Source organism: Streptomyces sp. NPDC033131, from assembly GCF_055578365.1.
This window is the reverse complement of sequence record NZ_JBVIPA010000023.1, coordinates 1-56501: the sequence shown is the minus strand read 5'-3', so window position 1 is coordinate 56501 and position 56501 is coordinate 1. Positions and strand designations below refer to the sequence as shown.

Sequence of the window (56501 nt, the reverse complement as noted above, 5' to 3'; positions counted from 1 at the left end):
CCTGAACGTGTACCAGGGTGGCGAGGTCGCCAAGACCATCGTCGGTGCGAAGCCGAAGGCCGCGATCGTCCGCGACCTTGAGGACTTCATCTCCGAGTGACGTTTCACGTGAAACACGAATGGGCCGACCTCCAGGGGTCGGCCCATTCGTTTGTCTAGAGCGGCCGGAGCACCGGCTCCTTCTGTACAGCCCCGAGGAGTCGGTCCAGTGCCATCTCCACGTCCTCCTTCCAGGAGAGCGTGGAGCGCAGCTCCAGCCTCAGCCGCGGGTACGTGGGATGAAACCGGACCGTCTTGAAGCCCACCGCGAGGAGATGGTCGGCGGGCAGCAGGCAGGCGGGTTCCTTCCAGCGGGCGTCTCCGAAGGCCTCGATCGCCTTGAAGCCCCGCCGCAGCAGATCCTTGGCGACCGTCTGCACCATCACCCGGCCCAGCCCCTGCCCCTGATAGCCCGGCATGATGAAGGCGGTCATCAGCTGCACGGAGTCGGGCGAGACGGGGCTCGTCGGGAATGCCGTCGAGCGGGGCACATAGGCCGGGGGAGCGTAGAGCACGAAGCCCACCGGCACGTCGTCGACGTACACGACCCTGCCGCAGGATCCCCAGTCCAGCAGGACGGCGGAGATCCAGGCTTCCTTCTCCAGGGCGGGTGTTCCGGCTTTTACCGCGGCTTCACCGCTGACTGGGTCCAACTCCCAGAAGACACACGTGCGACAGCGCTGGGGAAGGTCCTGAAGGTTGTCCAGCGTGAGCGGTACGAGCCGACGCCCCATGAAGGCTGTTCCTCGCTTCCTTCGCCCGCCGCGTCGCGGGCGGCCGTCAGAGCGCTTCGTTCCCTGAGCAGGCTGCCGACGAAGCCGCCGACTGCGCCCAGCCCCAGGCCCGCGCTCACCAATCCGGTGCGGCTCACCGTTCGCATGGCCCCTGCCTCTCCCCTCAGAGGTGCTGCCGGGTGGATGCGCCATACCCGAACGCATCGTATCCACGATGAGATTCCACCGATACCGCCTGAAAGCAAAGAGCGGGCTCTGTCCAGTAGACACCGGACACAGCCCGCCCCGGCGGCCGAGCGGGATCACCCCGCCCAGCCGGACACTCAGTCCTCCGACTCCTCGGAGTCGTCGTCCACCAGGCTCTTCTGCAGAACCGGTCCCTCTCCGGGAGCGAGGCTGCTGAGAATCCGCTCAAGGTCCTCCATCGACGCGAACTCGACGGTGATCTTGCCTTTCTTCTGGCCCAGGTCGACCTTCACCCGCGTCTCGAAGCGGTCCGAGAGGCGCGTCGCAAGGTCGGTCAAGGCCGGTGAGAGCCGGGTACCGGCCCGCGGGCCCTTCGAGCGCTGAGCCGTCTGGGGCCGAGACCCCATCAGGGTGACGATCTCCTCCACGGCTCGTACCGACAGGCCCTCGGCCACGATCCGGTGAGCCAGCCGGTCCTGCTCCTCCGAGTCGTCGACGGAGAGCAGCGCCCTCGCGTGACCGGCCGAGAGGACTCCGGCGGCCACCCGGCGCTGGACCGCCGGCGAGAGCTTCAGCAGGCGCAGGGTGTTGGAGACCTGGGGACGGGAACGGCCGATGCGGTCCGCCAGCTGGTCGTGCGTGCAGTTGAAATCCTTGAGCAGCTGGTCGTAGGCGGCTGCCTCTTCCAGTGGGTTCAGCTGGGCACGGTGCAGGTTCTCCAGAAGGGCGTCCAGGAGGAGCTTCTCGTCGTCCGTGGCCCGGACGATCGCCGGGATCGCCTCAAGCCCCGCCTCGCGGCAGGCCCGCCAACGCCGCTCGCCCATGATGAGCTCGTAGCGCGCCGGGCCGAGCTGCCGTACGACGACGGGCTGGAGGAGACCGACCTCCTTGATGGAGGTGACGAGCTCCTGCAGAGCGTCCTCGTCGAAGACCTCACGCGGCTGCCGCGGGTTCGGCTTGATGGAATCGAGGGGGAGCTCCGCGAAGTGGACTCCGATGGGCGGCTCAGGTGCCTCCAAGGCACCGTTCGTCGACGGGTCCTCGGTTTCATGTGAAACAGGCGGCAGCATGGCCACCTTCGCCGCGGCCACCCCACGGTCGGTGGTCAGCACCGGCACAGCGGCCGGGGACGTCGAAGAGCCGCCTCCCGTCGCGGCCGGAGCCACCGTCCTCTCCGTCGGGGCAGCAGGGATCAATGCGCCGAGACCACGACCCAAACCCCTCCGTCGCTCGCTCACTGGATCCCCTCCACCATGTTCAGGTCGCTCTGTGCGCCGATGTGCGCGTGTGTCGCGTCGTAGGAGACGCCGACACCCTTCAGCGCGATTTCTCGTGCCGCCTCAAGATAGGACAGGGCCCCGCTCGATCCTGGATCGTAGGTCAGCACCGTCTGTCCGTAGCTCGGTGCCTCGGAGATGCGGACCGAGCGGGGAATGCTCGTCCGCAGCACCTCGTCACCGAAGTGACTGCGCACCTCGTCCGCGACCTGGGACGCGAGACGCGTCCGGCCGTCGTACATGGTGAGCAGGATCGTCGATACATGCAGGTCGCGGTTGAGGTGTCCCCGCACCAGATCGACGTTACGCAGCAACTGCCCCAAGCCCTCCAGTGCGTAGTACTCGCACTGGATCGGGATGAGGACCTCCTGGCCAGCGACCAGCGCGTTGACCGTCAGCAGGCCGAGCGAGGGCGGGCAGTCGATGAGGATGTAGTCCAGCGGCTGCTCGTAGGCCTGGATCGCCCGCTGCAGTCGGCTCTCCCGCGCCACCAGGGACACCAGCTCGATCTCCGCACCGGCGAGATCGATCGTGGCGGGAGCACAGAAGAGACCCTCGACGTCGGGGACCGGCTGGACGACCTCGGAGAGAGGCCTGCTGTCGACCAGCACGTCGTAGATGGAAGGCACGTCGGCATGGTGGTCGATCCCCAGCGCTGTGGACGCGTTGCCCTGCGGGTCGAGGTCGACCACCAGAACACGGTTGCCATGCAGCGCCAGCGAAGCGGCAAGATTGACGGTCGTCGTCGTCTTGCCCACTCCGCCCTTCTGGTTGGCGACCACCATGACCCGGGTCTCCTCAGGACGCGGCAGACCCTCACCGGCGCGGCCCAGAGCCTCTACCGCCAGTTGGGCAGCACGACCGATCGGGGTGTCGTCCATCGGGGGCGGTGTTTCACGTGAAACATCCTCTCCCATCGACTCGGTACGGGGACCGGGGACCGGATCGGTCATCGGTCCCGCAATGTTGGCGTCGGACCGCAAGGATTCACTCTCCTCGACTTCAGGCTCGCAATGCACAGAGCCTCCCATGTCTTCGGGGTCGTGAACCAGCGAGGGCCGGTCTTCTGTGGATGAATCCACACCTGTGGACAACTCCGTGCCCCCCGCGAAGGGCCTACGGTCACGCGGAGTCACAGAACGGCCACGACTGATGATCCCATGCAGCAGTGAGCGACGTTTCACGTGAAACACGATGCCGAGCGCCCCTCGCAGGATGCGCTCGACACTCCGACGTGCGTACTTTTGGCAGCCTTAATACGTGTCGCTGGTCATCACAACGGATCAATGACGCGACACAGGAGGAGCCTGCCCCGCCCGGTTCAACGACGTCGACGCGTTCGCCCCGTCCGGGCCGCCTTCGCCCGCTTCGCCGCGAAACGCACACCGCCTGGGCTCTCGCCGACCTCGACCCGTACGACGGTGGAGAGGGGATCCACGACGCCTTCACCGACGTGCAGGATGGACGTCTCCACGGCACCGAGCTTGCTCAGTGCCGTGGACGCGCTCTTGAGCTCTTCCTCCGCGGTGTCGCCCTTGAGCGCGAGCATCTCCCCGTAGGGACGCAGCAGGGGAATGCCCCAGGTCGCCAGCCGGTCCAGGGGGGCCACGGCGCGTGCCGTCACCACGTGCACGGGTGTGAGCTTTCCCATGACCTCCTCGGCCCGCCCACGGACGACGGTCACATGGTCCAGGCCCAGCATCTCCACGACCTCGGTCAGGAAGGTCGTACGGCGCAGCAGGGGCTCCAGCAGCGTGATCTTCAGGTCCTCCCGGACGAGCGCCAGGGGGATACCGGGCAGGCCGGCGCCCGAGCCGACATCGCACACCGTCACCCCCTCGGGGACGACCTCGGAGAGCACCGCGCAGTTCAGCAGGTGCCGCTCCCACAGGCGAGGCACCTCGCGCGGACCGATCAGGCCGCGCTGCACGCCCGCCTCGGCGAGCAGCTCCGCGTATCGCACGGCGTCGGCGAATCGATCACCGAACACCTCACGGGCACGCTCGGGCGCGGGGGGAAGCTCCGCTGCCTCCGTCACGGGGGACCGTCCTTCCGTACCGCGTGGGCGCACCAGGCGCCGACGCCAGAACCACCAGAACTATCAGGCTGACAAAGTCCGGCCCCGTCTGCGCAACAGACGGGGCCGGAGGAACGTACGGACCGATCAGGCGGGAAGCACGACGACGAAGCGCTGCGGCTCCTCGCCCTCCGACTCGCTGCGCAGGCCGGCGGTCTTGATCGCGTCGTGCACGACCTTCCGCTCGAACGGCGTCATCGGCTTCAGCTTCACGGGCTCACCCGAGCTCCTGACCTCGGCCGCGGCCTTGGCACCCAGCTCGGAGAGCTCCTCGCGCTTCTTGGCGCGGTAGCCCGCGATGTCCAGCATCAGTCGGCTGCGGTCCCCGGTCTCCCGGTGCACGGCAAGGCGCGTGAGCTCCTGCAGGGCTTCCAGCACCTCGCCGTCGCGGCCGACCAGCTTCTGCAGGTCGCGGCCGCTCGCGTCACTGATGATCGATACAGCGGCGCGGTCGGCCTCGACGTCCATGTCGATGTCGCCGTCGAGATCGGCGATGTCGAGCAGACCCTCGAGGTAGTCCGCCGCGATCTCACCCTCCTGCTCCAGGCGGGTCAGGGTGTCTGCACCCTCGGCAGCGGCGGAGGTGGTGCCTTCCGTCACGGGATGGACTCCTTCTTACTTCTTGGACGGGGACTTGGGCCGCTGCGGGCCCTTGCGCTGTCCTGACTGGGCCTTGCTGCGGGAACCACCGGGCTTCTTGGCCGCGGCGGGCTTGGCGTCCTCCGGCTCGTCGGACTTGATCAGCGACGGGCCCTCGCCGGCTGCCTTGGCACTGCCGGACTGGCGCTGGGACTTGCTCTGCCGCTTGGGCTGCTGACGCTTGGGCGCGGCGGCGCTCGTGGGCGTACCGTCCTCGGTCTGGGACACGACCTGAGTCTCGCCCTTCACCACGGTGCCGTCGGCCTGGGCCGCGAGGCCCGCCTTGTTCAGGCCGTTGATGAACTTGCGCTCGAACTCGTTGCGGTCGCGGCCCTTGGCCACGATGGCCTTGACGATGGCCTTCTCGCCGCGGCCGCGCGTCTTGCCGTGGTGGGTGACGTGCTTGTACAGGCGCTCCAGATACGCGGCCTGCGCCGTGGAACCCGGAGTCGGGTTGTTGCGGATGACGTACATCTGCTGGCCCATGGTCCACACGTTGGTGGTCAGCCAGTAGACGAGAACACCGACCGGGAAGTTGATGCCGAAGACGGCGAACATGACGGGGAAGACGTACATCAGCATCTTCTGCTGCTGCATGAACGGCGTCTTCACGGTGGTGTCGACGTTCTTCGTCATCAGCTGACGCTGCGTGTAGAACTGCGAGGCCGACATCATGACGATCATGACCGCGGTCACGATGCGCACGGTGGTCAGAGAGGCGTCGAGGGCGGCGACGTCCGAGCCACTGTCGGTGAACTTCGCGGCCAGCGGGGCACCGAAGATGTGCGCCTTCTGCGCGCTGTCCAGCAGGCCCTGGTTGATGGAGCCGATGGTGTCGTTGTTCGCGATGCTGTTGAGCACGTGGTACAGGGCGAAGAAGAACGGCGACTGCGCCAGGATGGGAAGGCACGAGGAGAGCGGGTTGGTGCCCGTCTCCTTGTACAGCTTCATCATCTCTTCGGACTGACGCTGCTTGTCGTTCTTGTAGCGCTCCTGGATCTTCTTCATCTCGGGCTGCAGTGTCTGCATGGCCCGGGTCGCCTTGATCTGCTTCACGAAGAGCGGGATCAGGCAGATACGGATCAGGATCACCAGAGACACGATGGACAGGCCCCAGGCCCACCCGGTGTCATCGCCGAAGAGGGCGCCGTACACCGTGTGGAACTGGACGATGACCCAGGAGACAGGTGTCGTGATGAAGCTGAAGAAGCTGGCAATCGTGTCCACTAATCATGCTCCTTGGGCATGGGACGGGGTCTCTGCGGCCGGGCTCATAGGAGCCTGCCCCGAGGTGGCCGGTTCGGCGGAGGAGGGCCCGCCCCTGCGTGTACGCCAGGCGCCACGCAGCATTTCGTGCCACCGCGGACGCTTTCGCGGCGGGACATGGTCCACACCGCCAAGCGACCACGGATTGCACCGCAGGATGCGCCAGGCCGTGAGTCCCGTGCCCTTGATCGCACCATGCCGGTCGATGGCCTGGTACCCGTAGTGGGAGCACGACGGGTAGTACTTGCACACCGGCCCGAGCAGCGGGCTGATGGTCCACTGGTACAGCTTGATCAGCGCCAGCAGCGGGTACTTCATCGCGCGCCCCCTCCCAGCAGCCGCTCCAGGGCGGCATCCAGGTCTTGGGCCAGTTGTGCATGATCGGCGTCGCCCGCACCGGGCAACGCTCGTACGACTACCAGGCTACCGGGGGGCAAGGAGGCGACTCGATCGCGCATCAGGTGGCGAAGTTTGCGCTTCACCTTGTTGCGCACCACCGCACCGCCCACGGCCTTGCTCACGACGAAACCCGCACGCGTCAGGGGAGCGCTCTCCCCAGGCGCGTGCGGGTTCGTGGCACCGCTACGAAGGTGGACGACGAGAGTCGGGCGTCCTGCCCGACGCCCTCGTCGTACCGCGGTCGCGAAGTCCTCGCGCCGCCTCAGCCGGTTCTCGGTGGGCAGCACGATGTCATGACCTGACCGGAATCAGGCGGACAGGCTGGCGCGACCCTTGCCACGGCGGTTCGCGAGAATCGCGCGGCCGGCACGGGTACGCATCCGCAGGCGGAAGCCGTGGGTCTTGGCGCGGCGACGGTTGTTCGGCTGGAAGGTGCGCTTGCTCACTCGGGGGCTCCAGAGATCAATCGGGGTTTTCGGGGTGCCGTCCTGGCTGTCACCGTGCGCCCACGAGTAGCTCGCGTCACGCCCGAGTGCACCGCTGACCGATCATCCAAATGATCTGTGCCCATCGGAGGCAGGCGGCAGCAGCCATCGACAACTCGACCTCGTTACGGTACGCGCGGCTGCGCCATCCGGTCAAACCAGCGGTCACCAGGAGACACTATCCACAGCCTGGGGACAACAACTTGAACCGCAGCCGTCGCCCTGACTACCGTGGCTGGACTCCGATTCGTTCCCTTGTAACTGCCCCACCCCATTTGAATCCCGATCCGTCCCGAACCACACGTTCGTGGGACCCGTGAGAAAGCGTGCCCTGTGGCTGACGTACCTGCCGATCTTGCCGCAGTGTGGCCACGAGTACTGGAGCAGCTCCTCGGTGAAGGGCGCGGGCAGGGGGTCGAAGGCAAGGACGAACACTGGATCCGGCGCTGCCAGCCGCTCGCGCTCGTGGCGGACACCGCCCTGCTCGCCGTACCGAACGAATTTGCGAAGGGCGTGCTCGAAGGTCGCCTCGCCCCTGTCGTCAGCGAAACGCTGAGCCGCGAGTGCGGGCGTCCGATCCGCATCGCGATCACCGTCGACGACTCCGCCGGCGAACCCGCGCCGAGCCCTCCGCCCCGGTCCCAGCAGCGCTACGAGGAGCCCGAGCTCCCCTCCGGCCAGTACGAGAGCTACGGCCGCCACCGTGCCGACGACCCAAGGCCGGGCCGTTCCGACCAGCATGGCCCCCAGGGCGACCACAACTCCCGGCCGGACCAGCTCCCGACCGCTCGCCCCGCCTACCCGTCGGAGTACCAGCGCCCCGAGCCCGGCGCCTGGCCGCGCCCGCCGCAGGACGAGTACAGCTGGCAGCAGCAGCGACTCGGCTTTCCCGAGCGCGACCCGTACGCCTCGCCGTCCCAGGACAACTACGGCCCGCCGTCACAGGACTCGTACGGCGCTCCTTCCCAGGACTCGTACTCCCAGGACTACCGCCCGCAGTCCATGGAGCGCCCGCCCTACGACAGCCAGCGCCCCACCTACGACCAGCGACCGGACTACGGTCGCCACCGCGCCGACGAGGACCAGCGCGACGCCCGCCGCGAACGGCCCGAGCCGGGTTCCGGCTCCGGGCACGTGCACCGTGGCGGCCCCGTCGGTTCGCGTCTGCCCACCACCGGTGCCCCCGGCCCGCTGGCCGCACAGCCCGCGCCGGCGACCGGGCCGGGTGAGCCGACCGCACGGCTGAACCCGAAATACCTCTTCGACACGTTCGTCATCGGCGCCTCCAACCGCTTCGCGCACGCGGCCGCGGTGGCCGTCGCCGAGGCACCCGCGAAGGCGTACAACCCCCTCTTCATCTACGGGGAGTCGGGACTCGGCAAAACGCATCTTCTGCACGCGATCGGGCACTACGCGCGCAGCCTCTACCCGGGGACGCGCGTCCGTTACGTGAGCTCGGAGGAGTTCACCAACGAGTTCATCAACTCCATCCGCGACGGCAAGGGCGACAGCTTCCGCAAGCGCTACCGCGAGATGGACATCCTGCTCGTCGACGACATCCAGTTCCTGGCGGACAAGGAGTCGACGCAGGAGGAGTTCTTCCACACCTTCAACACGCTCCACAACGCGAACAAGCAGATCGTGCTCTCCAGCGACCGGCCGCCCAAGCAGCTGGTGACCCTGGAGGACCGGCTGAGGAACCGTTTCGAGTGGGGCCTGATCACCGACGTCCAGCCGCCCGAGCTGGAGACGCGCATCGCGATCCTGCGCAAGAAGGCGGTCCAGGAGCAGCTCAACGCCCCGCCGGAGGTACTGGAGTTCATCGCCTCCCGGATCTCGCGCAACATCCGCGAGCTGGAGGGCGCGCTGATCCGGGTGACGGCGTTCGCGTCGCTCAACCGGCAGCCCGTGGACCTGGGCCTCACGGAGATCGTCCTCAAGGACCTCATCCCCGGCGGCGAGGACTCGGCCCCCGAGATCACCTCCACGGCCATCATGGGCGCGACCGCCGACTACTTCGGCCTCACGGTCGAGGACCTGTGCGGCACCTCGCGGGGGCGTGCGCTGGTGACCGCCCGGCAGATCGCCATGTACCTGTGCCGCGAACTGACGGACCTCTCCCTGCCGAAGATCGGCGCGCTGTTCGGCGGCCGCGACCACACGACGGTCATGCACGCGGACCGCAAGATCCGCAATCTGATGGCCGAACGCCGCTCCATCTACAACCAGGTCACCGAGCTGACGAACCGCATCAAGAACGGCTGACACAGCCGCTCGTACGCGCTGAGGGCGCCCCGGGACGTGTTCCCGAGGGCGCCCTCAGCGGTTTTCGGGGGCCCTGAGCCGCCCCGATCGGAGTCCGGGCCGGCCCGATCGAGGCGTGGGCCGGGTCAGATCGGGGTCTGGGCCGGGTCGGACCGGCGTCCGGGCCGCGTCCGAAGCGAGATCTGCTGTTCGATTACCTGCGACGTTACGGCCTCTCTCCACAGATTCGGCGACTTTCTTCCTTCCACATCCTGGGGACTGGGAAGTTGTCCAGATCGTGTCCACAGGGGACTCTGGTGAAAGACCATCAGAGCTGGTCAGGTGGCTGTGGATCGGTGGACGAAAGATCTCCACAGGCTGTGGACAGAGAAATGATCCACAGCCTGTGCACCGAGTTGTCCACCGGCCGCCCACAGGCTGAGGCCGGTTGTCCCCAGCGATCCCCGGCTTCTCCACACCGCTGTCCACTGTTCGGCAACGTGACGCGCCTCCTCACCGGGTCGAGTGAAAGGCGTCACACGAAGGTGCCGGGTTGGGCTGTGGGAAACGTGGGTAAAGCTGGGGACGGTGCTGGGGAGAAGTAGCCCAAGGCTGTGCATGGAGTGTGCAGAACTTTCCGTTCTCCACAGAAGAGCCCGGTTGTCCACCGCCGTCGCCCACAGGGGCAGTGGACAAAATTCCTGCCCTGAGCTGGGAAAACGGGGTTATCCACGGTATCCACAGCCCCTACTACTACTCCCAACTAGAGAGAGCTGGGAATCCGTTTCGAAGTGGGTCCTGTGCACAACTCGCTGTCCGGCTCCCGACTGCCCCTCGTCACGACTTGACCCCGAGAGGCACCTACTGTCAGTGCCGTGCGTCAGACTGTTCCCCGGTGTCCTTCCCGTCACAGGGACCGACGACACCGAGACAGACGACGAAGCCAGGCAGGCCGAGAAGCGCCGGCAACAGCAGGAGGCGGCAACAGTGAAGATCCGGGTGGAACGCGACGTACTCGCGGAGGCAGTGGCCTGGGCGGCACGCAGCCTCCCGGCCCGTCCGCCGGCGCCTGTCCTCGCCGGCCTTCTGCTGAAGGCCGAGAACGGCCAGCTGAGCCTGTCCAGCTTCGACTACGAGGTCTCGGCGCGGGTGTCCGTGGACGCGGAGGTCGAGGAGGAGGGCACGGTGCTGGTCTCCGGCCGCCTCCTCGCCGACATCTGCCGCGCTCTCCCCAACCGCCCGGTGGAGATCTCCACAGACGGTGTACGGGCCACGGTGGTCTGCGGCTCCTCCCGGTTCACACTCCACACACTGCCTGTGGAGGAGTACCCGGCGCTGCCGCAGATGCCGAACGCGACGGGCACCGTCCCCGGCGAGGTCTTCGCCGCGGCCGCCGCCCAGGTCGCCATCGCCGCCGGCCGTGACGACACGCTGCCCGTCCTCACCGGTGTCCGCATCGAGATCGAGGGCGACACGGTCACGCTGGCGTCCACCGACCGCTACCGCTTCGCGGTCCGTGAGTTCCTGTGGAAGCCGGAGAACCCGGAGGCGTCCGCGGTCGCCCTGGTGCCCGCCAAGACGCTCCTGGACACCGCCAAGGCCCTCACAAGCGGCGACAGCGTCATCCTGGCGCTGTCCGGCGGAGGCTCGGGCGAGGGCCTGATCGGTTTCGAGGGCGCGGGCCGTCGCACGACCACGCGTCTGCTGGAGGGCGACCTCCCGAAGTACCGCTCGCTGTTCCCGACCGAGTTCAACAGCGTCGCCGTGATCGAGACCGCCCCCTTCGTGGAGGCCGTCAAGCGTGTGGCCCTGGTTGCCGAGCGCAACACCCCGGTGCGGCTCAGCTTCGAGCAGGGCGTGCTCATCCTGGAGGCCGGTTCGAGCGACGACGCACAGGCTGTGGAGCGGGTCGACGCCCAGCTGGAGGGCGACGACGTGTCGATCGCCTTCAACCCGACCTTCCTGCTGGACGGCCTGAGTGCCATCGACTCCCCCGTGGCCCAGCTGTCCTTCACGACGTCCACGAAGCCGGCACTGCTCAGCGGCAAGCCGGCCCTGGACGCCGAGGCGGACGAGGCCTACAAGTACCTGATCATGCCGGTGCGCCTCAGCGGCTGACCGGGCCCGTCAGAGAACCCGCAGGTCGGGGTATGCGTATGAGCGCGTATGCCCACAGATGTGCGCGAGCGTCCGGGTTTAGGCTCGGACGCAGGTACGAAAGTGCCGCGGTACGGAAGTGCCGTCACGTCACGTCGCAAACCTAAGGAACAACTGATGGAGCTCGGTCTCGTCGGCCTCGGCAAGATGGGCGGCAACATGCGCGAGCGGATCCGCCGCGCAGGCCACACCGTCATCGGATACGACCGCAACCCGGACGTCGCCGATGTCCACAGCCTCGCCGAGCTTGTGGGCAAGCTCAAGGGCCCGCGGGTGGTCTGGGTGATGGTCCCGGCCGGTGCCGCGACCCAGTCGACCGTCGACGAGCTCGCGGAGCTGCTGGAGCCCGGCGACGTCGTCGTGGACGGCGGGAACTCCCGCTGGACGGACGACGAGAAGCACGCGGAGGAGCTGGCCGCCAAGGGCATCGGTTTCGTCGACTGCGGTGTCTCCGGCGGCGTCTGGGGCCTGGAGAACGGCTACGCGCTGATGTACGGCGGCGACGCGGAGAACGTCGCCAAGGTGCGGCCGGTCTTCGACGCCCTCAAGCCGGAGGGCGACCTGGGCTCGGTGCACGCCGGCAAGGTCGGTGCGGGCCACTTCGCGAAGATGGTCCACAACGGCATCGAGTACGCGATGATGCAGGCCTATGCCGAGGGCTGGGAACTCCTGGAGAAGGTCGGCTCCGTGACCGACGTCCGGGAGGTCTTCCGTTCCTGGCAGCAGGGCACGGTGATCCGCTCCTGGCTCCTCGACCTCGCGGTGAACGCCCTCGACGAGGACGAGCACCTGGACAGGCTGAAGGGTTTTGCCCAGGACTCCGGCGAGGGACGCTGGACCGTGGAAGCCGCCATCGACAACGCCGTGCCGCTGCCCGCGATCACGGCCTCCCTCTTCGCGCGGTTCGCGTCGCGCCAGGAGGACTCGCCGCAGATGAAGATGATCGCCGCGCTGCGGAACCAGTTCGGCGGCCACGCGGTCGAGAAGAAGTAATCCACAGGGCTGCACAGCAGTCCACAGCTGCAGTCCATGGCTGTAGTCCCACAGCCCACGGGCTGCAGTCCACGAGCTGCGGTCCAGAAGTCGCAGTCCACGAGCCGGGGGAGGTCACGCACGACCATGCACGTCACGCATCTGTCGCTGGCCGACTTCCGCTCGTACGCCCGGGTCGAGGTCCCGCTAGACCCGGGCGTCACCGCCTTCGTCGGCCCGAACGGGCAGGGCAAGACGAACCTGGTCGAGGCCATCGGCTACCTCGCCACCCTCGGCAGCCACCGCGTCTCCTCGGACGCGCCCCTGGTCCGCATGGGCGCCGACCGCGCGGTGATCCGGGCCCAGGTCAGGCAGGGCGAGCGGCAGCAGCTGGTCGAGCTGGAGCTGAACCCCGGCCGGGCCAACCGGGCCCGCATCAACAGATCCTCGCAGGTCAGACCGCGTGACGTGCTGGGGATCGTACGGACTGTGCTGTTCGCGCCCGAGGACCTGGCACTGGTCAAGGGCGATCCCGGTGAGCGGCGCCGGTTCCTCGACGAGCTGATCACGGCACGCTCGCCGCGCATGGCCGGCGTTCGTTCCGACTACGAGCGCGTCCTCAAGCAGCGCAACACGCTGCTGAAGTCGGCCGCGCTCGCCCGTCGGCACGGCGGCCGTTCCATGGACCTGTCCACCCTCGACGTCTGGGACCAGCATCTCGCGCGCGTGGGTGCCGAGCTGCTCGCCCAGCGCCTCGACCTGGTCGCGGCGATCCAGCCGCTCGCCGACAAGGCGTACGAGCAGCTGGCCCCCGGCGGCGGCCCCGTCGCGCTGGAGTACAGGCCGTCCGCGCCGGGTGAGGCGCACACGCGCGAGGACCTCTACGAGCAGCTCATGGCCGCGCTGGCCGAGGCGCGCAAGCAGGAGATCGAACGAGGGGTGACCCTCGTCGGGCCGCACCGGGACGAACTGCTGCTCAAGCTCGGCCAGTTGCCCGCGAAGGGGTACGCCTCGCACGGCGAGTCGTGGTCGTACGCGCTGGCGTTGCGTCTGGCGTCGTACGACCTGCTCAGGGCGGAGGGCAACGAGCCCGTGCTCGTCCTGGACGACGTGTTCGCCGAGTTGGACACTCGTCGCCGCGAGCGCCTGGCCGAACTGGTCGCGCCGGGCGAGCAGGTCCTGGTGACGGCCGCGGTCGACGACGACGTACCGCATGTACTGACGGGGACGCGGTACACCGTGTCGGACGGGACGGTGGAGCGCGCATGAGCACCGAAGACGGGCCGGTCCCCGGCAAGCAGCCCGAACCCTCCGGCGTCGACCTCGCGCGCGTGGCGTTGCGCGCGGCGAAGGAGCAGGCACGCGCGCGTGGGGACGCGGTGCAGCAGAAGAAGCAGGCGCGTCGCGGCGGTCTGCGCTCCGGCGCGCGCGCCGATGGACGTGATCCCATGGCGCTGGGCGCAGCGATCAACCGGCTGATCACCGAGCGCGGCTGGGAGGCGCCGGCCGCGGTGGGCGGAGTGATGGGCCGCTGGCCGCAGATCGTCGGCGAGGACCTGGCCAAACACTGCGAGCCGGAGAAGTACGACGAGGACGAGCGGGTCCTGATCGTCCGATGCGACTCCACGGCGTGGGCGACGAACCTGCGTCTGCTCGCCCCGCAGCTGGTCGCGCGGCTGAACGAGGACCTGGGCCAGGGCGCGGTGAAGCTGATCAAGGTGCAGGGTCCTGGCGGCCCGCCGCGCCGCTACGGCCCGCTGCGCGCCCCCGGCAGTACGGGACCGGGCGACACCTACGGATGACGTGCGCACCCGTGGGTGACCGGCCGCGGCCCTCGGTGAGTGGCCGTGTCCGAGAGTGATGGACTTCACAACCGCAGATCCCGCGTGATCGCTTCGCGTCGCTGCACGCGGTGGCGAATCCCGACGTGACTCCCAAGTAGCCACGGGTTGACAGCCCGAAGCGCTGAGTGCCTGCGTGAGCCTCTTTGAGCCCCGTTCCGTATATGGGGACCCGGCAGATGCCGGTTGAGGGCGGCACATGCGGACTCAGGTACCGGCAAACCCCCATCACTGTCGGCGCTACCGGTAGACTGGAAGCTAATCCCGCCCCAAACGTGGGGACCGTCCGGGAAAAGCTGAGCAACGCTGATCAAGGCTTAACAACGCAACATGCCGCAGCCGCTCCGGCAACCCGCCGACGAGCCCGGCTCGTGCTGTGCCAGAAAGGGCGCTTCGTGGCCGATTCCGGCAACCCCAACGAGAACATCCTGTCCACCGAGGCCCCGGCCGTTGCCGAGGCCTCAGCAGTGGCCACGGCGTACGACGCCAGCGCCATCACCGTCCTCGAGGGCCTGGACGCGGTCCGCAAGCGACCCGGTATGTACATCGGCTCGACAGGTGAGCGTGGACTTCACCACCTCGTGTACGAGGTCGTAGACAACTCGGTCGACGAGGCGCTGGCCGGCCACGCGGACACCATCGATGTGACGATCCTCGCCGACGGCGGCGTCCGGGTCGTCGACAACGGCCGTGGCATCCCGGTGGGCATCGTCGCCTCCGAGGGCAAGCCGGCCCTCGAGGTCGTGCTGACCGTGCTGCACGCGGGCGGCAAGTTCGGCGGCGGCGGCTACGCGGTCTCCGGTGGTCTGCACGGCGTGGGCGTCTCCGTCGTGAACGCGCTGTCGTCGAAGGTCGCCGTCGAGGTCAAGACCGACGGGTACCGCCACACGCAGGACTACAAGATGGGCGTCCCCACGGCGCCGTTGGTCAAGCACGAGGCCACGGACGAGACCGGTACGGCGGTCACCTTCTGGGCCGACAGCGACATCTTCGAGACCACCGAGTACTCCTTCGAGACGCTCTCGCGGCGTTTCCAGGAGATGGCGTTCCTCAACAAGGGCTTGACGATCAAGCTCACCGACGAGCGCGAGTCGGCGAAGGCCACCTCCGGGGCGGACGAGGCGGGCGCGGACGAGACCGCCGACGTCAAGACCGTCACGTACCACTACGAGGGCGGCATCGTCGACTTCGTGAAGTACCTCAACTCCCGCAAGGGAGAGGCGGTACACCCGACGGTGATCGACCTCGAGGCCGAGGACAAGGACAAGAGCCTGTCCCTCGAAGTCGCGATGCAGTGGAACAGCGGTTACACCGAGGGCGTCTACTCCTTCGCGAACATCATCCACACGCACGAGGGCGGTACCCACGAAGAGGGCTTCCGCGCGGCGCTCACCAACCTGATCAACAAGTACGCGCGCGACAAGAAGCTGCTGCGCGAGAAAGACGACAACCTCACGGGTGACGACATCCGCGAGGGTCTGACGGCGATCATCTCGGTGAAGCTCAGCGAGCCGCAGTTCGAGGGCCAGACCAAGACCAAGCTGGGCAACACGGAGGCCAAGACCTTCGTGCAGAAGGCGGTCTACGAGCACCTGAACGACTGGCTGGACCGCAACCCGAACGAGGCGGCGGACATCGTCCGCAAGGGCATCCAGGCGGCCACCGCGCGCGTGGCGGCCCGCAAGGCCAGGGACCTCACGCGGCGCAAGGGCCTCCTCGAGACGGCCTCCCTGCCGGGCAAGCTCTCCGACTGCCAGTCGAACGACCCCGTCAAGTGCGAGATCTTCATCGTCGAGGGTGACTCCGCCGGCGGCTCGGCCAAGTCCGGCCGAAACCCGGAGTACCAGGCGATCCTCCCGATCCGCGGCAAGATCCTGAACGTGGAGAAGGCCAGGATCGACAAGATCCTGCAGAACCAGGAGATCCAGGCGCTGATCTCGGCCTTCGGCACCGGAGTCCACGAGGACTTCGACATCGAGAAGCTGCGCTATCACAAGATCATCCTGATGGCGGACGCCGACGTCGACGGCCAGCACATCAACACCCTGCTGCTGACCTTCCTGTTCCGCTTCATGCGCCCGCTGGTCGAGGCCGGGCACGTGTTCCTGTCGCGTCCCCCGCTCTACAAGATCAAGTGGGGCAAGGACGACTTCGAGTACGCGTACTCCGACCGCGAGCGCGACGCCCTGATCGAACTCGGCCGCCAGAACGGCAAGCGCATCAGGGACGACTCGGTGCAGCGCTTCAAGGGTCTCGGCGAGATGAACGCCGAGGAGCTGCGCATCACGACGATGGACCAGGAGCACCGCGTCCTCGGCCAGGTCACCCTCGACGACGCCGCCCAGGCCGACGACCTGTTCTCGGTCCTCATGGGCGAGGACGTCGAGGCGCGCCGCCAGTTCATCCAGCGCAACGCCAAGGACGTCCGCTTCCTCGACATCTGAGTCGGTCTCAGCTGACCGCACCAGGAAGGATCTTCACCAGCAATGGCCGACGAGAACACCCCCCTCATCCCCGAAGCGGGCGGCGAGATCGCCCAGCGTGTCGAGCCCGTCGGGCTCGAGACGGAGATGCAGCGCTCGTACCTCGACTACGCGATGTCCGTCATCGTCTCGCGTGCGCTGCCCGACGTCCGGGACGGTCTCAAGCCCGTTCACCGCCGCGTCCTGTACGCCATGTACGACGGCGGCTACCGGCCCGAGAAGGGCTTCTACAAGTGTGCCCGTGTCGTCGGCGACGTCATGGGCAACTACCACCCGCACGGCGACTCCTCGATCTACGACGCGCTGGTCCGCCTGGCGCAGCCGTGGTCGATGCGGATGCCGCTGGTGGACTCCAACGGCAACTTCGGCTCTCCGGGCAACGACCCCGCGGCCGCCATGCGGTACACCGAGTGCAAGCTGGCGCCGCTGTCGATGGAGATGGTCCGTGACATCGACGAGGAGACCGTCGACTTCACGGACAACTACGACGGCCGCTCCCAGGAGCCGACCGTCCTGCCGGCCCGCTTCCCGAACCTGCTGATCAACGGCTCGGCCGGTATCGCGGTCGGCATGGCGACCAACATCCCGCCGCACAACCTGCGGGAGGTCGCGGCCGGCGCCCAGTGGTGCCTGGAGAACCCGGAGGCCACGCACGAGGAGCTGCTCGACGCCCTGATCGAGCGCATCAAGGGCCCCGACTTCCCGACCGGCGCCCTGGTGGTGGGCCGCAAGGGCATCGAGGAGGCCTACCGCACGGGCCGCGGCTCGATCACCATGCGCGCGGTCGTCGAGGTCGAGGAGATCCAGAACCGCCAGTGTCTGGTGATCACGGAGCTGCCGTTCCAGGTCAACCCCGACAACCTCGCGCAGAAGATCGCCGACCTGGTGAAGGACGGCAAGGTCGGCGGCATCGCGGACGTCCGCGACGAGACGTCGTCCCGTACGGGCCAGCGTCTGGTCATCGTCCTGAAGAGGGACGCGGTCGCCAAGGTCGTTCTGAACAATCTCTACAAGCACACCGAACTGCAGTCGAACTTCAGCGCCAACATGCTGGCGCTGGTCGACGGTGTGCCGCGCACGCTCTCGCTGGACGCGTTCATCCGGCACTGGGTGACGCACCAGATCGAGGTCATCGTCCGGCGTACGAAGTTCCGGCTGCGCAAGGCCGAGGAGCGGGCGCACATCCTGCGCGGTCTGCTGAAGGCTTTGGACGCCATCGACGAGGTCATCGCGCTGATCCGGCGCAGTGACACCGTCGAGATCGCGCGCACGGGCCTGATGGAGCTCCTGGAGATCGACGAGATCCAGGCGAACGCCATCCTGGAGATGCAGCTGCGGCGACTGGCAGCCCTGGAGCGCCAGAAGATCATCCAGGAGCACGACGAACTCCTGGCGAAGATCACCGAGTACAACGCGATCCTCGCCTCCCCGGTCCGCCAGCGCGGCATCGTCAGCGCGGAACTCGCCGCGATCGTCGAGAAGTTCGGCGACGACCGCAAGACCATGCTGGTGCCCTACGACGGCGACATGTCCATGGAGGACCTGATCGCCGAGGAGGACATCGTCGTCACGGTCACGCGCGGTGGCTACGTCAAGCGCACCAAGACCGTCGACTACCGCGCCCAGAAGCGCGGCGGCAAGGGCGTGCGCGGCGCGAAGCTCAAGGAAGACGACATCGTCGACCACTTCTTCGTGTCCACCACGCACCACTGGCTGCTGTTCTTCACCAACAAGGGCCGGGTCTACCGGGCGAAGGCGTACGAGCTTCCGGACGCCGGGCGTGACGCGCGTGGACAGCACGTGGCCAACCTGCTGGCCTTCCAGCCGGACGAGGCGATCGCCGAGATCCTCGCGATCCGTACCTACGAGGTGGCGCCGTACCTGGTGCTGGCCACGAAGGGCGGCCTGGTCAAGAAGACGCCTCTGAAGGATTACGATTCGCCGCGTTCCGGTGGTGTCATCGCGATCAACCTCCGCGAGACGGAGGCCGGTTCGGACGACGAACTGATCGGAGCCGAACTTGTTTCGGCCGAAGATGATCTGCTTCTGATCAGCAAGAAGGCTCAATCGATCAGGTTCACCGCCACGGACGACGCACTGCGTCCCATGGGGCGTGCCACCTCGGGCGTAAAGGGCATGAGCTTCCGCGAGGGCGACGAGCTGCTCTCGATGAATGTTGTTCGACCCGGTACGTTCGTGTTCACTGCTACGGACGGCGGGTACGCGAAGCGGACCAACGTCGACGAGTACCGCGTCCAGGGTCGCGGCGGCCTCGGCATCAAGGCCGCCAAGATCGTGGAGGATCGTGGATCGCTCGTCGGTGCGCTGGTGGTCGAGGAGACCGACGAGATCCTCGCCATCACGCTCTCGGGCGGCGTGATTCGTACGCGAGTCAGCGGAGTCAGGGAGACGGGCCGTGACACCATGGGCGTCCAACTGATCAACCTGGGCAAGCGCGATGCCGTGGTCGGCATCGCACGTAACGCCGAGGCGGGGCGCGAGGCGGAGGAAGTCGACGGCGACGTGGCCGTCGACGAGACCGCCGAGGTTGCCGCGATCATCGGCACGGACGAGGGCGAGGCGCCCTCGTCCGAGTAGGCGAGGAGTGAGTCATCGTGAGCGGAGCCACGGGCGCCGGTTCGGTCGGTACCTCAGCCGGTAATTCTGCCGGCAAGGAAACGGACGGCGGCGGCCGTGGCTCCGCCGCGAATGCAACAGACTCGCACATGACGGGCGCGGGCACGCCAGACCCGCAAGCGACAGATCCGCACACGACCAACCTGCAGGCGATCAAGTCCCCCGGGACCGGGTCGCCCTCGCCCGACACGCATGGATCCCAGGGGGGAACTGTGACGGACACCCGAGGTCCGCAGGCCCAGCGGCCCGCCACCGGCGCGGGCCAGGCCACGGCCGCTCCGGGCGCCCAGCCTCAGCCGCAGCCGTCGGCCCAGCCGGCGCCGCCCGAGGCGACCTCCCCGCTGCCCGGGGAGCGGCAGCCGCAGCAGCCCGCCGGGCCGTACCACCCGCCGCAGGCCTACGCCTCGCAGGCGGGCCCGGCGAGTGCCGTACGCCGCCCCCGCACCGGCGCGCGCACCACGCCCCGCACCCGCAAGGCGCGCCTGCGGGTGTCGAAGGCCGACCCGTGGTCCGTGATGAAGGTCAGCTTCCTGCTCTCCATCGCGCTGGGCATCTGCACGATCGTCGCGGCAGCCGTGCTGTGGATGGTCATGGACGCGATGGGCGTCTTCTCGACGGTCGGCGGCACGATTTCGGAGGCCACCGGCTCGAACGAGTCGAACGGCTTCGACCTCCAGTCGTTCCTGTCGCTCCCGAACGTCCTGACGTTCACGGCGATCATCGCGGTCATCGACGTCGTCCTGGCGACCGCCCTCGCGACCCTCGGCGCGTTCATCTACAACCTCTCCGCGGGCTTCGTCGGTGGCGTCGAGCTGACGCTGGCGGAGGACGAGTGAGTTTGCCGTCCGACGCCTGCTGACGGTCACCGGATACCGATTTTGGGACTGCCCGCGTCGTGCGCTAATCTTCAGGGGTCAGCGCGCGGGACACACCCCGCAGAGCGCGGCGGGGCTATAGCTCAGTTGGTTAGAGCGCATCCCTGATAAGGATGAGGCCACAGGTTCAAATCCTGTTAGCCCCACCAGCACGAAGGCCCCCAACCGGTCATGGTTGGGGGCCTTTGCCGTTCACCGGATCCTCGCTGGTCGGAGTGAGGGCCTCAGGGCCGGCGTGCAGGGACAGGCTGTTGCGGTGGCCAGGGTTGGTTCCGGCCGGCGCCAGCAGTCGAGCCCCGACCGCGGGGCGGTCGGGGCTCGGTGTGTTCTTGGGGCGTACGCAAGTTCGCCGTTACGTCAGTGTGCCGGGTTGGAGTGTGCGGTCAGCGTCGGAGAGGGGCTGCCGGGGCCGCGTCCGGACCGCTCTCGGTGCTCGACTCCGCACTCGCGTCCACTTCCGTGTCCGTGTCCGCTTCCGTGTCCGTCGAGGGGCGGTGGCGGCAGCTGGGGGTCTTGCCGTGGGCCTCGGCGTGGATGCGCTGTTTCATCGTGGGGGGCAGGGCCCTGGTGCAGGACCAGGACCAGAGGGGCGTCGCCGGTGTCGTCGTCGTGGGCGCGGTGCTGTTGCGGGTCTTCTCGGTCTGCGGTACGGCCGCGGCGGCGGTCGTCGTGATCAGGCCGAGCGTCGTGCACAGTGCCAGGAAGGCGGTGACGATGGCGGTCCACAGCTTCATGACCTTGTTGTTCCGGGCCATGGCCCCTCACTTTCGGGTTGGGCGATTTGCGTACTTTCCTCATCATGTGTATGGGGGCCGTGAAGTGGTGGACCGACGCCCGTGGCGCGGCGATGTTCTGATGAACACCACTCGGATGGGTGCAAGAGGGTCGAAAATGAGGGAATACGGGATAAGAGGGGTCGAAATCACCCTTCGTGAGGGTGCGATCACCCTCTGATCGGAGCGCCCGGGTCCGCTTCTATTGCGGTGTCCGGGACGGGAGTTGAGGGCCCGACGTAGGTCACTGATCGGTCTCGGTCGGTGTGTATAGTCGGGCGCCAGAAGTCCCCTACGTCAACGAAAGACGAGGTCGCGCGGTGAAGAAGCTTCTCCTGGTCGCACTGGCCGCCATCGGCGGGCTCCTCGTGTACCGCCAGATCCAGGCGGATCGCGCCGAGCAGGATCTGTGGACGGAGGCGACTGACTCCGTGCCCACGGGTTCCTGAGTACCGACAAGCGAATCTGAACAGACCCCGGCCGCCTCGCGGTCGGGGTTTTGTGTTGCGAGTCGGGTGTTTCGGACGCTCGTACGGATTGCACGGATGGCGTGCCGCGCGGCGGGGCAGGATGGGCCCCGGTCCCGGTCCGGAGTTCGACGAGGGGTGGCGCGTGATGGGGCGGCGTACGGCGTGGTGGCGGGCGGCGACACGGCGCGGTCGTGGAGCCGTCGTGCGGGCGGCCGCCGTGGGCACGCTGCTGGGAGTCGCGGCGGCGCTGAGCGGTCCGCCCGCGTGGGCGGCCGGGGCACCGGGCTCGTACGCCTTCGACGAGGACGCTCGGTCGGTCTCGGGCGAAACGAGCACTGCGGACGCCGAACGCCTGGAACCCGGTACGACGTACCGCAGCTCCCTCCCGGCCACCGGTGAGCAGTTCTACCGTCTCGAACTCGACGCCACGTCGAACGTGTACGTCTCCGTCACGGCCGTCCCTCCCCCGGGTACGGAGGTCTCCGCCGGCGACGGCGTCAAGGTGACGGTCCAGGACGCCGACAGCCACACCTGCTCCGTCGACACCGTCAGCATCGGTGCCGGCCGCAGTGCCCGTCCCCTCACGGCCCTGGGCGAGCGCGAGGCCTCGCGCCGCGGGTCCGTGTGCAAGGAGGCCGGCACCTACTACCTGCTCGTCGAACGGGTCCAGAGGGCGACGGGTTCCTCCCCGTTCTCCCTGGAGCAGTGGGGCCTGGAGCTCGCTCCCGTACGGGAACCGCGACTCGAGCAGGCCGGTGCGACGAGCGCGCCCGAGGTCTGGGACTCCGCCTCGCCCGCGCCCCCCGGCGGTGAACCAGAGCGCCGAAAGGGCGGTGCGGGCTTCGGCGCGGCGACGTCCGTGGCGCAGGGCGTCTGGCTCGACGACGTCCGACCCGGCCAGACCCTCTTCTACGCGGTGCCCGTGGACTGGGGCCAGCAGCTCTACGCCACCGCCGAACTGGGCAGCGTGAGCGGCGACACCGACTTCGTGCCCAGCGCGCTGACGCTGTCCCTCTACAACCCCGTGCGCGGCCACGTCGACGACGACGGGGTCGGCTACGACGGCAGTCAGAAGTCGGCGGCGCTCAGACCACTGCCACCGGTCGCGTACGCCAATCGCTTTGCGGTCTCCGACCACGTCAGCGGCATGCGGTTCGCCGGTTCGTACTACCTGGTCGTCCATCTCGCGGCCCACATGGCCGACGGCGTCGGCGACGGCCCCTTCGACGTGACCCTGCGCCTGCGGGTCACACACACGGCGGAGGCCGGTCCTGCGTACTCGGGGCCCTCCCAGCCGCGGGACGTCTTCCAGGCCACAGCCCAGGAGCGGGAGACAGCGGCCTCGGACACCGGGGAGACGGCTGCTACAGGCGGGGACACCGTGATGAAGGTGATTGCGGTGGCGGGCATCGGCGGCGGGACCGCGGTACTGATGGTGCTTGGGGTGTGGATGGGGCTGGGGCGTAGGCGGGGGCGAGCCGGGGCCTGGTGAGGGGCGCGACCCGAGTCGGGGGATCGGCGGGGCGTGGCGGCGGCATGACGCCGCCTGGGTGAGCCGGCGGCCCCCGGCCGGTGAAGGGCCCGGTGCCCGACAGCGCGGGTGGTGAGGGCTCGGTACGGCCGAGGGTGAATCAGATTCGGGTCACGGCCCAGAAACCCACCGCGTAGCAGGCCAGCGCGAGAAGCAGGAGCGGGATCGCCACCTTGGCGGATGGCCCGGCGCGGCGTGCGGGGCGGGCTGCTCGGTGGCGCGGCTGAGACGTTGCCTGCGCGGGAGGTGGAACCTGCGGGGCTTGAGCGGTGTACGAAGCAGTAGAGGGTTCAGCGCGCTGGTGCAGGGCTGTGGTGGGGGCGTACGGGGCGTGGTGGGGGGCGGCGGCATGAGGCGGGGGGGAGGAGAGGACGTGCGTGGGGTCGTAGGGGGAGGCAGTGGGCGCCGCAGGGGCCGGGGGAGTTGAGCGGGGCTGAGCGTGGTGGGGCTCGGGCCGGGACTGGGGCTGTGGGTGTGCCTGCGCGTGTGGCTGTGGTTGCCGGTGTGCCTGCGGCTGTGGTTGGCCGTGCGGCCCATGCGGGGTGGACGCTTGGGCGGACGGGCTGATGGTGGTCTGCGGAGGCGGCAGGTGGAAGCTGCCGGTGTCCGACATGGAGGGCGGTTGTGCCTCCAGGCCCTCGGCGGTCGGAGCCGACGACTGCGGGTGTACGGCAGTTGGGGCGGGAGCGGGCGGTGGCACGTCCCCGCCCGGGGGCGATGTCCAACCGGTGCCCTGCCGGAGATGAGGGGACACGGTCTCCGCGGCCTGGCCGACTGGGGTGGCGCCGCTCGCCTCGTGCGGGGGTACGGAGTCTGCACCAGGAGCGGAGGGTATGTGGCCCGAGCCGACCTGGGCGCCCATGGAGCCCGTGCCTGGACCGGGCCCGAAGGGATCCATGCGGGGGCGGGCGGCCAAGGGGGCCTCATCCTGCTGTACGGCTGGAGCAGCGCCTGCCGATCCGGATGCCGAGTTCGCGTCTTCCTGCGGGGAAGCGGCGTGCCCTGGGTCCGGACCGAGGGGGATGCCCGCGGCTTCCGGCCGGGAGGGCGGACCCTCAGCGGGACGGAGAGGCGGACTCATCCCTGGCGTGGACGGGACACGGCCGCCATCACCGCCCGCCCACCCTGCGGCCCCCTGCGGCACTTCAGCTGCTTCCCCCGGTGGGCCGGCAGCTCCGGATCCGGCCCCGGGCCCCTCCATCCGCCGGGCAGCGTCGGCCACCGACGCCCCGGGCCCCTCCATCCGCCGGGCAGCGTCGGCCACCGACGCCCCGGGCCCCTCCATCCGCCGGGCAGCGTCGGCCACCGACGCCCCGGGCCCCTCCATCCGCCCGGCAGCGTCGGCCACCGGTCCGGGCCCCTCCATCCGGCCGGCGGCCCCCGCGGCCGACCAGCCCCTGTCTTCCGTCCGCGACGCTCCCCCTGCCGACGAGTAAGCCTCTCCTCCCGACCGGGATGCCCCTTCTGTCGGCCACCGCGAAGTCGACCCCGTCTCCACCCCCGGTGCCCGCTTGAGCGGGCCGGTCGGGGCGAAGCCCGCAGGGAGAGGGCCGAGTTGATCGAAGACCTCGATGATCTCGTCGTCGGGACCTGGCTCGGGAAGGAGTTCTACGGCCGATGCGAGTGCCTTGCGCGCGCCCGTGGCCGTGCGGAAGCGGGCGTGCGGATCGGGCTGCAGGAGCGAGGCCACGACCTGCCACAGCGGGTCCGGGATGCCCTGGGGGGCGCTCGGAGTGCCGTGTGCGGTGAAGTACTGGATGAGGGCCTTGGCGTCGGGTTTGGCGCCCTCCAGGAGATACAGCGCGGTCAGCCCCACGGCGAACAGGTCCGCGGGGAAGTCCGGTTCCGCGCCCATCATCTGCTCGGGCGCGAGATAACCGGGCGTTCCCACCACGAGGTTGGTCTCGGTCAGGCGCGGTTCGCCCAGCCGCATCGCGATGCCGAAGTCGGACAGGCGCAGTCGAGGCCGGCCCGTGCCGGTGGCTTCGAGGAGCACGTTGGCGGGCTTGACGTCGCGGTGGACGACGCCTTCCGCATGCACCGCGGCAAGTCCCGCCAGGAGCTGGTCCAGGAGCGTGCAGACGAAGGCGGGCGGCAGCGGCCCGTAGTCGTTGACGAGGTGGACCAGCGAACCGCCGGCGACCAGGTCCATGGTGAACAGGACTTTGTCGTCGTCGGCGGCCCAGCTGGCGGGCGCGAGCACATGAGGGTGGTCGATCCGCAGCGCCTGTTCGCGGACGAAGCGCAACAGCGCGTGCGCGTCGCGCTGTTGGAGGACCTTGGCGGCGACGTACCGGCGGCGGCGGTGGTCCCAGGCACGCCAGACGGCGCCCACTCCTCCGCGCCCGATCGGATCGGCCAGTTCGTACCGGCCGGCGAAGACCTCACCCATGGCTGTGCGTCGCCCCTCCCCCTTCGGTTACCCCCTTGCTTCTCCCTGCTTCCCCCGTGATGAGCGATACGACCCCTCTCGCGTCCTCGCCGGTGTGGGACACACCCCCGCGTGTCCCTCCCGGCGAGGAACGCGACCCCCTCGCGTTCCTCCTCGGCCGTCGGCCCGGCTGCCGAACCCCCTCCGGTAACCGGGCCGCGGGTTCAGCTCTGGTGGGACTGGTAGTGCGTGACCGCGTCGGAGGTGCGGCCCGCCCCGTACACCCGGAGGAACTCTGCCAGTTCCGGGTGGGTGGGGGCGAGAGTGTCGGCCGCCTCGATGATGTCTCCCGCGGCCGCCACCGAGCGCAGCAGCGACTGGATCTCGCGGACCACCCGCTTGACCGTGGGCGCTCCCGAACTGCTCGTCGTCTGTGTGGTGTTGCTGAGCACCGAACCCCCCTGCGACTTCTTGATCTCCTCCATGCGTTCGGTCGCCTCGGCCGCGCTGACGCTGCCGTCCGCGACCTGACCCGCCAGGTCCTGGAGCAGTTGCACCCGCTGTACCACGGCAGGATTGCCGATCTTCGCCCGCTGACCGCTCATCAGCTGCGACAGCATCGGCGCGGACAGTCCCAGCACCCCCGCGAGACGAGCCTGGTTGAGACCAAGATCGTCTATGAGCTTACGGAAGAGCGCCCCCAGCGGCTCCCCATACCAGTTCCGCTGCAGTTCCCGCGCTCTTGCGGTGGCTTCCTGCTGTGCGGCGTCCATTGCGTCTCCCCATCGCTTCCCCAAAAAACGGTGGTTCGCTGTAGCGAACCACGCGGAGCATCTTACGGAGAGTGGTCGTCCACGGGGACCCCCAATCTTTTTGCGAGATCCGGGGGGTGACCCGGTACTCTGGTCTGCGTCGCCCCCCGGTACGCGGTTCTTCCGGGCGGTCGGCCATCTTCCGGGGCCTTAGCTCAGTTGGTAGAGCGCTGTCTTTGCATGGCAGATGTCAGGGGTTCGACTCCCCTAGGCTCCACAAGAGAAACGCCCTCCGAACTGCGGAAACGCAGTTCGGAGGGCGTTTTTTCGTGACGGGACCACGTCTGGGGCACCAGCGGGCGGCGTTTCACGTGAAACACGCGCAGCCGGGGGCGCAGGTACAGACCGCAGTGGGGCGGAAGACGCATGGTCTTCCGCCCCACACCAATATCTGGCTCAGCCGCGTTCGTCGCGGTGTGCAGCCTCCTCCTCGGCCTGCTTGGCCTGCACCTCCGGGTCGAGTACGGCCTGGCCGCTGCCGTCGACCGAGGTCAGACGGCTCGACTCCGGTACCTCAGTGGCGGCGGGCGGCTCGACCAGCCAGTCCGGGTTGGCCTGCTTGTCCCACCACTTCCATGCGGCGAAGGCTCCGCCGGCGACGAGGCCCGCCACCGCCAGCGCCTTGGCGAGGCGACCGGCCCGCGCCCGCCGCTCGTGCTTGCGGACAAGCTTGTGGATGTCCTTCGGCGAGACCTGGCCGCGGAGCGCCGCCAACGCGGCCACGCTACGGGCTGCGGCCTCGTCGCGGACGGGGCCCGTCACGGCCACCGCCTGCTCGATCCTCGGCCGGGAATAGTCGGCGGCCTGCTTGGCCGCCTTACGGGTGCGGGTCGCGGCCTCGTGGGCGGCATGGTCGACCTTCGGCGGGACATGTGCGAGAGCCTGCGAACGGGCGGACTCCAGACGCGGCGCGAGATGGGCGTCGTACTGGACACGAGCCTGTTCGGCGGCCTGCGACACCTTCGGCGCGAGCCGTACGCGTGCCTCTTGCGCGTAGTGCGAGGCCCTGTCCTTGGCCGTGTCGGCGTAGGGCGCCACCACTTCCGCGGCGTGCAGCACGCTGTCCTTCGCCGAGCCGGTCGCGGCGCGCACGCTGTCGATGCGGGTCACGGGTTCCTCCTCCTCGGTGGCGTACGGTATTTCGACTTTCCACCCTTTTACGGATCATGCCTGTCAGCGAGCTCTTAGGCATGTGCAGGGCGGGCATCCGGGTCACAGCCACGGACTCCGGAGCATCTGCGATCAAGCACTGCTCGAGAACTGATCACGTGCAATAGCGGATGAATACAGGGCAACGGGAGCTTGTCGTCGACAATGCCACGGATCGCCGCGCAGCGCCCCCGCCCCGTGACCACTCGACCGGATTTCTGTCCGCGAAACCTCCGAACACCCGGCCCCGGGCGGGTGCCGGACGACGCAGGGCAGGAACCGTGCAAGGATCGGAAGGGCACAGAAGAACAACGGAAGGCAGATCGTGGCCGAGCAGCTTTACGCCACCCTGAAGACGAACCACGGCGACATCGAAGTCCGGCTTCTGCCGAACCACGCCCCCAAGACGGTCCGCAACTTCGTCGAGCTCGCCCAGGGTGAGCGCGAGTGGACCCACCCCGCCACCGGCGAGAAGTCCACGAAGAAGCTCTATGACGGCACGATCTTCCACCGTGTCATCAGCGGCTTCATGATCCAGGGCGGCGACCCGCTCGGCACCGGCATCGGTGGGCCGGGCTACGAGTTCGAGGACGAGTTCCACCCCGATCTCTCCTTCAACAAGCCGTACCTGCTGGCCATGGCCAACGCCGGCCCGGGTACCAACGGCTCGCAGTTCTTCGTCACCGTCTCCCCGACGGCCTGGCTCAACCGCAAGCACACCATCTTCGGTGAGATCACCGACCCGGCCAGCCAGAAGGTCGTCGACGCCATCGCCGCCGTCCCGACGACCCGCCCCAACGACCGGCCGGTCAACGACATCGTCATCGAGTCGGTCGTCATCGAGACCCGCGAAGGCTGAGACGAGACCTCTCTCCGGCCTGCGCGAAGGGAACCAATCGCCCCGCTCGTCCGTAAGGATGTGCGGGGCGGTGTATGTGTACGACGACTTAGGGGATGCCATGGACCAGGCGGCAAGCAGCTCGCAGGGCGCCCAGAGCCTGCCCGGCTGCTACCGGCACCCGGACCGCGAGACGGGTATTCGCTGTATCCGCTGCGAACGGCCCATCTGCCCCGAGTGCATGGTCAGCGCCTCCGTCGGCTTCCAGTGCCCCGACTGCGTCCGCGGCGGCTCCGGCACCGGCCACGCCCCCACCGCCACCCAGCCGCGCACCATCGCCGGCGGCACGATCGTGGCCGACCCCCGCCTGCTCACCAAGATCCTGGTCGGCATCAACGTCGCGGTGTTCATCGCGGTCCAGGCCCGGTCTGCCCTGCTGAGCGACCTGGTCCTCATCGGTGCCTGGCCGCCCGCCCCCTTCGAGCCCACCGAAGGCGTCGCCGGCGGCGAGTGGTACCGCCTGGTCACCTCGATGTTCACGCACAACGAGGTATGGCACATCGGCTTCAACATGCTCAGCCTGTGGTTCCTGGGCGGCCCCCTCGAAGCCGCCCTCGGCAGAGCCCGCTACCTCGCCGTCTACTTCGTCTCGGGCCTCGCCGGCAGCGCACTGGCGTATCTGCTCTCCTCGCCGACGACGGCCACCCTCGGCGCCTCCGGGGCCATCTTCGGCCTCTTCGGCGCCACCGCCGTTCTCATGCGCCGCCAGAACTACGACCTGCGGCCGATCATCGCCCTCCTGGTGATCAACCTCATCTTCACGTTCAACCCCGGATTCAACATCTCCTGGCAGGCGCACATCGGCGGCCTGGTGGCCGGCCTCATCACCGGCTACGCCATGGTCCACGCGCCGCGCGAGCGCCGAGCCCTGATCCAGTACGGCACCTGCGCGCTGGTACTGGCCGCAGTCGTGGTCATGACAATCCTGAGGACCGCACAGCTCAGTTGAAGCGTGCGTTCCCGCAGCTGAGCGGCCGTTGTCCACAGCGAGTGGCGAGTCCTGTGCATACCGTGCGGGAACAGCTGTGCCCCCTGTCGCTGACCCGAGTTTCCGCAGGTCAGGCAGGGGGCGAACAGGGTTTCGGTTACCGGTGTGTCAGTCGTACCGGCGTCAACCCCCGATGGGTTATCCACAGATCGTCGTCTTTTCCCCAGCGAGCTGTGGAAATTTGCGCAGGGCTGTGGATAACTCAGCGGATACCCCTGGGCAGAGCTACTTCCACTGTGTGGAAACACCGAATCCGGCGGCGATGAAGCCGAAGCCCACCACGATGTTCCAGTTGGCCAGCGAGTCGATCGGCAGCGAACCGTCGGTCACATAGAAGACGACGATCCAGGCCAGGCCGATGAGGAACATGGCCAGCATCACGGGTGCGACCCACGAGCGGCTGTTCAGCTTGATGGTGGTCGCCTGCTTCGCCGGGGGCGGCGTGTAGTCGGCCTTCTTGCGGATACGTGACTTCGGCACGAGGGTCTCTCCTGTCGATGCGCTGTGGCCGCGCAGGGAACTGGGGCGGGCTCCGGGGCAGCGTACAAGGGGACACTTAGTGCTCCCCCGGGCGTCCGTTAGCGTAGTGCTTCCGCGCCGCCGAAGGAGATAAGGGTACGTTGAGCAATTCTGCCGACTTTCCCGGGACGGGATCCAGTCCAGCCGGCCGGCGACGTTTCCGGCCCGTGCGGGTGCTGACGGCGGCCGTCTTCGCTCTCGCGGGGCTCATCTTCTTCACGAGCTTCGACACGGCCAAGGGCACCAACATCCGGACGGACGCCTCCTTGCTGAAGCTGTCCGACCTCATCCATGAGCGCAGCCGCAAGAACGGCGAGCTGGACGAGTCCAACGGTGTCCTGCGCCGCGACATCGATTCGCTCGCCGAGCGCGACGACGGCAGCACCAAGGCCGAGGACGACAAGCTCGCGGCCCTGGAAAAGAACGCGGGCACGCAGAAGCTCTCGGGCAAGGCGGTCTCGGTCACGCTCAACGACGCCCCGCCCAACGCGACAGCCAAGCTCCCCGGCTATCCCGAGCCGCAGCCCGACTACCTGGTCATCCACCAGCAGGACCTCCAGGCCGTGGTGAACGCCCTGTGGCGGGGCGGGGCCAAGGGCATCAAGGTCATGGACCAGCGGCTGATCTCGACCAGCGCCGTGCGCTGCGTGGGCAACACGCTGATCCTCCAGGGCCGGGTCTACTCACCGCCGTACAAGATCACGGCGGTCGGGGACCCGGACGCGCTGCAGAAGGCGCTGGCGGAGAGCCCGGCGATCCAGAACTACATGGTGTACGTCAACGTCTACGGGCTCGGATGGAAAGTCGAAGAGGACGGGGCGGTGACTCTGCCCGGCTACTCGGGCACAGTGGATCTGCAGTACGCGAAGCCCGTGGAGTGACTCCCGAGTAGGCCCCCAGGAGCTGCCGGTGCGCGTCGTGATCAGGACCGTCAGTGAGGTGTGCGTCACCGTCGGCGCTCTGATAGTCCTGTTCGTCGCCTATGTACTGTTCTGGACAGGTGTGCAGGCCGACGATGTCATGGGCGACCAGATCGACCGGTTGCACGAGCAGTGGTCACAGGAGCCCGTGCGGCCCACGGCGACGGCGGGTGGTTCCCAGAGTCCGCCCGAGCCGGCGGCGTACGCGGCGGGGCAGCCCTTCGCGATCATGTACATTCCGCGGCTTGGTTTCACGTGGAACAAGCCCGTGCTGGAGAACACCGCGACCAAGACCCTGAAGAAGGGCCTCGGGCACTACGTGGGGACCGCGCAGCTCGGACAGCGGGGCAACTTCGCGGTCGCCGGACACCGGCGGACGTACGGCGATCCCTTCAAGGACTTTCCGAGGCTGCGACGGGGTGACGCGGTGGTGCTGACGGACGGGACGACCTGGTTCACGTATCGGATCGACAAAGGCCCCTACAAAACCGTGCCCTCGGACGTCGAGGTGATCGACCCCGTGCCACGTAAGTCGGGGTATACGCGTCCGGGCCGCTACCTCACCCTGACCACGTGCGATCCGGAGTGGGGGCACAGCCACCGGCTGATCGTCTGGGCGCACCTGGACTCCACACAGCCTGTGGAGGCAGGGAAACCACCGGCCCTGCGCCGTTAGTCTGGTGCGGTACGGCGTGAGTCTGGTGCCGTGGTGCGACAGAAGGGACGGCATGTACAGCTTTATCTGGCGGCATCTGCCGGGGAACGCCTGGCTGAAGGCGCTCATCTCACTCGTGCTGGTCGTTGCTGTGGTCTACGTCCTCTTCCAGTACGTCTTCCCGTGGGCCGAACCGCTGCTGCCCTTCAACGATGTGACGGTGGACAACCAGTGAGCGCGCGGATTCTCGTCGTCGACAACTACGACAGCTTCGTCTTCAACCTGGTCCAGTACCTGTACCAGCTGGGCGCCGAGTGCGAGGTGCTGCGCAACGACCAGGTGTCGACGGCGCACGCCCAGGACGGCTTCGACGGCGTACTGCTGTCGCCGGGCCCCGGGACGCCCGAGGAGGCCGGGATCTGCGTCGACATGGTGCGCCACTGCGCGTCGACCGGCGTGCCCGTCTTCGGCGTGTGCCTGGGCATGCAGTCGATGCAGGTGGCGTACGGCGGTGTCGTGAACCGTGCGCCCGAGCTGCTGCACGGCAAGACCTCGCTGGTCGAGCACGAGGGCGGCGGCGTCTTCGCCGGGCTGCCGACGCCCTTCACGGCGACCCGGTACCACTCGCTGGCCGCCGAGCCGGCCACGGTCCCGGCCGAGCTGGAGGTCACGGCCCGTACCCACGACGGCATCATCATGGGGCTGCGCCACCGGGAGCTGCCCGTCGAGGGGGTTCAGTTCCACCCCGAGTCGGTGCTGACGGAGCACGGGCACCGGATGCTGGCCAACTGGCTGCTTGAGTGCGGGGACCAGGGCGCGGTGGCGAGGTCGGCGGGGCTCGCCCCGGTGGTGGGCAGGGCCACGGCGTGACCGCGCTGCGCCCCGAGCGCGAGGACTCGTACGGAGGGGCGCCGTACGAGTCGTACGACTCGGTGCCGTACGAACCGCCCATCGGCAACGCGGTGCCGTACGAACCGCCTCTGAGCAACGAGATGCCCTACGCACCGCCCCTCGACGACGAGACGGTGGCGCTGCGGATACCCGAGCCGCCGACGGGCCCGGTCGGCGGCGAGTCCATAGCCGCTTCTGGAGCCTCAGCCGCCTCGCCTGCCACAGGATCCCCCGCCGGTGGGCGTGCGGCCCGGAGAAGGGCAGCCAAGGGGCGTCGTGGGCGTCATGGGGGCGCTCCTGAGACGTCTGCGGGGTCGCCGGAGTCTTCCGACGAGGGCAGGCCGCTCTCCCGGGTGGAGGCACGGCAGCGGGCACGGGCGAGCAAACCCGGTCCGGCCGTCGTCGCGAGCCGGGCGATCGGTGAGGTGTTCATCACCACCGGCGTCCTCATGCTGCTGTTCGTCACCTACCAGCTGTGGTGGACGAACGTCCGGGCGCATGCGCAGGCGGACAAGGCGGCGAGCAGCCTCCAGGACGACTGGGCGAACGGCAAGCGCAACCCCGGGGCGTTCTCGCCGGGGCAGGGCTTCGCCATGCTGCACATCCCGAAGCTGGACGTGGTGGTGCCGATCGCGGAGGGCATCAGCAACAAGAAGGTGCTGGACCGGGGCATGGTCGGCCACTACGGCGAGGATCCGCTGAAGACGGCGATGCCCGACGCGAAGACCGGCAACTTCGGGCTGGCGGGCCACCGCAACACCCACGGCGAGCCGTTCCGGTACATCAACAGGCTCCAGCGGGGCGACGCGATCGTGGTGGAGACGCAGGACAAGTACTTCGTCTACAAGATGGAGTCGATCCTGCCGGTGACGTCGCCTAGCAACATCAGCGTGCTGGATCCCATTCCCCCGGGGTCGGGGTTCACGACGGCGGGTCGCTACATCACCCTCACCACGTGCACCCCGGAGTTCACCAGCAAGTACCGGTTGATCGTCTGGGGCAAGATGGTCGAGGAACGGTCGCGCAGCAAGGGCAAGCCGGATGCGCTCGTCGAGTAAGGGCAGATGACAAGTGGCAGCGACCACCGACGGCACCGCAGAACAGACCGGCACGTCCGGACCCGCGCCCGCACCGCGTCGCCGCGGCATGGGCCGGATCGCCCTGGCGGTCAGTCTCTTCGGCGAACTCCTCATCACCGCGGGCCTGGTCCTCGGACTCTTCGTCGTCTACTCGCTGTGGTGGACGAACGTCCTCGCCGACCGCAAGGCGGACCAGCAGGGCGACAAGGTCCGCGACAACTGGGCCGCGCAGCAGGACGCCGGTCGCGGCGCCTTCAGCCCCGGGGCCGGCATCGGTTTCCTGCACGTGCCCGCGATGAAGAACGGTGAGGTCCTGGTCGAGAAGGGCACGTCGTCGAAGATCCTCAACGACGGCGTCGCCGGCTACTACACCGACCCGGTCAAGTCCGCGCTCCCCACCACCGGCAAGAAGGGCAACTTCAGCCTCGCCGCCCACCGCGACGGCCACGGCGCGAAGTTCCACAACATCGACAAGCTCAAGAAGGGCGACCCGATCGTCTTCGAGACGAAGGACAAGTGGTACGTCTACAAGGTCTACGCGGTCCTTCCCGAGACCTCGAAGTACAACGTCAAGGTCCTGTCGGCGGTCCCCAAGGAGTCCGGCAAGAAGAAGGCGGGCCACTACATCACCCTGACGACCTGCACGCCGGTGTTCACGTCCACGTACCGGTACGTCGTCTGGGGTGAGCTGGTGCGGGTGGACGCAGTGAACAAGCAGCGGACACCGCCCGCGGAACTGAGCTGAGACTCAAGCGTCCCAGCGCACGGCGAAGCCCCGGCACCCTCCCGAGGAGGGTGCCGGGGCTTCGTTGCGTACCGGGCGGAGGAGGTCAGTCCTCGGTGCGGGCCGCCGTTCCGGTGGCGCCGCCGAAGAAGCCGCCGTCGTCATTGCCGCCGTTGCCGTTGCCGCCGTTGTTGCCGACACCGATGGTCGTCAGGGTGATCTGGGTACCGGCGGGGTCGTCGACCTCGTTGCCCGGGCCCGGATCCTGCTGCTGCACGAACGCGGTGTCGCTCTGGTCGCTGCCGTTGGCGAACTGGATGTTCGTGAAGCCCGCCGCGTTGAGGATCTGCTTGGCCTCACCCACGGTCCGGCCGATGACGCTCGGGACCTGCGTCTTGTCCGCCGCCTTGCCGACCTGGATGTTGACCGACGAGTTCTTGTTGGCCGGAGTGCCGGCCTGCGGCGTGGTCTGGATGACCTTGCCGATCTGGTTGACGTCGTCGGTCTCGACCTCGGTGCAGTTGCCGACCAGGTCGTTGGCCGTCATCTGGGCCTTGGCCTCGTCACAGGACTTGCCGAGGACGTCCGGGACCGTGGCCTTCTCCTCGGCCTTGGCGATGGTGAGGGTGATCGTGGAGCCCTTCTCCACTTCCTCGCCCTTGACCGGGTCCTGGTCGAGGACGGAGCCCGGGTCGTCCGAGGACACCCGTGTCTCCGTCTTGATCGTGAACTCGTAGTCGTCGCCGGTGAGCTGGTCCTTGGCCTCGTCGAGGGTCAGGCCGATGACGCTCGGGACGGTGACCTTCGGGGCGCCGGTCGAGACGACCAGGTTGACGACGGTCTTCTTGTCGACCTTGGCCGGGGCTTTGGGGTCCTGGTCGCAGATATTGCCCTTGGTCTGCTCCTCGCAGGCCTTCGGCGTGACCGTCCCCACCACCAGGTCGCTGTTGGTCAACTGCTTCTTGGCGTCCGCTTCGCTCTGGCCGATGAGGGAGGGCACGGCCACCTGCTCGTTGCCCGCACTGCTGCCGTCGAAGATCCACTTGCCGATGAGGATCGCGCCGACCAGCACCAGGACACCGGCCACGACCAGGAGGATCGTCGAGGTGTTCGACTTGTTCTGGCGGCGCCGGTCGGGGCGGTCGTCGTAGCCGTAGCCGGCGTCGTCCGGATTCACGGGCGGGAGCATGGTCGTGGCGCCCGCGTCGGCGCGCAGGGCCGTCGTCGGCTGGTCGTCGGGGTAACCGCCGTAGCCCACGGAGCCCATCGCCGCGGTGGCCGCGACCGGCTGGCCGTCGAGGCAGGCCTCGATGTCGATGCGCATCTCGTCGGCGGACTGGTAGCGGTAGTTCGGGTCCTTGACCAGGGCCTTCAGGACGATGGCGTCCATCTCGGGCGTGAGCTCGGGGTCGAAGACGGACGGGGGCTGCGGCTCTTCCCGTACGTGCTGGTACGCGACCGCGACCGGTGAGTCGCCGACGAAGGGCGGGCGGACCGTCAGGAGCTCGTAGAGCAGACACCCCGTGGAGTACAGGTCGGACCGTGCGTCGACCTGCTCGCCCTTGGCCTGCTCCGGAGAGAGGTACTGGGCGGTGCCGATGACGGCGGACGTCTGCGTCATCGTCATGCCGGAGTCGCCCATGGCGCGGGCGATGCCGAAGTCCATCACCTTGACCTGGCCGTTGCGCGTCAGCATGACGTTGGCGGGCTTGATGTCGCGGTGGACGATGCCGGCCCGGTGCGAGTACTCCAGGGCCTGCAGGATGCCGATGGTCATCTCCAGCGTGCGCTCCGGCAGCAGCCTGCGGCCGCTGTGGAGAAGCTCACGGAGGGTGGAGCCGTCGACGTACTCCATGACGATGTACGGGATCGAGACCCCGTCGATGTAGTCCTCGCCCGTGTCGTAGACCGCGACGATCGCGGGATGGTTGAGCGAGGCGGCCGACTGGGCCTCCCGGCGGAACCGGGCCTGGAAGGACGGGTCGCGTGCGAGGTCCACGCGCAGCGTCTTCACCGCCACGGTGCGGCCGAGCCGGGTGTCATGTGCGAGGTAGACCTCCGCCATGCCACCACGGCCGAGCACGTGGCCCAGCTCGTACCGGCCGCCGAGGCGACGCGGCTCTTCCATAGCTTCCTACCAGCCCTCTCCGTCGGTCCCGACCGGCACATCAGTGCGGTCGGGTGGCTGCCGTCCGGGCCTACCGTACCCGGATGGCCGTGTGTGACCTGGCCAAGCCCGTCACCCGATACAGGACCGGTATCGCAACGTGCACCGATGTGAGGGGGACGTGATCGGGGTCACTGCTTGCTGTTGATGACCGCCTCCATCACGTTCTTCGCGATGGGCGCCGCGAGGCCACCGCCGGAGATGTCGTCACGGACGGCGCTGTCGTCCTCGACAACCACGGCCACGGCGACCGGCGAGCTGCCGTCGGCGAGCTTGGCGTACGAGAGGAACCAGGCGTACGGCTTCTCACTGTTGTCGACGCCGTGCTGGGCGGTACCGGTCTTGCCGCCCACGGTGATGTCGCCGCCGATCTGTGCGTTCTTGCCCGTGCCGTCCTTGACGACGGTCTCCATCATCGACTGGAGGATCTGGGCGTTCTTCGCCGACAGCGGCTGGCTCAGCTTCTCCGGCTCGGTCTTCTCGATGGGATCGAGGCTCGGAGCCTGGAGTTCGTCGACCATGTACGGCTTCATCAGCGCGCCGTCGTTGGCGATCGCCGAGGCGACCATGGCCATCTGCAGCGGGGTCGCGGCGGTGTTGAACTGGCCGATGGAGGACAGCGCGGTCTGCGACGGGTTCATGTCGTCGGAGAAGACCGACGCGCTGGAACGGATCGGCGTGAACTGCTCCTCGCCGAAGCCGAACTTCTTGGCCTCCGCGAGCATCTTGTCGTTGCCGAGGTCGGAACCGACCTTGCCGAAGACGGTGTTGCAGGAGTACTGGAGGGCGACCCGCAATGTGGCGTTCTTGCAGGGGATGTTGCCCTCGTTCGGCAGCACCGTCGTGGTGCCCGGCATCGTCCAGGGCAGCGGCGAGTCGGTCTTCTCGTCCGCCGAGGTGTACAGCTCGTTCTCCAGTGCCGCGGCGGCGGTGACGACCTTGAAGGTGGAGCCCGGCGGGTAGGTCTCGCGCAGGGCGCGGTTGAGCATCGGGTCCTGGTCGTTGTTCGCCTTCTGGAGCTTCTGCCACGCCTCGGTGTCGGTCGTCGTGGAGTTGCCGGCGAACGAGGAGGGGTCGTACGACGGGTAGGACGCCAGCGCCAGGATCGCGCCGGTGGACGGGTCGAGGGCCACGACGGCACCCTTGCCGCCCTGCTTCTTCAGGCCGTTGTACGCGGCCTTCTGCGCCGCGCCGTTGAGGGTGGTGACGACGTTGCCACCCTCCTTCTCGTCGCCCGTGAACATGTCGAGGGTGTTGCGGAAGAACAGCCGGTCGTCGTTGCCGGTGAGGATGCCGTCCTCGATGTTCTCCAGCTGGTTGGCCCCGAAGGCCTGCGAGGCGTACCCGGTGACGGGCGCCCACATGGGGCCGTTCGTGTAGGTGCGCTTGAACTTGAAGTCGCTGCCGGCCGTCTCCTTGGAGCCGGTGATCGGCTTGCCGTCGACGATGATGTCGCCGCGTGGCGTGGCGTACCGCTCGATGATGACGCGGCGGTTGTCCTTGTCGGACTTGAGCTCGTCGGCCTGGACGTACTGGATCCAGTTGTCGCGGATGAGCAGTGACAGGACGAGGAGTCCGCAGAAGATCGCGATCCGGCGCAGGGGCTTGTTCATGACGGGCGGACCACCTGGGTCATCTCGGCGTCGGGGCTGGGAGCGGGGGCGGGGGCCGGACGGCGTGCGGTGTCGCTGATGCGCAACAGGATGCCGATGAGGGCCCAGTTGGCGATGACGGACGAACCGCCGTAGGCCACGAACGGCAGGGTCATACCGGTCAGCGGGATGAGGCCCATGACACCGCCCGCCACGACGAAGACCTGGAGGGCGAAGGCGCCGGACAGGCCGATGGCGAGCAGCTTGCCGAACGGGTCGCGGGCCGCGAGCGCGGTGCGCACCCCGCGTTCCACGATCAGGCCGTAGAGCAGCAGGATCGCCATGACGCCGGCCAGGCCGAGTTCCTCGCCGAAGGTCGCGAGGATGAAGTCGGAGTTGGCGGCGAAGCCGATGAGGTCGGAGTTGCCCTGCCCGAGGCCGGTACCGAGCGTGCCGCCGGAGCCGAAGGCCCACAGGGCCTGCATGGCCTGCTCGGAGTGCACGATGCCGTCGCTGGCCCCGGAGCGACTGAGCTGGAACTCGCGCATCGGGTCGAGCCAGGCCTGCACACGTGTCTGGATGTGCGGCTCGAAGCTGGCCACGCCGACGGCGCCGACCGCGGACATCAGCAGACCGAAGACGATCCAGCTGGTCCGCTCGGTCGCGACGTACAGCATGATGATGAACATTCCGAAGAACAGCAGGGATGTTCCGAGGTCGGTCTCGAAGACCAGGATGAGGATCGAGATCACCCAGACGACGAGGATCGGACCGAGGTCGCGGCCGCGCGGCAGGTACAGGCCCATGAAGCGGCGGCTGGCCAGGGCCAGAGCGTCTCTCTTGACCATGAGATAGCCGGCGAAGAACACCGCGAGGGCGATCTTCGCGAACTCACCGGGCTGAAGCGTGCCGAGGCCGGGGATCTTGATCCAGATCTTGGCGCCGTAGATGTTCGCGCCGAGTCCGGGCACGAGCGGCAGGACCAGCAGGAACAGCGCGCCGGCCATGGAGATGTAGGTGTAGCGCTGCAGGACGCGGTGGTCCTTGAGGAAGATCAGCACGGCCACCAGCAGGGCGACGCCCATCGCGGAGTACAGCAGCTGGCGCGGTGCCGCAGCGGCGTAGTTACTGAGCCGCTTCGACTGGTCCAGCCGCCAGATGACGACCAGCCCGAGCCCGTTCAGCAGGGTCGCCAGCGGCAGCATCAGCGGGTCGGCGTACGGGGCGAACTTTCGTACGACGAGATGGCCGACGCCCGCGAGCAGGCCGAGTCCGAGGCCGTAGCCCAGCAGACCGGGCGGCACCTCGTCATTGATCGCCAGGCCCACGTTGGCGTAGGCGAACACCGGGATCACCACGGCGAACACCAGCAGCGCGAGCTCGGTGTTGCGGCGGCTCGGCGTGCCGATGGCACCGATCGTGGACGTGTGGTGCGTCGATGGGTTGGTAGAACTGCTCATCGTGTGACAGGGCCTCTCACGGCTCGGCTACTGCTTGTCGCACTGCGAGACGACCTTCTGCTCCTGGTCGGAGAGGCTGGGGCCGGGGGTGGGCGTGGGCGCAGTCGTGGACGGGGCGGGCGAGGTCGGCGCCGATGGATTCGGGCTCGGTGAGGCCTTGGACGACCAAGAGGCGGGAGTGGTTCCCGTGGTGCCGCCGGCCTCGCCTTCGCCGGTCTTGGCGTTGTTCTCGCTCTCGGCCTTCTGACGCGCGGCTTCCTTCTCGCACGCGGACGCCTGGACCGCCAGGGCGTTGATCTTCGTCTGGGCGTCCTTGAGACCGCCCTCGGTGATCGTCGCCTTGACCTGCTTCTGCATGTACGTCGGCAGGTACTTGAGTTCGATCTCGGGGTGGTCCTTGTGCACCTTGGACAGCGAGACCCAGGCGAGGTCCTGGCTGATGCCGCGGTACAGGGCGACGTGTTCGCCGTTGGCGCCGACGTAGTACTGCGTCTGCGTCCAGCGGTAACCGCCGTACAGGCCGCCGCCGACGACGGCCAGCGCGAGCGCGGTGTAGAAGGATCTCTTGAGCCACCTGCGGCCCTTGCGGTGCTTGACGAAGTCGTCGTCGCCGTAGTCGCCGAAGCCGGATGTGGAGATGTATCCGGTGGTGTCGCCGGAGCCGGGCGGGCCGAACTCGCCGCCGCCCTGTCCGGGGACCTGGCGGCCGAGACCGGAGGCGCGCCCGGCCGGGGTCTGCATGATGCCGTTGTCGTGCAGCTGGAGCTGGTTCTCGGCTACCGCGCCGACCACGACGGGGGTGTCGGAGAGCTGCCCGGCGAGGGTGTCCCCGGTGTCGAGGTCGAGGACGTCGGCGATGATGACCGTGATGTTGTCGGGGCCGCCGCCGCGCAGTGCGAGCTGGATCAGCTCCTGCACGGTCTCCTGGGGGCCCTGATAGCTGGCGAGGGTGTCCTCCAGCGTCTGGTGGGACACGACGCCGGACAGGCCGTCGGAGCAGATCAGGTAACGGTCGCCGGCGCGGACCTCACGGATGGACAGGTCGGGCTCGACGTGCTCGCCGCTGCCCAGCGCGCGCATCAGCAGGGAGCGCTGCGGGTGGGTGGTGGCCTCTTCCTCGGTGATACGGCCCTCGTCGACCAGGCGCTGCACCCACGTGTGGTCCTGTGTGATCTGTGTGAGGACGCCGTCGCGCAGCAGGTAGGCGCGCGAGTCGCCGACGTGCACGAGGCCCAGGCGCTGGCCGGTCCACAGCAGGGCGGTGAGCGTGGTGCCCATGCCCTCCAGCTGCGGGTCCTCCTCGACCATCGCGCGCAACTGGTCGTTGGCGCGCTGTACGGCGGTGCCGAGGGAGGTCAGGATGTCGGAGCCGGGCACGTCGTCGTCGAGGGCGACGATGGTGGAGATGGCCTCGGAGGAGGCGACCTCGCCGGCCGCCGCGCCGCCCATGCCGTCGGCGATGGCGAGCAGGCGCGGACCGGCGTATCCGGAGTCCTCGTTGCCCTCCCGGATCATGCCTTTGTGCGATCCGGCGGCGAAGCGCAGTGACAGACTCATGCGCACCTCGCCCGTCGGCTCCGGGTACATCCGCACGGTGCCCACCCTCCGGTCGGGAGCGCGCCGGGGCCCGGGGTGCCGGTCGCCGCTGCGTGCTCGCTCCGCTCGCGCTCATTCATGACGTGGCACTACTTCCGCAGCTCGATGACGGTCTTGCCGATGCGGAGGGGCGCGCCCGGCGCAATCGGTGTGGGAGTCGTCAGCCGCGTTCGGTCGAGGTACGTGCCGTTGGTGGAGCCCAGGTCCTCGACGATCCACTGGCCGTCGCGGTCCGGGTAGATCCTGGCATGGCGGCTGGACGCGTAGTCGTCGTCCAGCACGATGGTGCTGTCGTGCGCCCGGCCCAGGGTGATGGTCTGGCCCTGGAGCGCGACGGTGGTGCCGGTGAGTGTGCCCTCGGTCACCACCAGTTTGGTGGGTGCGTTACGACGCTGGCGGCCGCCGGCCGCCTGTTGGCGCTGTTGCGGAGGCGCGGCCTGTCGGGCGGCGGCCTGTTGCTGCCGCCCGCTCTCCCGGCGCGAACCGCGCTGGGTGACACGCGTACCGAACAGGTCGCTGCGGATGACCTGCACGGCCACGATCACGAACAGCCACAGTACGGCCAGGAAACCCAGCCGCATGACCGTGAGGGTCAGCTCTGACATTGCCCCCGCTTCACCCTTCGGCTTGCCGGTAAATGATGGTGGTACTGCCCACGACGATCCGCGAGCCGTCGCGGAGCGTAGCGCGGGTGGTGTGCTGCCCGTCCACCACGATGCCGTTGGTGGACCCGAGATCCTGGATCGTCGGGGGCGTTCCGGTCCGGATCTCACAGTGCCGGCGGGAGACGCCGGGGTCGTCGATCCGCACGTCGGCCTCGGTGCTGCGGCCCAGCACCAGCGTCGCGCGGGAGATCTGATGGCGGTTGCCGTTGATCTCGACCCAGTGGCGCATGCGACCGCCGGCCGCGGGTGCGGCAGCGGGTGCGGCCGGCGGTCGCTGTCCGCCCACGGGCTGCGGGTAGCCGTAACCGCCGGGGCGGCCGCCGGGCGGCGGCGCGGCGGGCATGGGCGGGGCGCCCGCGGGAGCCGAGGGCGGCGGATAGCCGTAGCCGCCGGGTGCCGGCCGGCCTGCTGCCGGGGCTGCCGGGGCGCTGCCGGGGGACTGCTGGTTGGTGGAGGAGGCGAGCGTACGGCTGCGCACCCGGTACAGGCCGGTGTCGAGGTCGTCCGCCTTCTCCAGATGGACCTTGATGGGGCCCATGAAGGTATAGCGCTGCTGCTTCGCGTAGTCGCGCACCATGCCGGCGAGCTCGTCGCCGAGCTGGCCGGAGTAGGGGCTGAGCCGCTCGAAGTCCGGCGTGCTCAGCTCCACGATGAAGTCGTTGGGTACGACCGTCCGGTCGCGGTTCCAGATGGTCGCGTTGTTGTCGCACTCGCGCTGGAGCGCTCCCGCGATCTCCACGGGCTGTACCTCGGACTTGAACACCTTGGCGAAGGTGCCGTTGACCAGACCTTCGAGACGCTGCTCGAACTTCTTCAGGACTCCCATGGGGCACCTCCTCCGTCGCTGCTGCCGTCCTGTGTCCCGCTGAGCGGGCACTGCCTTGCCCGGTACTGCTGGTACTGCTTACTGATCGTATCCACGCGCCGGTAAATCGGCTGGTTCCCCCTGTCGGCCCGGTCGACGGTGTCGACGCCTCCGAAGTTCCCTCCGGAGCACCCCTTCGAACTCTTCTCGGACGTCGTCCTGCCAAGGATCGTAGAGGCGGCCGAAGACAAGTGTCCCGCACCGGACTGTGGACCCGGACCGGCTCCTGCGGACAGGGGCTGGACCGGTACGAGGTTGATACGTGAACCGGTCCGCGTTGATACGTAGCGGCGGGATCGGAGGTGGGGTGGCGGACGGACGCAGAGTGTGCTGGTCGGCGGCTGCCCGCTCTTAAGCGATGTGAACCCACCCCTTCCTGCGTGCTAATGTTCTGCGTGTCGGAAGGCGCCACACCCCAAGGGGGACGGGGCCTGAGGACACACCCAATGCGCGGGTGGCGGAATAGGCAGACGCGCTGGATTCAGGTTCCAGTGCCCGAAAGGGCGTGGGGGTTCAACTCCCCCCTCGCGCACAGCGAAGAACCGATGAACGGGTCTTCACCAGTGACGAAAGTCACGGTGAGGGCCCGTTTTTCGTTGCGTCGGCGAGGGCGCGGCGGTGAGGTATCTCACGGTGATCCCACCGACTCTCACGTCGGGGGCGTGATCGTCGACCGGTCCGTGCCGTGTCCGGCTTCAGCCGTTGGTGCGCAGGTGCCGCAGGACGGCTTCCGCCTCGGGCCGTGTCCTTCCGGCGGCCGGCAGGACGGCCGTGGCGGCGGCGGGGGCGGGGATGTCCCACGCCTCGTCGTTCACCGACTCCAGCATCGAGACCACGACCGACTCCAGTACGTGGGCCAGCACCGGCGCGGGCAGATGGCCGGCGAACACCCCGTCCCGCTGTCCCTGCGCGAGCAGTTCGCCGGCCAGGTCCCGTACGGGCGTCAGGGCGCCGCGGATGTCGCCGGCCAGGTCCCGGCGGCCGAGCGCGATCAGCATGCGGAAGCGGTCGCCGATGCCCCAGACGGCCAGGATGTACCGGGCGAGGGCCAGATCGGAGGGCTCGGCGGAGTTGCGCTCCTCGACGAACGCCTGTCGGAGCGTGTCCACCGCCTCGTCGGCCAGGGCGTTGACGAGCTCCTCCCGGCCGGCGAAGTGGCCGTAGAGGGTGCGGCGGGCGACGCCTGCGGCGTGGGCGATGTCGTCGATGGTCGTCTCCGGATCCGCGCTCAGCGTCTCGCGCGCCGCGTCCAGAATGCGTCGCCGGTTCGCCTGCGCGTGCCGCCGGCGGGGCGCCGCCTTCGCGCTCTCCGTCATCGCCTGCTCCTCAGGTTGCTCCTGCTCCTCAGGTTGCTCCTGCTCCTCAGGTTGCTCCGGCGAAGACTTGCACACGGAGGAGGACGACGGCAGGAGGGGGCCTGGGGCGGTCTGCCTGCCTGGTCGGCCGGATGAGGCGGCTTGTCCGCGTGGCTTGGCCGGGGGTGGCCGTCGCTGTCGCGGTTCTTGTTCTTGTCATTCGTGAAGTGGTGTTCGTGAAGTGGTCCCGGCGCGCGGCCGGGTGGGGGCGGTCTCCCACCCCCGTCCCGGCCGGCAGGCCTATGCGGCGACGCGCTCGGCCACTTCCTTGGCCTTGGCGGACGCGTCCTGGAGGGCGCGCTCGCGGGAGGCTTCGAAGAGGGGGAGCAGCTCGCTCATCGCCGGGTTGTGCGGGGCCATCGTGAGCTCCGGGACGATGAAGTGCAGGTCCACGGCGAGGGTGTCGGCGAAGATCGCCTTCAGGTAGGTCTGCACGTACTCGTAGCCCTCGCGCGGGGTGCCCGGAGCGTACGAGCCGCCGCGGCTGGCGACGACGGTGACGGGGGTGCCCTTGATCTTCGAGTCCTCGGTCATGGCGGTGCGGCCGATGAGGACCACATTGTCGAGCCAGGCCTTGAGGGTCGACGGGATCGAGAAGTTGTACATCGGGGCGCCGATCAGCACCGCGTCCGCCTGCTCCAGTTCCTCGATCAGCTGCACGCGCGCGGCGAAGGCGTCCGCCTGCTCCGGGCTGTGCGCGGCCGGGTCGGCGAAGCCGGCGGTGTGGGCGTCGGCGGTGATGTGCGGGACGGGATCCGCGGCGAGGTCGCGGTAGATCACCGTGCCCTCGGGGTGCTGCTCCTCCCAGGCCTTGCGGAAGGCGTCCGTCACGGCACGGGACGTGGAGGCGCCGTCGGGAAAGACGGAGGAGTCGATGTGCAGGAGCGTGGCCATGGGGTCTCCAGGGGACGGTGCGAAGGCCCACGGGACGCGCGTTCCGCAGGCTGCTTTTTCATACTCGACTATGGATAACACAGTCACTTACTTTTTTTCAGCTCCGTGGGGAAAGGCAGTACCCTGAGGGCATGGCGGTGGAGCAGAGTCATGACCTGGCGGCGTGCAAGCGCGTCGACGACGGCATCACGCGCGTCTTCCAGCTGCTCGGAAAGCGCTGGACAGGCCCGATCGTGTCCGTCCTCGTCAACGGAGGACCCGCGTACTTCGTCGACCTGCGCCGGGCCGTTCCCGGCATCAGCGAACGCATGCTCTCCGACCGGCTCACCGAACTCGGTGCGGCGCGCCTGCTGGTGCGCGAGGTCGACGAGGGGCCGCCGCTGCGGGTGTCGTACCGGCTGACGGAGGCCGGGGCCGCGCTGGCGCCGGCGCTGCGACTGCTCGGGGAGTGGGCCAAGGAGTATCTGCCGGAGGGGGAGCGGCCGACGGGGTGCTGACGGCGGCCTGCCGGTGCGGTGACAGGGTGCCGGGTCCGGGTGCCGACGGGCTTGTGCGGCGGCAGGGCCGCTGAGGGCTGCCGGCGTTTTCCACAGTTGTGGAGTTGTCGTTGTCCACAGGGTCTGACGCGTTTCGGCCACCGGCTGTACGGTCGGCACGAGTTGATGTTCGTGCGGGTACGGGGAGGCGGTCGCTGTGACCGAGGTCAGTGCGGAGACGGTTGTCGGGGACGCGGTTCCCGCTCGGCAGGCGGCGAAGAGTGCCGGTGACGCCCGCCGGGTTCCCCGGGTCCGCGGCTTCGCCGACTGGCCCGCCGAAGGCACGCCCAAGGAAGAGGGCAGGGCGCTGCGGCGAAGTGTCCCGCGCAGCGCGCACGCCGCCCTCGACCTGGACGGCGACCGGCCCGGCGCGGTGAGCGCGGTCGAGGAGTCCGGCCGGGGCCGTATCCCCGAACTCACGCCGATCCGGGTCGGCAGGATGGCGGCCACGCCCTTCGCCTTCCTGCGCGGTACGGCCGGCCTGATGGCGTACGACCTGGCGCGCACCCCCATGACGAGGATCCGCGCCCAGATCTGCGGCGACGCCCACGCCGCCAACTTCGGCCTGTACGGCGACGCGCGCGGCGGCCTGGTCATGGACCTGAACGACTTCGACGAGACCGTGAGCGGCCCCTGGGAGTGGGACCTCAAGCGGCTCGCCGCCTCCCTCGTGCTCGCCGCCCGTGAGGCGGGCGCCGACGAGGACACCTGCCGCAAGGCGGCCCACGACGCGGCGGGCGCCTACCGCCGCACCATGCGGCTGCTGGCCAGGCTTCCGGTCCTGGACGCGTGGAACGCCATCGCGGACGAGGAACTGGTCTCCCACACCGACGCCCACGACCTGCTCGGCACCCTGGAGCGGGTGTCCGAGAAGGCGCGGGCCAACACCAGCGGGCGGTTCGCCGCGAAGTCGACGGAGCCGACCGAGGACGGCGGACGCCGCTTCGTCGACGCCGCGCCGGTGCTGCGGCGCGTCCCGGACGCGGAGGCCGCGGCGGTGGCCGCATCCCTGGAGGAGTACCTGACCTCGCTCTCCGAGGACCGGCTCCCCCTGCTGGCCCGCCACACGGTGCACGACGTCGCCTTCCGCGTCGTCGGCACGGGCAGCGTCGGCACCCGGTCGTATGTCGTCCTGCTCCTCGACCACCGCGGTGAACCGCTCGTCCTCCAGGTCAAGGAGGCCCGCCCCTCGGCGCTGCTGCCGCACCTGGTGAGCGCCGGGTTCGAGGAGCCGGAGGCCGGCCACGAAGGCCGGCGGGTGGTCATGGGGCAAAAGCGCATGCAGGTGGTCAGCGACATCCTGCTCGGCTGGACGTCGGTCGACGGACTGCCCTTCCAGGTACGGCAGTTCCGCAACCGCAAGGGCAGCGTCGACCCGGCCGCCCTCGCCGCCGACCAGCTGGACGACTACGGCCGGATGACCGGCGCGCTCCTGGCCCGCGCCCACGCCCACAGCGCCGACCCGCGCCTGGTCGCCGGCTACTGCGGCAAGAACGAGGAGCTGGACGAGGCGATCACCGCGTTCGCCGTCGCCTACGCCGACCGTACGGAGGCGGACCACGCGCAGCTGGTGGCGGCGGTGCGGTCGGGGCGGATCGCGGCGGAGGTGGGGGTGTGAGGAGGCGGGTGGTCTGCTCCGGCCTGCGGGGACCGGTGCGCTCACGGTCCTGAGGACGGTGTGCCCGGGGTGCTTCCTCCGGCGTGGCCTACGCTGGTCGGGTGACGACCCCGGAAGCTGAACAGGGTGGTGTCGCCGGTGAGGACCGGCCGACGCCGGACGCCGGTGTGCCCCGGCCCGAGGAGCGGCTGGAACGGGCCGTGCGGGCCGCCGAGCAGGCGTTGATCGAGTACGAGATCGCGGTGGAGACCTTCCGCATCGAGGTCGAGAACTTCTCCCGGCTGCACCACCAGAAGCTCGGCCCGATGTACACCCGTCTCGACGAGCTGGACGCGGAGATCGCCGAGGCCCGGGCCGCCCGGACCGGCGACCCCGAGGACCTGCGCAAGGCGGACGAGGCGCGGGCCCGGGTCATGCCGATGCCCGGTGTCGAGGAGCTCTTCCACGGCTGGATGGACGGCGCGGGGCTGTCCCCGGAGGCCGAGGCGATGCTCACCGATCAGCCGGTACGGCCCCCGCAGCGGGTGCGGCCCAGCGAGGAGGTCCGCAAGCTCTACCGCGAGCTGGCCCGCAAGGCCCACCCCGACCTCGCCCAGGACGACACGGAGCGGTCGCGGCGCGAGGAGTTCATCACCCGGGTCAACGCCGCCTACGCCCGTGGCGACGAGATGCTGCTGCGGGAGCTGGCCGAGGAGTGGGCCGCCGGGCCGAAGCTCCCGGAGCAGGGTCCGACTCCCAGCGAGGAGCTCTACGCCCGCCTCGAATGGCTCTCCCAGCGCAAGGAACTGCTCAGCGTGGTCGCCCGGGAACTGGAGGAGAGCGCGATCGGCTCGATGCTCCGGATGGCACCGGAAGACCCGGACCGCCTCCTGGACGAGGTCGCCGAGAAGCTCTTGGCCGACGTCGCCGCGCGCGAGGCGGAACTGGCGGGGCTGGTCGGGTAGTGGGTGGCCGGGCCGATGCGCGCCCGCGTCGGGTAGCGTCGGAGGCATGCAATTCGGAGCTGGTGTGCCCACGGTCGAGGTCACGGACCTCAAGGACAGTGACTTCCTGCTGGACGTCCGCGAGGACGACGAGTGGCAGGCGGGTCACGCCGCGGGGGCGCTGCACATCCCCATCAGCGAGTTCGTCGCCCGGTACGGCGAGCTGACCGAGGCCGCCCCGCAGGACGGCCGGGTCAACGTGATCTGCCGTTCCGGCGGGCGTTCGGCCCAGGTCGCGATGTACCTCGTCCAGCAGGGCATCGACGCCGCGAACGTCGACGGCGGCATGCAGGTCTGGGCCGCGACGGGCCGCCCCGTCGTGACCGACGAGGGGCAGCCGGGCTTCGTCCTCTAGGCCCCGGACCGGTCGGTGCCTGGTGGTCAGGTCAGGGGGTGGGCCGCCAGCAGGTCGCCCAGCATCTCCTCGTGTGCCGCCGCCGGGCCGAGTGACAGTTCGAGGTGCTTGGCCCAGGCGTGGTACCGGTGCAGGGGGTACTCGACGTCGGCGCCGAACCCGCCGTGCAGATGCTGCGCGGTCTGCACGACCCTCCGTACGCCCTCCGACGCCCAGATCTTGGCGACGGCCACGTCACCGGAGGCGGGCAGCGCGCCCGGCGCCCCCGAGGCGATCCGCCACGCGGCCTGCCACAGGGTGACCTCCATGGCCCGCAGATCGATGTAGCGGTCGGCGGCCTGTACGGCGACGGCCTGGAACGTGGCCACCGGGAACCCGAACTGCTCCCGCTTGCCGGTGTATTCACTGGTCATCCCGAGCACCCGCTCCCCCAGACCGAGCGCCAGCGCACATGTCCCGGTGGCCAGCAGGTCCCGCAGCCACTCCCAGGCGCCGTCGGCGTCGATGACGTCCCGTTCCGCGATCCGTACGGCGTCCAGACGCAGTTCGGCGAGGCGCTCACCGGTCGTGGAGATCTGCTCGGCGAGCTCGACCCCCGCGTGGACCCGGGGGACCAGGGCGAGCAGGGTCCGGCCGGCGGCCGTGTGCGCGGGGACGAGGACGAAGTCGGCGCCGTACGCCCACGGCACCGCCGTCTGCACCCCGTCCAGCACCCACACCTCCCCCTCCTGCCGTGCCGTCACGGCGAGTTCGGCCGGGTCGTGGCCGGTGCGGCCGCTCGCGGCGACGGTCAGGACCACCTCTCCGCGGCCCGCCCGCGCCGCCAGGTGGTCCTTCAACTCCTCGCCGCCGAAGGCCTGTACGGCGGCCAGGGCGGCGCTGCTCTCCAACAGCGGCACCCGCGCCAGCACCTTGGCCGCCTCGCGCAGCACCAGACACAGCGCGACGGCGTCCAGGCCCGCCCCGCCGTACTCCGGGTCCAGCAGCAGGCTCACCAGGTCGGCGTCGGCGAGCCGGGTCCACAGGGCACGGTCGAAGTCGTCCGCGACGGCGCCCACGGTGAGGGAGGGACTGGGCACCGCGTCCGGGGCGACGCCGGCCAACACCCCCCGCGCCGCCTCGGACGCCGCCTGCTGCTCCTCGGTGAAGGTGAAGTCCACGATCCTGTCCTTCCGCCCGGCCCCGCTTGTCTGACGGTCCGTCACGTAGTCCGCAAGATAGAACAGGTTCTAGAAGAAGGGAACGCTGCCGACGTCCGCCTGCCCGCGGGCGGACGCCTTTCGGCTTCTCACCTGTCGAAGTCCAGCTCCACTGTCTCCGTCACCGGATGGGACTGGCACGCCAGCACGTACCCCGCTTCCGTCTCCTCCGGCTCGAGCGCGAAGTTGCGGTCCATGCGTACCTCGCCGGAGACCAGGAAGGCGCGGCAGGTCCCGCACACGCCGCCCTTGCAGGCGTAGGGCGCGTCGGCACGGTTGCGCAGTACCGCTTCCAGGAGTGACTCGCCCTGCTGCACCGGCCAGCTGCCGCCGCGGCCGTCGAGCCGGGCGGTCACCGTGCTGTGCGCGGGAGCGGGCGCGGTGGTCAACGGGGCGGCGGCGTCCACATGGAAGATCTCCTCGTGGACACGGGTACGGGAAACCCCCAGCTCGCGCAGCGCCCGCTCCGCGCCCTGCACCAGTCCGTACGGACCGCACAGGAACCATCCCGCCACCCTGTCCACGGGCAGCAGTGCCGGAAGCAGCCCGCCGAGCCGCTCCTGGTCGAGCCGCCCGGACGGCAGTCCCGCCTGCTGCTCCTCCCGGGACAGGACCGTCACCAGGTGCAGCCGTTGCGGGTAGCGGTCCTTCAGATCGGCGACCTCCTCCAGGAACATCGTCGAGGCGGACGTACGGTCGCTGCGGATCAGACAGAACCGGGCCTCGGGCTCGCGCTCCAGCAGCGTCGTCACGATCGACAGCACCGGGGTGATGCCGCTGCCGCCGACGATCGCGGCGTACAGGCCGGGCGCCGGGTCGAGGGTGAAGCGGCCCGCCGGGGTCATCACCTCCAGCTCGTCGCCGATGTCGATCTCCTTGAGCGCATACGTCGAGAAGGCGCCGCCGTCGACCAGCCGCACTCCGACGCGCAGGGTGCGGGGTCCCTCGCCGTCCGGCGCCGGTGCCGGGGAGCAGATCGAGTAGGTGCGCCTGATCTCCGTACCGTCCGCCGTGCGCCGCAGGGCGAGATGCTGGCCCGGGGCGTGCCGGTACTCCTCGCGCAGGTTTTCGGGCACGGTGAGGGTCAGGGCCACGGAGTCGTCGGTGAGCCGGTCGACCGCGGCCACGGGGAGCGCGTGGAAGCGGGCCATCACAACTCCTTGAAGTGGTCGAAGGGTTCACGGCAGGCCAGGCACCGGCGCAACGCCTTGCAGGCGGTGGAGGAGAAACGGCTGAGCAGCTCGGTGTCGGCGGACTCGCAGTGCGGGCAGCGGACGGGGTCGGCCGCTTCATCGGTTGCCGGGCCGAGGGTGCGGGTCGCCCCAAGTCGCAGGCCGACCGGCCCGGCCGTCCGCCCCGTGCGCGGCGGGGCGATGCCGAACTCCCGGAGTTTGCGTCGCCCTTCGTCCGTGATGTCGTCCGTCGACCACGCGGGCGCGAGCACGGTGCGTACGGTGACGTCCCGCACGCCGTGTTCGTGCAGCACCCGCTCTATGTCCAGGGACATCGCCTCGACGGCCGGACAGCCGGTGTACGTCGGGGTCAGCTCGACCTCGACCGAGTCGGGGCCGTGGACGCGCACCGCGCGCAGGACGCCGAGCTCCCGCAGGGTGAGCACGGGCAGTTCGGGGTCGGGCACCGCACCGGCCAGCTCCAGGAGCTCCGCCTCCAGCGGAGTGGTCGTCACCATGACGCCCCCGGGTGACTGCGGTGCAGATGCTGCATCTCGGCGAGCATCCGCCCGAAGGACTCGGTGTGCAGGCCCTGGCGACCCGCCCCGGCCGCCCACGCCCCGGACCGCGGTCCCTCGGGGACCGTGAGGGTGGCGCGGCGCAGGACCTCCCCGACGGCCTCGGACCAGGTCGACTCCATGCCCTGCCGGTCGGCGTCCAGCCCTGCCACGGGCGCGAACATCTCCCCGGTGAACCGCCACAGCGTCTCGCACGCCCGCTGCATCCGCTCGTGGCTGGCGTCCGTGCCGTCGCCGAGCCGCAGGGTCCACTGTTCGGCGTGGTCGCGGTGGTAGGCGACCTCTTTGACGGCCTTCGCGGCGAGCGGGGCGAACGGGCCGTCGCCGACGGCAAGTTCGGCGTAGAGCAGGTACTGGTAGGTGGAGAAGTACAGCTGGCGGGCGATGGTGTGGGCGAAGTCGCCGTTCGGCTGCTCCACCAGCTGGAGGTTGGTGAAGGCGCGCTCCTCGCGCAGATACGCCAGGTCGTCCTCGTCGCCGGCCAGCGACAGCAGCACCCGGGCCTGGCCGAGCAGGTCCAGCGCGATGTTGGCGAGGGCCACCTCCTCTTCGAGGACGGGGGCATGGCCGGCCCACTCCCCGAGGCGGTGCGAGAGCACGAGCGCGTCGTCGCCGAGGGCGAGGGCGGCCGTCCTGGGTACGGCGGTGATGGTCGTCTCCGGTGCGGTCACAGGTGCTTCACCCCCTCCGGGATCTCGTAGAACGTCGGGTGCCGGTATGGCTTGTCGGCGGACGGCTCGAAGAACGGGTCCTTCTCGTCGGGGGAGGACGCGGTGATCGCGGAGGAGGGGACGACCCAGATCGAGACGCCCTCGCCGCGCCGGGTGTACAGGTCACGGGCGTTGCGCAGCGCGAATTCCGCGTCCGGCGCGTGCAGGCTGCCGGCGTGGGTGTGCGAGAGGCCGCGGCGGGAGCGCACGAAGACCTCCCACAGAGGCCAGTCGGTGTTCGTCATGCCTGCTCTCCTCCCCTTCCGGCGCCGGAGGCACTGTGCTTGGCCGCGTACGCCGAGGCCGCCTCCCGGACCCAGGCGCCCTCGTCGTGGGCCCGCCTGCGTTGCGATATCCGCTGTTCGTTGCACGGGCCGTTGCCCTTGAGGACGTCCCAGAACTCCGTCCAGTCGATCGGGCCGAAGTCGTGGTGACCGCGCTCCTCGTTCCACCGCAGGTCGGCGTCGGGGAGTGTGAGGTCCAGGGACTCGGCCTGGGGGACGCAGATGTCGACGAAACGCTGACGCAGTTCGTCGTTCGAATGGCGCTTGATCTTCCATGCCATCGACTGCGCGGAGTGCGCGGACTCCTCGTCGGGCGGGCCGAACATCATCAGGGACGGCCACCACCAGCGGTCCACCGCGTCCTGCGCCATCGCGTGCTGCTCGGGCGTGCCGCGGCTCAGGGCCAGCAGCAGCTCATACCCCTGGCGCTGGTGGAAGGACTCCTCCTTGCAGATGCGGACCATCGCGCGCGCGTACGGGCCGTAGGAGCAGCGGCACAGGGGCACCTGGTTGGTGATCGCGGCGCCGTCCACCAGCCAGCCGATCGCACCGACGTCCGCCCAGGTCAGCGTGGGGTAGTTGAAGATCGACGAGTACTTCTGGCGGCCGGTGTGGAGCTTGTCGAGCAGTTCGTCGCGGCCGGTGCCGAGGGTTTCGGCGGCGCTGTAGAGGTAGAGCCCGTGTCCGGCCTCGTCCTGGACCTTGGCCATCAGGATGGCCTTGCGGCGCAGTGAGGGCGCGCGCGTGATCCAGTTCGCCTCCGGCTGCATGCCGATGATCTCGGAGTGGGCATGCTGCGCGATCTGGCGGACGAGGGTCGCGCGGTAGGCGTCGGGCATCCAGTCGCGCGGCTCGACGCGCTCGTCCGCGGCCACGGCGGCGTCGAAGGCCCTCTCGTACGCGGCGGTGTCGCCGGCGCCGGCCTGGGCGTCGGCCTGGCCGTCGTACGCCTGAGTGCGCGCCGTCTGGTGTGCGGCTGCTGTCGCCATGAGGTCCCCTTCGACCTGGGCTCTGCCGGTGCTTACTCCCGACCGATCGTTCGGTTCGTGCGATTCCATGGTGAGACGGGCGCCGTAAGGTGTCAACCGCTGTGGATAACCTGCGGGCGTCCCCGGGCATCGCCTGTGGACAACCGGAGTGGCCTTCGCGGCGGGTCCATAGGGGGCTGTGCCGGGCGCACGGGCCTGAGTACCGTTCCGTTCGAGCGGTGCGCGGGTGGTGCTGCTGCCCTGCGTGGGGCACCGGAAGACGGACCGGAATCGGAAACGGGGCGGAATGGACGTGCACGACGGAGGCTCGAACGCCCTGCACGGGCCGGGCGAGCCGGGCGCCGCGCCCGCCGGTCCGCCCGCCCCCCGGGCCTTCTCGCCCGGTCCGGCACCGACGCACGGCAGGCCGGCCGACACCACGGCTCACGAGCAGCCGAGCGCCAACGAGCAGCCGGGTGCCCACGAGCAGCCGAGCGACGCCGAGCCGCCACTCGCTGCCGAGCAGGAGTCCGGCACCGGTCCGGTGTCCGCCGCCGCTTCGGGGCCCGAGCCGTCTGCCCGTGCGGCGTATGTGCCGCACGCCGCCGAGCCGTCGCACCCATCCCTTGTCCCCTCCGCCCCCTCCGCCCCCTCCGCCCCCCGCACCGGCGTCGCCGCCCTCTCCCTCCGCTACCGGATCGTCGTCGCCGTGGCGCTCGCGGTCGTCGCCGTCGCCGTCTGTGTGCACATCGGCATGGTGTTCCTGCACGTGGCGCCGTCGAACACGGTGACCAAGCAGCACGCCAGGGCGATCGACGACTGGATCTACCCGGAGTTCGAGCAGAACTGGAAGCTGTTCGCGCCGAACCCGTTGCAGCAGAACATCGCCGTCCAGGTCCGTGCGCAGCTCGACACCGCGGACGGCGGCACGCGGACGACCGGCTGGTACGACCTCTCCGCCGAGGACGGCCGGGCCATCGACGGCAACCTGCTGCCGAGCCACACCCAGCAGAACGAGCTGCGCCGGGCCTGGGACTTCTTCGTCGCCACGCACGGCGGCGACAGCCGTCCGCTGGGCCTGCGCGGCTCCCTCTCGGAGACGTATCTGCGCCGCATCGTGCTGCTGCGTCTGGACCGTGAGGAAGCGGCTCGCAAGGGCGAAGCGATCGACCTCCTCCAGATACGCTCGCGCACCACCAATGTGCGCCCCCCTCGGTGGAGCGACGAGAAGGTGTCGGACCAGCCCGTCTACCGGGTGCTGCCCTGGTGGTCGATACCGGCCCGGAGCACCGAGGGGGACGCCGAGTGAACCGTTTCGCGCTCTGCGTCTCCGCCGCCATCGCCCGGGTCACCGAGTCGGCCCTCGGCCCGTACCAGACCGCCGTGATCCGCATCGGCTTCAGCGTGACCTGGCTGCTGTTCCTGCTGCGCGAGTTCCCCCACCGCGAGGAGATGTACGGCCCGGGCGGCCCCTGGAGCTGGGACCTCGCCCAGCAGATGATCTCGAGCAATGGCGCCTTCACGGCCCTGATGTGGTCCGACGGCGGGTTCTGGTTCGAGACCGTCTACGCGCTGGCCGTCCTGGCGAGCTTCCTGCTGCTGCTGGGCTGGCGCACCCGCACGATGTCCGTGCTCTTCATGGTCGGCGTGCTGTCGCTGCAGAACCGCAGCATCTTCATGGGCGACGGCGGCGACAACGTCCTGCACCTGATGTGCGTCTACCTGGTGTTCACGCGCTGCGGCCAGGTGTGGTCGCTGGACGCGCGGCGGGCCCGGCTCCAAAGCGAGGCACGCGCGCGTGGAGAGCACGTGGCCGACCGGGTCGGCCCGGCCCTGTGGGGCGTGCTCGGCCTGGCGCTCACCGCGGTGACCCTTTCGGGCCGGCTCCTCGACGGCGAAAAGTTCGTGCCGTTGCTGCTGTGGACGATATGGCTGGCCCAGGCCCTGTGGTGGCTCACAGGACGCCGCGCCAAGACCGGCCAGCCCCGGATCCTGCTCGACGTCGTCGCCAGCATCGTCCACAACGGCGCCCTCGTCGTGATCATGGCCGAGGCCTGTCTGATCTACGCCACGGCGGGCTGGTACAAGATCCAGGGCTCGCGCTGGCAGGACGGCACCGCCGTCTACTACCCCCTGCACCTCGACTACTTCTCCCCGTGGCCCGCGCTCGCCGACGTGCTGGCGGCCAGCGGCACGATGGTGATGCTGGTGACGTACGGCACGGTCGCCGCGCAGGTCGCCTTCCCCTTCACCCTCTTCAACCGGCGCGTCAAGAACGTCCTGCTGGCGGTCATGATGATCGAGCACGCCGCGATCGCCGTGCTCCTCGGACTGCCGTTCTTCTCGTTGGCGATGATCGCCGCCGACGCCGTCTTCCTGCCGACCTCGTTCCTGCGCCGGCTCGGCGGCTGGGCGGCACGCGCGCGTGGACGCCTGGTCCCGGGCACGGGCCGTACGACGCTGCCGAAGCCGCGTGCCCCGGAGAGCGCGGCGGACGTCACGGACGCGGGGGACGTGGGTGACGCGCCCGTAGGCTCCAGGGCATGAGCGCCTCCGATCCCCTCGACGTCTGGCACCGGCTCGTCGGCACCTCCGTGCTGCTCGACGGCTTTCACGCCCTCAAGCACGCGCTGCGCTTCGGCGCCGGGGTCCCGGTGGCGGTCACCGCCGACCGGGCCGCCGCGCTCGCCCTCGCCGAGGAACTGGCGCCGGACGTACGGGACACGCTGGACGCGCTCCTGGCCGAGGTGCCGGAGCCGGCGTACCGGGGCCTGGTCCCGCGCCCGCACCCCACCGCGGTCGCCGCCCTGGCCGTACGGCCGTCCCGCGCGGCCAACCTGGACAAGCTCGCGCACCTCCCCCGCACCGCGCCCGTCGTCGTCCTCGACGATCCGCGCAACCTGGGCAACGCGGGGGCCGTGATCCGGCTGGCCGCCGGTTTCGGCGCGACCGGTGTGGTGACCACCGGCACGCTCGACCCCTGGCATCCCACGGTCGTCCGCGGCGGAGCCGGGCTGCACTTCGCGACGGCCGTGGAACGGCTGACCGTCGACGGACTGCCGCCCGGGCCGGTGTTCGCCCTCGACCCCGAGGGCGACGACATCCGCCACACCAAGCTCCCGGACGAGGCCGTCCTCGCCTTCGGCTCGGAACGCAGCGGGCTGTCCGCAGGCCTGCGCGCGCGTGCCGACCATCTGGTGGCGCTGCCGATGCGCCCCCAGGTCTCCAGCTACAACCTCGCGACCAGTGTGGCCATGACGCTGTACCACTGGAGCGCCACAGGGAGCGCCCGGCACGTCCCTTAGGCCTGTCGGCCTAAGGGCTTGCCGGGAATCAACACGTCGGTTTGATCTCGGTCTTGTCGGGGCCGAGGAACCTGGCGACGTCTTCCCGTGTGCGGAAACGGGCTGTTG

Annotated in this window: 54 protein-coding genes and 3 tRNA genes (1 of these 57 running past the window's edge); 29 read left to right on the top strand and 28 right to left on the bottom strand. The window is 69.3% G+C overall.

Translation table 11 applies throughout. The annotated features are described in order from the left end of the window. Window positions 1-100, top strand: partial view of a thioredoxin gene (gene trxA / locus ACZ5XS_RS26915; RefSeq protein WP_217234882.1) — the final stretch only. Its footprint begins 233 nt before the window's first position; the window shows 100 of its 333 coding nt (coding positions 234-333); its start codon lies beyond the left edge, outside the window; its stop codon occupies window positions 98-100. Window positions 101-155: 55 nt separating this feature from the next. Here trxA and ACZ5XS_RS26910 read toward each other — a convergent pair whose 3' ends face one another. From ACZ5XS_RS26910 to rpmH, 9 genes are all read right to left on the bottom strand, one after another. Beyond that, complete coding sequence (locus tag ACZ5XS_RS26910) at window positions 156-773, bottom strand: GNAT family N-acetyltransferase (RefSeq protein ID WP_468655467.1); 618 nt, start codon at window positions 771-773, stop codon at window positions 156-158. 323 nt (window positions 774-1096) lie between these two features. Further along, a complete protein-coding gene (locus ACZ5XS_RS26905) occupies window positions 1097-2197 on the bottom strand; it encodes a ParB/RepB/Spo0J family partition protein (protein ID WP_217234880.1) in 1101 nt (366 codons plus the stop codon). After that, the gene (locus ACZ5XS_RS26900; RefSeq protein ID WP_217234975.1) at window positions 2194-3267 is read right to left on the bottom strand and encodes a ParA family protein; all 1074 of its coding nucleotides are present in this window, start codon (window positions 3265-3267) and stop codon (window positions 2194-2196) included. Before ACZ5XS_RS26900 ends, ACZ5XS_RS26905 begins: the two co-directional genes overlap by 4 nt. Window positions 3268-3557: 290 nt before the next feature. After that, entirely contained in the window at window positions 3558-4274 is a 717-nt protein-coding gene (rsmG, locus tag ACZ5XS_RS26895) for a 16S rRNA (guanine(527)-N(7))-methyltransferase RsmG (RefSeq protein WP_217234879.1), read from the bottom strand. Between the two features lie 126 nt (window positions 4275-4400). Continuing rightward, window positions 4401-4913: a Jag family protein gene (locus ACZ5XS_RS26890; protein WP_217234878.1), complete on the bottom strand. Its 513-nt coding sequence runs from the start codon at window positions 4911-4913 to the stop codon at window positions 4401-4403. A gap of 15 nt (window positions 4914-4928) precedes the next feature. Further along, a complete protein-coding gene (yidC, locus tag ACZ5XS_RS26885; protein ID WP_468655464.1) occupies window positions 4929-6179 on the bottom strand; it encodes a membrane protein insertase YidC in 1251 nt (416 codons plus the stop codon). A 3-nt stretch (window positions 6180-6182) separates the two neighbouring features. Further along, window positions 6183-6536, bottom strand: a complete 354-nt coding sequence (gene yidD / locus ACZ5XS_RS26880) for a membrane protein insertion efficiency factor YidD (protein WP_217234876.1) — start codon at window positions 6534-6536, stop codon at window positions 6183-6185. Then, window positions 6533-6904: a ribonuclease P protein component gene (gene rnpA, locus ACZ5XS_RS26875; RefSeq protein ID WP_468655462.1), complete on the bottom strand. Its 372-nt coding sequence runs from the start codon at window positions 6902-6904 to the stop codon at window positions 6533-6535. The genes yidD and rnpA overlap by 4 nt, the downstream gene beginning before the upstream one ends. Before the next feature lie 21 nt (window positions 6905-6925). Beyond that, entirely contained in the window at window positions 6926-7063 is a 138-nt protein-coding gene (rpmH, locus tag ACZ5XS_RS26870; protein ID WP_006381191.1) for a 50S ribosomal protein L34, read from the bottom strand. A 372-nt stretch (window positions 7064-7435) separates the two neighbouring features. On the opposite strand from rpmH, the gene dnaA reads away from it, so the two are divergent. The 9 genes from dnaA (at window position 7436) to ACZ5XS_RS26825 (ending at window position 20460) form a co-directional block, all read left to right on the top strand. Continuing rightward, window positions 7436-9367 (top strand): chromosomal replication initiator protein DnaA, encoded by a 1932-nt coding sequence (gene dnaA / locus ACZ5XS_RS26865; protein WP_468655460.1) that lies wholly within the window; start codon window positions 7436-7438, stop codon window positions 9365-9367. Between the two features lie 966 nt (window positions 9368-10333). After that, entirely contained in the window at window positions 10334-11464 is a 1131-nt protein-coding gene (gene dnaN / locus ACZ5XS_RS26860) for a DNA polymerase III subunit beta (RefSeq protein ID WP_468655458.1), read from the top strand. A gap of 156 nt (window positions 11465-11620) precedes the next feature. Further along, window positions 11621-12496: a phosphogluconate dehydrogenase (NAD(+)-dependent, decarboxylating) gene (gnd, locus tag ACZ5XS_RS26855; RefSeq protein ID WP_468655456.1), complete on the top strand. Its 876-nt coding sequence runs from the start codon at window positions 11621-11623 to the stop codon at window positions 12494-12496. 126 nt (window positions 12497-12622) lie between these two features. After that, window positions 12623-13744: a DNA replication/repair protein RecF gene (gene recF / locus ACZ5XS_RS26850; protein ID WP_468655454.1), complete on the top strand. Its 1122-nt coding sequence runs from the start codon at window positions 12623-12625 to the stop codon at window positions 13742-13744. After that, window positions 13741-14277 (top strand): DciA family protein, encoded by a 537-nt coding sequence (locus ACZ5XS_RS26845; RefSeq protein ID WP_468655452.1) that lies wholly within the window; start codon window positions 13741-13743, stop codon window positions 14275-14277. The genes recF and ACZ5XS_RS26845 overlap by 4 nt, the downstream gene beginning before the upstream one ends. Window positions 14278-14687: 410 nt before the next feature. Next, window positions 14688-16760: a DNA topoisomerase (ATP-hydrolyzing) subunit B gene (gene gyrB / locus ACZ5XS_RS26840; RefSeq protein ID WP_468655450.1), complete on the top strand. Its 2073-nt coding sequence runs from the start codon at window positions 14688-14690 to the stop codon at window positions 16758-16760. 42 nt (window positions 16761-16802) lie between these two features. Continuing rightward, the gene (gyrA, locus tag ACZ5XS_RS26835; protein WP_468655448.1) at window positions 16803-19397 is read left to right on the top strand and encodes a DNA gyrase subunit A; all 2595 of its coding nucleotides are present in this window, start codon (window positions 16803-16805) and stop codon (window positions 19395-19397) included. A 17-nt stretch (window positions 19398-19414) separates the two neighbouring features. Then, entirely contained in the window at window positions 19415-20272 is an 858-nt protein-coding gene (locus ACZ5XS_RS26830) for a DUF3566 domain-containing protein (RefSeq protein ID WP_468655446.1), read from the top strand. A gap of 111 nt (window positions 20273-20383) precedes the next feature. Beyond that, a tRNA-Ile gene (locus ACZ5XS_RS26825) sits at window positions 20384-20460 on the top strand. Between the two features lie 234 nt (window positions 20461-20694). Here ACZ5XS_RS26825 and ACZ5XS_RS26820 read toward each other — a convergent pair. Then, entirely contained in the window at window positions 20695-21066 is a 372-nt protein-coding gene (locus tag ACZ5XS_RS26820; RefSeq protein WP_468655444.1) for a DUF6344 domain-containing protein, read from the bottom strand. A gap of 338 nt (window positions 21067-21404) precedes the next feature. Between ACZ5XS_RS26820 and ACZ5XS_RS26815 the strand changes: the two genes are divergently transcribed. Both ACZ5XS_RS26815 and ACZ5XS_RS26810 read left to right on the top strand, forming a co-directional pair. After that, a complete protein-coding gene (locus ACZ5XS_RS26815) occupies window positions 21405-21533 on the top strand; it encodes a DLW-39 family protein (RefSeq protein ID WP_003999697.1) in 129 nt (42 codons plus the stop codon). A gap of 223 nt (window positions 21534-21756) precedes the next feature. Next, window positions 21757-23046, top strand: coding sequence for a hypothetical protein (locus tag ACZ5XS_RS26810; RefSeq protein WP_468655442.1), 1290 nt, complete (start codon window positions 21757-21759; stop codon window positions 23044-23046). A gap of 139 nt (window positions 23047-23185) precedes the next feature. On the opposite strand, the gene ACZ5XS_RS26805 is transcribed toward ACZ5XS_RS26810, so the two are convergent. Then, entirely contained in the window at window positions 23186-25477 is a 2292-nt protein-coding gene (locus ACZ5XS_RS26805; RefSeq protein WP_468655440.1) for a serine/threonine-protein kinase, read from the bottom strand. Window positions 25478-25680: 203 nt separating this feature from the next. Further along, window positions 25681-26229, bottom strand: coding sequence for a helix-turn-helix domain-containing protein (locus tag ACZ5XS_RS26800; protein WP_145868300.1), 549 nt, complete (start codon window positions 26227-26229; stop codon window positions 25681-25683). 183 nt (window positions 26230-26412) lie between these two features. On the opposite strand from ACZ5XS_RS26800, the gene ACZ5XS_RS26795 reads away from it, so the two are divergent. Then, window positions 26413-26485, top strand: a tRNA-Ala gene (locus ACZ5XS_RS26795). A 179-nt stretch (window positions 26486-26664) separates the two neighbouring features. On the opposite strand, the gene ACZ5XS_RS26790 is transcribed toward ACZ5XS_RS26795, so the two are convergent. Then, window positions 26665-27378 (bottom strand): DUF5324 family protein, encoded by a 714-nt coding sequence (locus tag ACZ5XS_RS26790; RefSeq protein WP_468655438.1) that lies wholly within the window; start codon window positions 27376-27378, stop codon window positions 26665-26667. A 364-nt stretch (window positions 27379-27742) separates the two neighbouring features. Here ACZ5XS_RS26790 and ACZ5XS_RS26785 point away from each other — a divergent pair, with 364 nt between their 5' ends. Together ACZ5XS_RS26785 and ACZ5XS_RS26780 are read left to right on the top strand one after the other, a co-directional pair. After that, window positions 27743-28276 carry a peptidylprolyl isomerase gene (locus tag ACZ5XS_RS26785; protein ID WP_468655436.1) on the top strand — a complete coding sequence of 178 codons (534 nt, stop codon included), beginning with the start codon at window positions 27743-27745 and terminating at the stop codon, window positions 28274-28276. 100 nt (window positions 28277-28376) lie between these two features. Next, the gene (locus ACZ5XS_RS26780) at window positions 28377-29264 is read left to right on the top strand and encodes a rhomboid family intramembrane serine protease (protein WP_468655434.1); all 888 of its coding nucleotides are present in this window, start codon (window positions 28377-28379) and stop codon (window positions 29262-29264) included. A gap of 264 nt (window positions 29265-29528) precedes the next feature. On the opposite strand, the gene crgA is transcribed toward ACZ5XS_RS26780, so the two are convergent. Next, window positions 29529-29783, bottom strand: a complete 255-nt coding sequence (crgA, locus tag ACZ5XS_RS26775; RefSeq protein WP_468655432.1) for a cell division protein CrgA — start codon at window positions 29781-29783, stop codon at window positions 29529-29531. A gap of 140 nt (window positions 29784-29923) precedes the next feature. Between crgA and ACZ5XS_RS26770 the strand changes: the two genes are divergently transcribed. Genes ACZ5XS_RS26770 through ACZ5XS_RS26745 form a run of 6 tightly spaced genes read left to right on the top strand, consistent with a single transcriptional unit; the run spans window position 29924 to window position 34112 of the window. Beyond that, the gene (locus tag ACZ5XS_RS26770; RefSeq protein WP_217243030.1) at window positions 29924-30703 is read left to right on the top strand and encodes a DUF881 domain-containing protein; all 780 of its coding nucleotides are present in this window, start codon (window positions 29924-29926) and stop codon (window positions 30701-30703) included. A 28-nt stretch (window positions 30704-30731) separates the two neighbouring features. Then, window positions 30732-31418: a class E sortase gene (locus tag ACZ5XS_RS26765; protein WP_468655430.1), complete on the top strand. Its 687-nt coding sequence runs from the start codon at window positions 30732-30734 to the stop codon at window positions 31416-31418. A gap of 52 nt (window positions 31419-31470) precedes the next feature. Next, window positions 31471-31632, top strand: a complete 162-nt coding sequence (locus ACZ5XS_RS26760) for a hypothetical protein (protein ID WP_217243028.1) — start codon at window positions 31471-31473, stop codon at window positions 31630-31632. Then, window positions 31629-32267 carry an aminodeoxychorismate/anthranilate synthase component II gene (locus tag ACZ5XS_RS26755; RefSeq protein ID WP_468655428.1) on the top strand — a complete coding sequence of 213 codons (639 nt, stop codon included), beginning with the start codon at window positions 31629-31631 and terminating at the stop codon, window positions 32265-32267. Before ACZ5XS_RS26760 ends, ACZ5XS_RS26755 begins: the two co-directional genes overlap by 4 nt. After that, window positions 32264-33346, top strand: a complete 1083-nt coding sequence (locus ACZ5XS_RS26750; protein WP_468655426.1) for a class E sortase — start codon at window positions 32264-32266, stop codon at window positions 33344-33346. The genes ACZ5XS_RS26755 and ACZ5XS_RS26750 overlap by 4 nt, the downstream gene beginning before the upstream one ends. 13 nt (window positions 33347-33359) lie before the next feature. Continuing rightward, the gene (locus ACZ5XS_RS26745; RefSeq protein ID WP_468655424.1) at window positions 33360-34112 is read left to right on the top strand and encodes a class E sortase; all 753 of its coding nucleotides are present in this window, start codon (window positions 33360-33362) and stop codon (window positions 34110-34112) included. A gap of 85 nt (window positions 34113-34197) precedes the next feature. On the opposite strand, the gene pknB is transcribed toward ACZ5XS_RS26745, so the two are convergent. The 6 genes from pknB to ACZ5XS_RS26715 form a co-directional block, all read right to left on the bottom strand. After that, entirely contained in the window at window positions 34198-36219 is a 2022-nt protein-coding gene (gene pknB, locus ACZ5XS_RS26740; RefSeq protein ID WP_468655422.1) for a Stk1 family PASTA domain-containing Ser/Thr kinase, read from the bottom strand. Window positions 36220-36389: 170 nt separating this feature from the next. Next, window positions 36390-37871: a peptidoglycan D,D-transpeptidase FtsI family protein gene (locus ACZ5XS_RS26735; RefSeq protein ID WP_468655420.1), complete on the bottom strand. Its 1482-nt coding sequence runs from the start codon at window positions 37869-37871 to the stop codon at window positions 36390-36392. Beyond that, window positions 37868-39310, bottom strand: coding sequence for an FtsW/RodA/SpoVE family cell cycle protein (locus ACZ5XS_RS26730; RefSeq protein ID WP_217243022.1), 1443 nt, complete (start codon window positions 39308-39310; stop codon window positions 37868-37870). Before ACZ5XS_RS26730 ends, ACZ5XS_RS26735 begins: the two co-directional genes overlap by 4 nt. Before the next feature lie 27 nt (window positions 39311-39337). Continuing rightward, window positions 39338-40897, bottom strand: coding sequence for a Stp1/IreP family PP2C-type Ser/Thr phosphatase (locus tag ACZ5XS_RS26725; protein ID WP_468655600.1), 1560 nt, complete (start codon window positions 40895-40897; stop codon window positions 39338-39340). Window positions 40898-40995: 98 nt separating this feature from the next. Continuing rightward, the gene (locus ACZ5XS_RS26720) at window positions 40996-41511 is read right to left on the bottom strand and encodes an FHA domain-containing protein FhaB/FipA (protein WP_217243021.1); all 516 of its coding nucleotides are present in this window, start codon (window positions 41509-41511) and stop codon (window positions 40996-40998) included. Window positions 41512-41521: 10 nt separating this feature from the next. Further along, the gene (locus tag ACZ5XS_RS26715; protein ID WP_468655418.1) at window positions 41522-42397 is read right to left on the bottom strand and encodes an FhaA domain-containing protein; all 876 of its coding nucleotides are present in this window, start codon (window positions 42395-42397) and stop codon (window positions 41522-41524) included. 487 nt (window positions 42398-42884) lie between these two features. Here ACZ5XS_RS26715 and ACZ5XS_RS26710 point away from each other — a divergent pair. Then, window positions 42885-42968, top strand: a tRNA-Leu gene (locus ACZ5XS_RS26710). Window positions 42969-43131: 163 nt separating this feature from the next. On the opposite strand, the gene ACZ5XS_RS26705 is transcribed toward ACZ5XS_RS26710, so the two are convergent. Both ACZ5XS_RS26705 and ACZ5XS_RS26700 read right to left on the bottom strand, forming a co-directional pair. Next, window positions 43132-43752 carry a TetR/AcrR family transcriptional regulator gene (locus ACZ5XS_RS26705; protein ID WP_468655416.1) on the bottom strand — a complete coding sequence of 207 codons (621 nt, stop codon included), beginning with the start codon at window positions 43750-43752 and terminating at the stop codon, window positions 43132-43134. 279 nt (window positions 43753-44031) lie between these two features. Then, complete coding sequence (locus tag ACZ5XS_RS26700) at window positions 44032-44685, bottom strand: FMN-dependent NADH-azoreductase (RefSeq protein WP_468655414.1); 654 nt, start codon at window positions 44683-44685, stop codon at window positions 44032-44034. Window positions 44686-44816: 131 nt separating this feature from the next. Here ACZ5XS_RS26700 and ACZ5XS_RS26695 point away from each other — a divergent pair, with 131 nt between their 5' ends. From ACZ5XS_RS26695 to ACZ5XS_RS26680, 4 genes are all read left to right on the top strand, one after another. Continuing rightward, window positions 44817-45182, top strand: a complete 366-nt coding sequence (locus ACZ5XS_RS26695; protein ID WP_468655412.1) for a winged helix-turn-helix transcriptional regulator — start codon at window positions 44817-44819, stop codon at window positions 45180-45182. 196 nt (window positions 45183-45378) lie between these two features. Further along, window positions 45379-46839, top strand: coding sequence for a DUF2252 domain-containing protein (locus tag ACZ5XS_RS26690; protein ID WP_468655410.1), 1461 nt, complete (start codon window positions 45379-45381; stop codon window positions 46837-46839). A gap of 101 nt (window positions 46840-46940) precedes the next feature. After that, window positions 46941-47783 (top strand): J domain-containing protein, encoded by an 843-nt coding sequence (locus ACZ5XS_RS26685; protein WP_468655408.1) that lies wholly within the window; start codon window positions 46941-46943, stop codon window positions 47781-47783. A 64-nt stretch (window positions 47784-47847) separates the two neighbouring features. Further along, complete coding sequence (locus ACZ5XS_RS26680) at window positions 47848-48177, top strand: rhodanese-like domain-containing protein (RefSeq protein WP_217243052.1); 330 nt, start codon at window positions 47848-47850, stop codon at window positions 48175-48177. Window positions 48178-48203: 26 nt separating this feature from the next. On the opposite strand, the gene ACZ5XS_RS26675 is transcribed toward ACZ5XS_RS26680, so the two are convergent. The 6 genes from ACZ5XS_RS26675 to paaA form a co-directional block, all read right to left on the bottom strand. Next, window positions 48204-49337 carry an acyl-CoA dehydrogenase family protein gene (locus ACZ5XS_RS26675; RefSeq protein ID WP_468655406.1) on the bottom strand — a complete coding sequence of 378 codons (1134 nt, stop codon included), beginning with the start codon at window positions 49335-49337 and terminating at the stop codon, window positions 48204-48206. Between the two features lie 128 nt (window positions 49338-49465). Beyond that, complete coding sequence (locus ACZ5XS_RS26670; RefSeq protein ID WP_468655404.1) at window positions 49466-50527, bottom strand: 2Fe-2S iron-sulfur cluster-binding protein; 1062 nt, start codon at window positions 50525-50527, stop codon at window positions 49466-49468. Then, on the bottom strand, window positions 50527-51066 hold the full coding sequence (gene paaD, locus ACZ5XS_RS26665) for a 1,2-phenylacetyl-CoA epoxidase subunit PaaD (protein WP_468655402.1): 540 nt from the start codon (window positions 51064-51066) through the stop codon (window positions 50527-50529). The genes ACZ5XS_RS26670 and paaD overlap by 1 nt, the downstream gene beginning before the upstream one ends. After that, window positions 51060-51797, bottom strand: a complete 738-nt coding sequence (gene paaC / locus ACZ5XS_RS26660) for a 1,2-phenylacetyl-CoA epoxidase subunit PaaC (protein ID WP_468655400.1) — start codon at window positions 51795-51797, stop codon at window positions 51060-51062. Before paaC ends, paaD begins: the two co-directional genes overlap by 7 nt. Beyond that, window positions 51794-52081, bottom strand: a complete 288-nt coding sequence (paaB, locus tag ACZ5XS_RS26655) for a 1,2-phenylacetyl-CoA epoxidase subunit PaaB (RefSeq protein ID WP_054242083.1) — start codon at window positions 52079-52081, stop codon at window positions 51794-51796. Before paaB ends, paaC begins: the two co-directional genes overlap by 4 nt. Next, window positions 52078-53109: a 1,2-phenylacetyl-CoA epoxidase subunit PaaA gene (gene paaA / locus ACZ5XS_RS26650; RefSeq protein ID WP_468655398.1), complete on the bottom strand. Its 1032-nt coding sequence runs from the start codon at window positions 53107-53109 to the stop codon at window positions 52078-52080. Before paaA ends, paaB begins: the two co-directional genes overlap by 4 nt. A 286-nt stretch (window positions 53110-53395) precedes the next feature. Here paaA and ACZ5XS_RS26645 point away from each other — a divergent pair, with 286 nt between their 5' ends. The 3 genes from ACZ5XS_RS26645 to ACZ5XS_RS26635 are packed head-to-tail and all read left to right on the top strand — an operon-like array spanning window position 53396 to window position 56393. Next, entirely contained in the window at window positions 53396-54397 is a 1002-nt protein-coding gene (locus ACZ5XS_RS26645; RefSeq protein ID WP_468655396.1) for a DUF5819 family protein, read from the top strand. Next, complete coding sequence (locus ACZ5XS_RS26640) at window positions 54394-55635, top strand: HTTM domain-containing protein (RefSeq protein WP_468655394.1); 1242 nt, start codon at window positions 54394-54396, stop codon at window positions 55633-55635. Before ACZ5XS_RS26645 ends, ACZ5XS_RS26640 begins: the two co-directional genes overlap by 4 nt. After that, window positions 55632-56393 carry a TrmH family RNA methyltransferase gene (locus tag ACZ5XS_RS26635; protein WP_468655392.1) on the top strand — a complete coding sequence of 254 codons (762 nt, stop codon included), beginning with the start codon at window positions 55632-55634 and terminating at the stop codon, window positions 56391-56393. Before ACZ5XS_RS26640 ends, ACZ5XS_RS26635 begins: the two co-directional genes overlap by 4 nt. Window positions 56394-56501: the final 108 nt, after the last annotated feature.

What these genes read in the sequence shown, in the direction of transcription:
- paaB (WP_054242083.1), bottom strand. Translation starts at nt 52,081, where the DNA reads ATGACGAACACCGACTGGCCTCTGTGGGAGGTCTTCGTGCGCTCCCGC.
- ACZ5XS_RS26670 (WP_468655404.1), bottom strand. Translation starts at nt 50,527, where the DNA reads ATGGCCCGCTTCCACGCGCTCCCCGTGGCCGCGGTCGACCGGCTCACC.
- pknB (WP_468655422.1), bottom strand. Translation starts at nt 36,219, where the DNA reads ATGGAAGAGCCGCGTCGCCTCGGCGGCCGGTACGAGCTGGGCCACGTG.
- ACZ5XS_RS26730 (WP_217243022.1), bottom strand. Translation starts at nt 39,310, where the DNA reads ATGAGCAGTTCTACCAACCCATCGACGCACCACACGTCCACGATCGGT.
- ACZ5XS_RS26645 (WP_468655396.1), top strand. Translation starts at nt 53,396, where the DNA reads ATGGACGTGCACGACGGAGGCTCGAACGCCCTGCACGGGCCGGGCGAG.
- gnd (WP_468655456.1), top strand. Translation starts at nt 11,621, where the DNA reads ATGGAGCTCGGTCTCGTCGGCCTCGGCAAGATGGGCGGCAACATGCGC.
- ACZ5XS_RS26845 (WP_468655452.1), top strand. Translation starts at nt 13,741, where the DNA reads ATGAGCACCGAAGACGGGCCGGTCCCCGGCAAGCAGCCCGAACCCTCC.
- ACZ5XS_RS26805 (WP_468655440.1), bottom strand. Translation starts at nt 25,477, where the DNA reads ATGGGTGAGGTCTTCGCCGGCCGGTACGAACTGGCCGATCCGATCGGG.
- gyrA (WP_468655448.1), top strand. Translation starts at nt 16,803, where the DNA reads ATGGCCGACGAGAACACCCCCCTCATCCCCGAAGCGGGCGGCGAGATC.
- ACZ5XS_RS26900 (WP_217234975.1), bottom strand. Translation starts at nt 3,267, where the DNA reads ATGGGAGGCTCTGTGCATTGCGAGCCTGAAGTCGAGGAGAGTGAATCC.
- ACZ5XS_RS26760 (WP_217243028.1), top strand. Translation starts at nt 31,471, where the DNA reads ATGTACAGCTTTATCTGGCGGCATCTGCCGGGGAACGCCTGGCTGAAG.
- ACZ5XS_RS26715 (WP_468655418.1), bottom strand. Translation starts at nt 42,397, where the DNA reads ATGGGAGTCCTGAAGAAGTTCGAGCAGCGTCTCGAAGGTCTGGTCAAC.
- ACZ5XS_RS26820 (WP_468655444.1), bottom strand. Translation starts at nt 21,066, where the DNA reads ATGGCCCGGAACAACAAGGTCATGAAGCTGTGGACCGCCATCGTCACC.
- recF (WP_468655454.1), top strand. Translation starts at nt 12,623, where the DNA reads ATGCACGTCACGCATCTGTCGCTGGCCGACTTCCGCTCGTACGCCCGG.
- ACZ5XS_RS26695 (WP_468655412.1), top strand. Translation starts at nt 44,817, where the DNA reads ATGGCGGTGGAGCAGAGTCATGACCTGGCGGCGTGCAAGCGCGTCGAC.
- ACZ5XS_RS26780 (WP_468655434.1), top strand. Translation starts at nt 28,377, where the DNA reads ATGGACCAGGCGGCAAGCAGCTCGCAGGGCGCCCAGAGCCTGCCCGGC.
- ACZ5XS_RS26700 (WP_468655414.1), bottom strand. Translation starts at nt 44,685, where the DNA reads ATGGCCACGCTCCTGCACATCGACTCCTCCGTCTTTCCCGACGGCGCC.
- ACZ5XS_RS26910 (WP_468655467.1), bottom strand. Translation starts at nt 773, where the DNA reads ATGGGGCGTCGGCTCGTACCGCTCACGCTGGACAACCTTCAGGACCTT.
- ACZ5XS_RS26725 (WP_468655600.1), bottom strand. Translation starts at nt 40,897, where the DNA reads ATGTACCCGGAGCCGACGGGCGAGGTGCGCATGAGTCTGTCACTGCGC.
- paaA (WP_468655398.1), bottom strand. Translation starts at nt 53,109, where the DNA reads ATGGCGACAGCAGCCGCACACCAGACGGCGCGCACTCAGGCGTACGAC.
- paaD (WP_468655402.1), bottom strand. Translation starts at nt 51,066, where the DNA reads ATGGTGACGACCACTCCGCTGGAGGCGGAGCTCCTGGAGCTGGCCGGT.
- ACZ5XS_RS26800 (WP_145868300.1), bottom strand. Translation starts at nt 26,229, where the DNA reads ATGGACGCCGCACAGCAGGAAGCCACCGCAAGAGCGCGGGAACTGCAG.
- ACZ5XS_RS26735 (WP_468655420.1), bottom strand. Translation starts at nt 37,871, where the DNA reads ATGAACAAGCCCCTGCGCCGGATCGCGATCTTCTGCGGACTCCTCGTC.
- ACZ5XS_RS26635 (WP_468655392.1), top strand. Translation starts at nt 55,632, where the DNA reads ATGAGCGCCTCCGATCCCCTCGACGTCTGGCACCGGCTCGTCGGCACC.
- ACZ5XS_RS26720 (WP_217243021.1), bottom strand. Translation starts at nt 41,511, where the DNA reads ATGTCAGAGCTGACCCTCACGGTCATGCGGCTGGGTTTCCTGGCCGTA.
- yidD (WP_217234876.1), bottom strand. Translation starts at nt 6,536, where the DNA reads ATGAAGTACCCGCTGCTGGCGCTGATCAAGCTGTACCAGTGGACCATC.
- ACZ5XS_RS26705 (WP_468655416.1), bottom strand. Translation starts at nt 43,752, where the DNA reads ATGACGGAGAGCGCGAAGGCGGCGCCCCGCCGGCGGCACGCGCAGGCG.